The organism is Leptospira weilii (assembly GCF_006874765.1).
GTDB classification, from domain to species: domain Bacteria; phylum Spirochaetota; class Leptospiria; order Leptospirales; family Leptospiraceae; genus Leptospira; species Leptospira weilii.
Genome location: NZ_CP040840.1, coordinates 1,530,172 through 1,587,842 on the forward strand (window position 1 = coordinate 1,530,172; position 57,671 = coordinate 1,587,842).

Annotated in this window: 43 protein-coding genes, 1 tRNA gene and 5 pseudogenes (2 of these 49 only partly in view); 33 read left to right on the top strand and 16 right to left on the bottom strand. The window is 41.3% G+C overall.

Annotated features, from left to right (window positions below):
* A protein-coding gene (locus FHG67_RS07265; RefSeq protein ID WP_420844359.1) for a hypothetical protein crosses the window boundary here: on the top strand, positions 1-442 show its end. It extends 2,168 nt beyond the left edge of the window; the window shows 442 of its 2,610 coding nt (coding positions 2,169-2,610); its start codon lies off the left edge, out of view; the stop codon is at positions 440-442.
* 89 nt (positions 443-531) lie between these two features.
* Here the strand turns inward: FHG67_RS07265 and FHG67_RS07270 are convergent, their stop codons facing one another.
* Positions 532-1,908: a DDE-type integrase/transposase/recombinase gene (locus tag FHG67_RS07270; protein ID WP_004499533.1), complete on the bottom strand. Its 1,377-nt coding sequence runs from the start codon at positions 1,906-1,908 to the stop codon at positions 532-534.
* 213 nt (positions 1,909-2,121) lie between these two features.
* Between FHG67_RS07270 and FHG67_RS07275 the strand changes: the two genes are divergently transcribed.
* The 10 genes and pseudogenes from FHG67_RS07275 to FHG67_RS07335 all read left to right on the top strand — a co-directional run bounded on the left by FHG67_RS07275 (position 2,122) and on the right by FHG67_RS07335 (position 15,060).
* Positions 2,122-2,553 (top strand): hypothetical protein, encoded by a 432-nt coding sequence (locus FHG67_RS07275; RefSeq protein ID WP_016759260.1) that lies wholly within the window; start codon positions 2,122-2,124, stop codon positions 2,551-2,553.
* 105 nt (positions 2,554-2,658) lie between these two features.
* A complete protein-coding gene (locus FHG67_RS07280; protein ID WP_004499511.1) occupies positions 2,659-3,666 on the top strand; it encodes a DUF1016 N-terminal domain-containing protein in 1,008 nt (335 codons plus the stop codon).
* A gap of 111 nt (positions 3,667-3,777) precedes the next feature.
* Positions 3,778-4,662 carry an Rpn family recombination-promoting nuclease/putative transposase gene (locus FHG67_RS07285; protein WP_415857771.1) on the top strand — a complete coding sequence of 295 codons (885 nt, stop codon included), beginning with the start codon at positions 3,778-3,780 and terminating at the stop codon, positions 4,660-4,662.
* A gap of 550 nt (positions 4,663-5,212) precedes the next feature.
* A complete protein-coding gene (locus FHG67_RS07295; protein WP_142499718.1) occupies positions 5,213-8,287 on the top strand; it encodes a hypothetical protein in 3,075 nt (1,024 codons plus the stop codon).
* Between the two features lie 13 nt (positions 8,288-8,300).
* Positions 8,301-9,068, top strand: coding sequence for a toxin-antitoxin system YwqK family antitoxin (locus FHG67_RS07300; protein WP_004499534.1), 768 nt, complete (start codon positions 8,301-8,303; stop codon positions 9,066-9,068).
* A 284-nt stretch (positions 9,069-9,352) separates the two neighbouring features.
* Entirely contained in the window at positions 9,353-10,960 is a 1,608-nt protein-coding gene (locus FHG67_RS07310; protein WP_232423635.1) for a hypothetical protein, read from the top strand.
* A gap of 13 nt (positions 10,961-10,973) precedes the next feature.
* The gene (locus FHG67_RS07315; RefSeq protein ID WP_004499482.1) at positions 10,974-11,741 is read left to right on the top strand and encodes a toxin-antitoxin system YwqK family antitoxin; all 768 of its coding nucleotides are present in this window, start codon (positions 10,974-10,976) and stop codon (positions 11,739-11,741) included.
* 236 nt (positions 11,742-11,977) lie between these two features.
* Positions 11,978-13,500, top strand: a pseudogene (locus FHG67_RS22845) (hypothetical protein); the annotation flags it as partial.
* 4 nt (positions 13,501-13,504) lie between these two features.
* The gene (locus FHG67_RS07330) at positions 13,505-14,275 is read left to right on the top strand and encodes an MORN repeat protein (protein ID WP_004501650.1); all 771 of its coding nucleotides are present in this window, start codon (positions 13,505-13,507) and stop codon (positions 14,273-14,275) included.
* A gap of 131 nt (positions 14,276-14,406) precedes the next feature.
* Positions 14,407-15,060, top strand: coding sequence for a hypothetical protein (locus tag FHG67_RS07335; RefSeq protein ID WP_142499720.1), 654 nt, complete (start codon positions 14,407-14,409; stop codon positions 15,058-15,060).
* 61 nt (positions 15,061-15,121) lie between these two features.
* On the opposite strand, the pseudogene FHG67_RS22315 reads toward FHG67_RS07335, so the two are convergent.
* Positions 15,122-15,343 (bottom strand): annotated as a pseudogene (locus FHG67_RS22315) (LIC10906 family membrane protein); the annotation flags it as partial.
* 187 nt (positions 15,344-15,530) lie between these two features.
* Between FHG67_RS22315 and FHG67_RS07345 the strand changes: the two are divergent.
* The 4 genes and pseudogenes from FHG67_RS07345 to FHG67_RS07360 form a co-directional block, all read left to right on the top strand.
* A pseudogene (locus FHG67_RS07345) lies at positions 15,531-16,180 on the top strand (LBL_2463 family protein).
* Positions 16,181-16,187: 7 nt separating this feature from the next.
* Entirely contained in the window at positions 16,188-17,120 is a 933-nt protein-coding gene (locus FHG67_RS07350; protein WP_142499721.1) for an LIC10906 family membrane protein, read from the top strand.
* Between the two features lie 141 nt (positions 17,121-17,261).
* The gene (locus tag FHG67_RS07355; protein ID WP_004496761.1) at positions 17,262-18,650 is read left to right on the top strand and encodes an IS4 family transposase; all 1,389 of its coding nucleotides are present in this window, start codon (positions 17,262-17,264) and stop codon (positions 18,648-18,650) included.
* Between the two features lie 40 nt (positions 18,651-18,690).
* Positions 18,691-19,315 (top strand): annotated as a pseudogene (locus FHG67_RS07360) (IS66 family transposase); the annotation flags it as partial.
* 214 nt (positions 19,316-19,529) lie between these two features.
* Here FHG67_RS07360 and FHG67_RS07365 read toward each other — a convergent pair.
* The 4 genes and pseudogenes from FHG67_RS07365 to ppk1 all read right to left on the bottom strand — a co-directional run bounded on the left by FHG67_RS07365 (position 19,530) and on the right by ppk1 (position 25,013).
* Positions 19,530-19,875 (bottom strand): annotated as a pseudogene (locus FHG67_RS07365) (transmembrane 220 family protein).
* Positions 19,857-21,440: a bifunctional GNAT family N-acetyltransferase/carbon-nitrogen hydrolase family protein gene (locus FHG67_RS07370; RefSeq protein WP_004496713.1), complete on the bottom strand. Its 1,584-nt coding sequence runs from the start codon at positions 21,438-21,440 to the stop codon at positions 19,857-19,859. The pseudogene FHG67_RS07365 and the gene FHG67_RS07370 overlap by 19 nt, the downstream one beginning before the upstream one ends.
* Positions 21,437-22,858: an FAD-binding oxidoreductase gene (locus FHG67_RS07375; RefSeq protein WP_004501909.1), complete on the bottom strand. Its 1,422-nt coding sequence runs from the start codon at positions 22,856-22,858 to the stop codon at positions 21,437-21,439. The genes FHG67_RS07370 and FHG67_RS07375 overlap by 4 nt, the downstream gene beginning before the upstream one ends.
* Before the next feature lie 16 nt (positions 22,859-22,874).
* Entirely contained in the window at positions 22,875-25,013 is a 2,139-nt protein-coding gene (ppk1, locus tag FHG67_RS07380) for a polyphosphate kinase 1 (RefSeq protein ID WP_004496711.1), read from the bottom strand.
* A 680-nt stretch (positions 25,014-25,693) separates the two neighbouring features.
* On the opposite strand from ppk1, the gene FHG67_RS07385 reads away from it, so the two are divergent.
* From FHG67_RS07385 to FHG67_RS07420, 8 genes are all read left to right on the top strand, one after another.
* Entirely contained in the window at positions 25,694-27,244 is a 1,551-nt protein-coding gene (locus FHG67_RS07385; protein ID WP_004501889.1) for a cellulose synthase family protein, read from the top strand.
* 704 nt (positions 27,245-27,948) lie between these two features.
* Positions 27,949-28,230, top strand: coding sequence for a hypothetical protein (locus FHG67_RS07390; RefSeq protein ID WP_004459036.1), 282 nt, complete (start codon positions 27,949-27,951; stop codon positions 28,228-28,230).
* Between the two features lie 6 nt (positions 28,231-28,236).
* On the top strand, positions 28,237-29,397 hold the full coding sequence (locus tag FHG67_RS07395) for an oxidoreductase (RefSeq protein WP_004496737.1): 1,161 nt from the start codon (positions 28,237-28,239) through the stop codon (positions 29,395-29,397).
* Positions 29,390-30,289: a hypothetical protein gene (locus FHG67_RS07400; protein WP_004500296.1), complete on the top strand. Its 900-nt coding sequence runs from the start codon at positions 29,390-29,392 to the stop codon at positions 30,287-30,289. Before FHG67_RS07395 ends, FHG67_RS07400 begins: the two co-directional genes overlap by 8 nt.
* Positions 30,290-30,368: 79 nt before the next feature.
* Positions 30,369-30,830, top strand: coding sequence for a PTS sugar transporter subunit IIA (locus tag FHG67_RS07405; RefSeq protein ID WP_002618526.1), 462 nt, complete (start codon positions 30,369-30,371; stop codon positions 30,828-30,830).
* A gap of 2 nt (positions 30,831-30,832) precedes the next feature.
* Positions 30,833-31,726, top strand: coding sequence for an ABC transporter permease subunit (locus FHG67_RS07410; RefSeq protein ID WP_002618537.1), 894 nt, complete (start codon positions 30,833-30,835; stop codon positions 31,724-31,726).
* Positions 31,723-32,484 carry an ABC transporter permease subunit gene (locus FHG67_RS07415; RefSeq protein ID WP_061217982.1) on the top strand — a complete coding sequence of 254 codons (762 nt, stop codon included), beginning with the start codon at positions 31,723-31,725 and terminating at the stop codon, positions 32,482-32,484. The genes FHG67_RS07410 and FHG67_RS07415 overlap by 4 nt, the downstream gene beginning before the upstream one ends.
* On the top strand, positions 32,481-34,064 hold the full coding sequence (locus tag FHG67_RS07420) for a PEGA domain-containing protein (protein ID WP_004501894.1): 1,584 nt from the start codon (positions 32,481-32,483) through the stop codon (positions 34,062-34,064). The genes FHG67_RS07415 and FHG67_RS07420 overlap by 4 nt, the downstream gene beginning before the upstream one ends.
* 43 nt (positions 34,065-34,107) lie before the next feature.
* Here the strand turns inward: FHG67_RS07420 and FHG67_RS07425 are convergent, their stop codons facing one another.
* Positions 34,108-35,406 carry a folylpolyglutamate synthase/dihydrofolate synthase family protein gene (locus FHG67_RS07425; RefSeq protein ID WP_004500340.1) on the bottom strand — a complete coding sequence of 433 codons (1,299 nt, stop codon included), beginning with the start codon at positions 35,404-35,406 and terminating at the stop codon, positions 34,108-34,110.
* Complete coding sequence (gene aroE, locus FHG67_RS07430; RefSeq protein WP_004496719.1) at positions 35,403-36,275, bottom strand: shikimate dehydrogenase; 873 nt, start codon at positions 36,273-36,275, stop codon at positions 35,403-35,405. Before aroE ends, FHG67_RS07425 begins: the two co-directional genes overlap by 4 nt.
* A 195-nt stretch (positions 36,276-36,470) precedes the next feature.
* Here aroE and FHG67_RS07440 point away from each other — a divergent pair, with 195 nt between their 5' ends.
* The 4 genes from FHG67_RS07440 (at position 36,471) to FHG67_RS07460 (ending at position 40,489) form a co-directional block, all read left to right on the top strand.
* Positions 36,471-36,863, top strand: coding sequence for a hypothetical protein (locus FHG67_RS07440; RefSeq protein ID WP_085986086.1), 393 nt, complete (start codon positions 36,471-36,473; stop codon positions 36,861-36,863).
* A gap of 948 nt (positions 36,864-37,811) precedes the next feature.
* Positions 37,812-38,564 (top strand): LIC_13076 family protein, encoded by a 753-nt coding sequence (locus tag FHG67_RS07445; protein WP_004500333.1) that lies wholly within the window; start codon positions 37,812-37,814, stop codon positions 38,562-38,564.
* A 12-nt stretch (positions 38,565-38,576) separates the two neighbouring features.
* A complete protein-coding gene (locus FHG67_RS07450; RefSeq protein WP_004496721.1) occupies positions 38,577-39,275 on the top strand; it encodes an Lcl C-terminal domain-containing protein in 699 nt (232 codons plus the stop codon).
* Positions 39,276-39,880: 605 nt separating this feature from the next.
* Entirely contained in the window at positions 39,881-40,489 is a 609-nt protein-coding gene (locus FHG67_RS07460; protein WP_026054164.1) for a TetR/AcrR family transcriptional regulator, read from the top strand.
* A gap of 80 nt (positions 40,490-40,569) precedes the next feature.
* Here FHG67_RS07460 and leuA2 read toward each other — a convergent pair whose 3' ends face one another.
* Positions 40,570-41,877, bottom strand: coding sequence for a 2-isopropylmalate synthase LeuA2 (gene leuA2, locus FHG67_RS07465; RefSeq protein WP_036075871.1), 1,308 nt, complete (start codon positions 41,875-41,877; stop codon positions 40,570-40,572).
* A 497-nt stretch (positions 41,878-42,374) separates the two neighbouring features.
* On the bottom strand, positions 42,375-42,632 hold the full coding sequence (locus FHG67_RS07470; protein WP_002615051.1) for a hypothetical protein: 258 nt from the start codon (positions 42,630-42,632) through the stop codon (positions 42,375-42,377).
* A 511-nt stretch (positions 42,633-43,143) separates the two neighbouring features.
* Between FHG67_RS07470 and FHG67_RS07480 the strand changes: the two genes are divergently transcribed.
* On the top strand, positions 43,144-43,323 hold the full coding sequence (locus FHG67_RS07480; RefSeq protein ID WP_002614887.1) for a hypothetical protein: 180 nt from the start codon (positions 43,144-43,146) through the stop codon (positions 43,321-43,323).
* A gap of 12 nt (positions 43,324-43,335) precedes the next feature.
* Positions 43,336-43,722: a phage holin family protein gene (locus FHG67_RS07485; protein WP_002615227.1), complete on the top strand. Its 387-nt coding sequence runs from the start codon at positions 43,336-43,338 to the stop codon at positions 43,720-43,722.
* 79 nt (positions 43,723-43,801) lie between these two features.
* Here the strand turns inward: FHG67_RS07485 and FHG67_RS07490 are convergent, their stop codons facing one another.
* The 3 genes from FHG67_RS07490 to FHG67_RS07505 form a co-directional block, all read right to left on the bottom strand.
* Positions 43,802-44,452 carry a DsbA family protein gene (locus FHG67_RS07490; RefSeq protein ID WP_004501883.1) on the bottom strand — a complete coding sequence of 217 codons (651 nt, stop codon included), beginning with the start codon at positions 44,450-44,452 and terminating at the stop codon, positions 43,802-43,804.
* A gap of 202 nt (positions 44,453-44,654) precedes the next feature.
* A complete protein-coding gene (locus FHG67_RS07500; RefSeq protein WP_000991776.1) occupies positions 44,655-44,939 on the bottom strand; it encodes an LIC10816 family protein in 285 nt (94 codons plus the stop codon).
* A 624-nt stretch (positions 44,940-45,563) separates the two neighbouring features.
* Positions 45,564-47,327: a GAF domain-containing SpoIIE family protein phosphatase gene (locus tag FHG67_RS07505; RefSeq protein ID WP_036075858.1), complete on the bottom strand. Its 1,764-nt coding sequence runs from the start codon at positions 47,325-47,327 to the stop codon at positions 45,564-45,566.
* Positions 47,328-47,478: 151 nt separating this feature from the next.
* Between FHG67_RS07505 and FHG67_RS07510 the strand changes: the two genes are divergently transcribed.
* Both FHG67_RS07510 and FHG67_RS07515 read left to right on the top strand, forming a co-directional pair.
* Positions 47,479-48,684: a metallophosphoesterase gene (locus tag FHG67_RS07510; RefSeq protein ID WP_142499722.1), complete on the top strand. Its 1,206-nt coding sequence runs from the start codon at positions 47,479-47,481 to the stop codon at positions 48,682-48,684.
* Between the two features lie 56 nt (positions 48,685-48,740).
* Positions 48,741-49,379 (top strand): MORN repeat-containing protein, encoded by a 639-nt coding sequence (locus FHG67_RS07515; protein WP_016758251.1) that lies wholly within the window; start codon positions 48,741-48,743, stop codon positions 49,377-49,379.
* Between the two features lie 553 nt (positions 49,380-49,932).
* On the opposite strand, the gene FHG67_RS07520 is transcribed toward FHG67_RS07515, so the two are convergent.
* The gene (locus FHG67_RS07520) at positions 49,933-51,594 is read right to left on the bottom strand and encodes a TolC family protein (RefSeq protein WP_004500260.1); all 1,662 of its coding nucleotides are present in this window, start codon (positions 51,592-51,594) and stop codon (positions 49,933-49,935) included.
* A gap of 90 nt (positions 51,595-51,684) precedes the next feature.
* Between FHG67_RS07520 and FHG67_RS07525 the strand changes: the two genes are divergently transcribed.
* The gene (locus tag FHG67_RS07525; protein WP_142499723.1) at positions 51,685-53,760 is read left to right on the top strand and encodes a thioredoxin domain-containing protein; all 2,076 of its coding nucleotides are present in this window, start codon (positions 51,685-51,687) and stop codon (positions 53,758-53,760) included.
* A 147-nt stretch (positions 53,761-53,907) separates the two neighbouring features.
* A tRNA-Leu gene (locus tag FHG67_RS07530) sits at positions 53,908-53,989 on the top strand.
* 166 nt (positions 53,990-54,155) lie between these two features.
* Here the strand turns inward: FHG67_RS07530 and FHG67_RS07535 are convergent.
* Together FHG67_RS07535 and FHG67_RS07540 are read right to left on the bottom strand one after the other, a co-directional pair.
* Positions 54,156-56,762 carry a M1 family aminopeptidase gene (locus FHG67_RS07535; protein WP_026054322.1) on the bottom strand — a complete coding sequence of 869 codons (2,607 nt, stop codon included), beginning with the start codon at positions 56,760-56,762 and terminating at the stop codon, positions 54,156-54,158.
* 454 nt (positions 56,763-57,216) lie between these two features.
* Positions 57,217-57,671 carry the 3' end of an MFS transporter gene (locus FHG67_RS07540; RefSeq protein WP_002615042.1) on the bottom strand. The gene runs 802 nt beyond the window's last position, so 455 of the gene's 1,257 nt are visible here — the last part of the coding sequence; the start codon falls outside the window, past its right edge; its stop codon occupies positions 57,217-57,219.

Consider the following 57,671-nt stretch of genomic DNA (forward strand, 5'->3'; position numbering starts at 1 on the left):
AACTGCGAGCGGAGGAGACGAAGTACAAACACTGGGAACGTATCAGTATTACAATTACAATCCGCCGACAGTGTTTCCGGAAGTGAAAGACTCGAACGGCCAGAGCTGGGACTTAGGGAAACCGGAGCTACTCATCGACCGCGAGAAAGTCCCAAGCGCTAGCGACCTAACAGTGATGGTACGATTGGCGAAGAACAAGATGAGCGCTGACTTTGAGAAAGTGTTTAATCCGAAAGTGCAACACAACTACGAAGCGGAGAGAGGATTATTTGATCCGAGCGAAGTTCAAGCTTCTTTCAACGATTATTTGGAAGGAGTGAGGAACGGCGAAACGGTATCTTGTTTGGGCAAGAGTGCGGAACAATGCGCTGCAGAACCCACACCAAAGGTAGCAAGCGTGCTCCGGAAAACCGGATCGCCGCTTGAAAAGGTAAAAAGATAAGATGTTAATCAATTAAATATCCGATTTGAAAAAAGAGACACCGACTAATTGAAGTTAGCCGGTGCTTGAATGTGAAAAACAGATATCTGCTATATCTTTTTTGGAATAGTAGATTGATCAGAGCAAGGATCACAAAGATTTTGTTTGTTGACTTTAGGCCTCCTGGAAGCGGCCTCTTTGATATTCTCGATAAATCGATGTTTGTCGGGGATTTTTCCGTTTAAGACTTGATCCGGAGAGAAACCGAATAAAACACCGCTTGGTCTTGAGTTGTATTCTGGAACCGCAGCTTTGAGAATATTGCTCACTTCCTCAAATGAGGCTGGATTTTTAGGAAATAGAAATTCATATTTCATTTTCTTGTTCACAGCTTCGACCATACTGTTTGAATAGGAGATGTTAACTTGAGCGATAAGTTTTTCGATAAATAGATTGGGTTGTACTAAGAAACCGTTGACGTCACCTTGATTTTCGGAACCGTCATCGCAAAGCAGACGGATCGGCTTGTGAAAGAGATTGAATTTTTCACAGACTTCTCTAAGATTTGAAACGGTATTCTTTGCGTTCCATTCTAAAGAAGCTTTCCAACCGAGAATAGTACGTGAGAAATTGTCTATGATAAAATGGATATAGACTTTAGAACCGTCTTGCACTCGTAAGATGGTGGTATCCATATGAAGAAGAGTCAAAGGAGAGGAAGCACGAATACCGATTCTTTGTTTAGGTTTTCGGAAACGTTTGAACTCAGGTCTTAAAGCCCGAGCATACTTGTAAAAGGTGCTTAAATTTAGGAAAGCCTGAGAGTCGTTTAACATTTGATAGAAGACGGATCTAAGCGGCCAATATTGAAGCTCCGGCTTTTTCAAATACTTAGCGATGATCGTTTGTTCTTTGGAAGTAAGTTGTTTAGGATGCAATTTTCTACAAAGATTAAAAGTAGAAGAGAAACAATGAACCTCGTTTTTCCAACGATAGAAACGTTGTGTAGAGATCTTCAAAAGCTTGCAGGCGGCTTTGATACCGATGAGAGGAGAGATCCTTGTAACAATGGAAACGATGTTTTTCTTTTGTTCGCTCCAAATCCTTCTTTTCCCTCGCATGTTTTCCGTTAAGGAAAAGTAGAATTGAAAAACTAAAAGAAGAGCGGAAAGAGTTTTTTTGAAGGCTTTGCTTTCCGAAATCTTTCTGTAGACGTCGTCTTTAAAATGAACGGGATCGTCTTCGGTAAACCCGACGACTAAAGAGAGATTTCGTTTTTTCCAATCGGAGAAAGTCGAGTTGGGAATAATGGATCTTTCCTTTTTAGATAACATTCCTAATTGCGCTTTGAGGACTAATGCGGTGTGATATGAGTTTTTGGTTTTCATGATTTTGCAAAGAAACAATCTTGGGGGAAGTTTTGTAAAGTAAAAAAAGAAAAATATATAAAAATAATATAATATGTTAATTTTTAAAAATGAAACCATCATTTTCACCGGGACTTAGTTTTGCTTTTTTAAAAATTGGTAACACGGTGTTTTGAATTAAATATTAGTATATCAAAAAATACTAAATATAGTTATCGAAAAGTAATTCCATGCCTGTTTTTTGTTGAAATGGGCAATTGAAGCTGTTTTATTAAACTGAATCATGGAATTTTTAGGACAACTCTAATATACAATTAGGCGTTTAATCCATATATGCGATTTATTAAGTTACTAAAAGAAATATTTGAATCCGATCATAGGTCGCATCCCATAATTCAAGATTTTGTATATGAAGCGTATCGGGAAAAAAATTTATCCAGTAAGAAGGATATTGAATATCACCGAATTGCTACCGGAGATAGTATTCGCGTTATACACAAGGCATTACATGAAATTGAATTCACCAAGCTTCAGCATAGAATTGTTTTGCAATGTTGCTTGAAACTTGTATTTGATCCGATATATAATCACTTAACTAAGCAACAACAAGATAAATTGCATAGGATCGGACGTTCTTTTTCGGGTGAAAACGAAGATTGGAAGAATGTAAATCTTGAATTGACTCAATGGGAGCAAGAGACGTTAGATGCGGCATTTATCATTCAGCTTAAGCGAATGGAAAAGTTGCATAGCAAGAGACTTTAAGAAATTAAGGACCTCTTTCCAATTATTCTTTAAACAAACTCGACATAGGCATCTTCTCTGTAAAAGCTAAGAAGGAAAAAGATAAAGGCTTAGGATATTTTTTCAATGAATCGAGAGAAAATCAATCAAGCGTTGAACGGAATCTTAAAGGTATACGAAGAAATCCGATCTCAGAGTTCTTTGAATAAGAACACTGTAGTTTTAGAAGCAAATCGAGAAATCGGCCGGATTTTAAAAAACGTTGAAAAGAATGTCACAGCGGAGGAGCGAACGAGTGGAAGCTGGATGAAAGCAATTTCGGTTCAGTTGCAGAAACATTTAAAAAAAGGGTTTTCGGAAAGGAACCTCTTTTACGCGCAAAAGTTCTATGAAGTTTACGGGAAATCGGAGTTAGATCACAGGCTAAGCTGGAGCCATTATCGAAAATTGGCATCCGTTTCCGATGAGAAATTGAGAGAGAAACTGACGAAAGCAGCCATACAAAAGGGCTGGAGCGAACGGGATCTCATGAGTAAAGTCAAAGAAACGGGACAACAAAGAAAATCTCCGGAATTGAAATGGAAACGCCCTGAGGGTTTGCTTTGGCATTACAAAATCAAAGAAAGCTTAAGTACGAACGAAGGTTGTCTACTTGATTTAGGTTTTTACTGCTACTACGAAATACCGAAAGCGCCAGTCGTTAACAAATATAAAACCGGCGATATTTTAGAGATTCAAAAACAAGGTAAATCTTGGAATATTAAGAAAACCAAAATCCCAAAATCATCGGATCTTTATTTCTATTTTGGAGAAATCGAGCGTATCATTGACGGAGATACAATTCTTGTAAAGTTGCAGTTAGGATTTAACATAATTACAAGACAGAGGATCCGACTACACAATGTGTGGTCGGCGGAATTGGATACCAACGAAGGCGCAACTAGTTTTGAGTTGTTGAAAAAGAAGTTACCTGTTAAAACAAAGATGGTTGTAAGGAGTAGGTCTAAGGATGTCTACGGACGTTATGTTGGAGATATTTTGTATTTAACCAAAAAGGCAATTAAACCGGAAGAGATCTTAAAGGATGGAATTTATTTAAACGAAGAACTTTCAACGGCAGTTTTCAAAGAGTGAGGACTTTAGAATCGGCGTTATCAGTAATCGTGTGTAAATGCGGTTTCATTAAAAGGTTCTTTTTCCCTAAAAGGCATTGACTCCAGAGCGTGGTGACTTTAAAGATTTAGCATGAACTTTTTACCCTTAACGTCGGATTGGATGTTTAAGACGTTGTTCGTGAAAGAACCGAAACTCCTGATATCGATGTTGAACAGCGTGATTTTTGCGACCCAAGAACACTGGATCCGGGAGTTAACGATTCTAAACCCTGAGCTAACCGGCGAGTTACCGAAAGACAAACGTTCGTATTTGGATATACGTGCCAAAGATGAGACAGGTAGAATCTTCCATGTAGAAATTCAAGTGGCGCACGAGAACTCGTTTGTAAAACGGAGTTTGTATTACCTTTCTGGACTCATTCGAGATCAATTGAAATTGGGAGAAGGCTACAGTGATTTGAAGGCGGTCTATCAGGTGAATATAGTTGACTTTAATTTGATACCTCGTGATAATTATCATAGTAAGTTCAAATTTCGCGAAGAGAGTAACCCTGAAATCACTTTAACTGACGAATTGGAAATACATTATATAGAATTACCGAAGTTGACAGAAGAGGATCATTTGCGGTTACTGCGAGAAGGTAGTGATTTGTATCGTTGGATGTATGTGATCAAACATACGCCGGAATTGACGGAGGAAGAGATGAGCATATTAGTGGACAAGACACCTGATTTGAGTAAAGCGTTTACGATCTTGGAACAATATTCGAATGATCCTAAGAAACGTAAAGAAATCGAAGAGAAACTCAAATCGGATCGAGACTATGTGTATGACTTAGCGGCTCGCTTCGAAGCTGGCGAACGCCAAGGAATCGAGAAAGGAATCGAGAAAGGGGAGTTTAAAAAGGCTTTAGAAGCTGCTCGCAAGATGCTTAGGAAAGGGATCGATCTAAAAACTACCCTGGAAGTCACGGGCCTAACGGAGAAGGATCTTCGGGATCATGGTATTCGTTGAGGTTTGAGAAAAAAATTCTCAAACTTTCATCTTTCCTTGACAAACCTGGTGTATAGGCAACTCTTTGATTTATCAAAGAGTTGGTTCTAAACTCTTAAAGCCTCCTTCCATTTTTTCTTTCAAACTACAAAAACAAACTTGGAACTGCACACAGTGTGCGAATCAGATGAGAATCCATGTCACCTAACAGATATTAGGTGATTTTAACTCTTGACACAAATCACAAGATTTTGTAATTTTGCTGTAGCGGTTTTTGGTTTCAAAAGCCCAATTTTCTTCCACAATCCCCGCGTGAGCGATCGTAGTGGAAATCCTGCGACGCAACATGTATTGAACGCAGAAACCGGAATATACGAAAAGATTGATATGTTGCGTTGCAGATTGGAACGAAGAGCGCGACCCGGCGCGAAGCGGCGGGGCACGCCCCTGACGCCTAACCCCTCGAAGCGTAAACGTAAATGACATCCTCTCGAGCATCCTCTCTAAAAAACCGGGAAGTATCTCAGCCAGTCTCATCGATCGCGCGAGTAGTATAGACACAAACTTCTTTTTGAACGAAGTGAAGAAATACAACTTCAATGACAGCGGACTGAAAGAACAATTCAAAGGAATGTTAAACGAAACCAACAAACTCTCCCAAAACCTAATCATACTACAAACGTTAGAGTCATTAAGAAGTTTACCGGAAGTGTTTGCGAAAACGATTCAAACAGAGAATCACAATGTGGATGAACAACTAAACCAGACGATGGCGTATGACGGATTTGCAAGATTGGGAGCAGCGTATGTCCGCACAATCAAAACTGCGAGCGGAGGAGACGAAGTCCAAACACTGGGAACGTATCAGTATTACAATTACAATCCGCCTACAGTGTTTCCGGAAGTCAAAGACTCTAACGGCCAGAGCTGGGACTTAGGGAAACCGGAGCTACTCATCGACCGGGAGAAAGTACCGAGTGCTAGCGACCTAACAGTGATGGTACGACTTGCAAAGAACAAGATGAGCGCTGACTTTAAAAAAGTATTTGATCCGAGTCTGGACAAACGCCGCAACTACGAAGCGGAGAAAGGCTTATTTGATCCGAGCGAGGTGCAAGCGTCTTTCAACGACTATCTGGAAGGAGTGAGGAATGGTGAAACGGTATCTTGTTTGGGAAAGTCCGCGGAACAATGCGCAAAGTCAGCGATGAGTTCCGGTTTTTTAGTGGGCGAAGTAGCGGACGGAACGTTTGGAGAGGCTCAGTTTGCCCAGTCTTACATCATCCTGAAAACCAAGAAGGAAATGGACAAGAGAAAGGGAAAGATGGACGCGGCGAGGAATCGCAGAAAAGGCGGCATGGGAAGATTTTACAATCAACTGGGAGCGATTGGAGAAGGTCTCGGTGAGGCAGTGAAAGGAGTTGTAGATTTTGCTTCGGCAGCCGGTCAAACGGTTGTGAACATGGCGAAGTCGGGTAGTAGGGAGTTTATACAAGCTAGTATCGACATGGCGACGTACAACTATTCCGGAGCGGCTAAGAACTTTCAAACGAGTGCGAGGAACGCGAACAGTGAACTTGTGAAAGGCGAAAAGGCAATGTCTCGTGCCGGAGAAAGAGCGTTACAAGGCGCGTTGTATGCAACCTCAGGTGCAGTCGACTTTGTAATGTTTGCGGCGGAGACAGTGGCGGAACCGTTTGTGACAGTATTAACCCTTGGTATGGGTAACGAAACGATGAATGGAACGTTTTCGGAAGGGAACTACGAGTTAGCAAAGTTTAGAGACACGAACAGAGCGCAAAAACATTTGAATGAACTAGGAATGCGAACGGGAGCTGAGATGTATGCGAACGATGCCGCCCTCGACAAAGTAGTGACGACAACGTTAGCAGTAACGGGAATCGTGGGAGCGATCCTTTCGTTTACTCCCCTTGCGCCTATTGGAGTGGGCCTAATGGCGGTATCGGCCTTGGGAACTGCGGGTTGGAAGACATTTAGAGGCGCGTATGAAGGCGGTTCGGCCGGAATGCTTGCGGGAGCGGTGTCTGGAATCGCGAACTCAGCGTTAGACGCTACTACGAATGGAATCGTCGGAGTGAATTTAAGCTACAGCTACGCAAACGGATTCGGAGCGGGAGTGAATATCGGGACCCCGAACGATATGCAGTTAGGCGGTAGTGTGGGATTGAACTACAACGCCAAGAGCGGGGCTTGGGGCGCAAGCGTAGGTTTAAAAGTAGGCCTTGGCGGAACGGATAATCAAGGTAACTATTCGAACTGGGTGGATGCGGGAGTCCATATGAATAATATCGGTCGAGAGAATCAATCGCAAGGATTGAGCGCAACGATCCGAGGTCAATACAACGAAAAGAAAGGTTTGTCCGGCAGTTTGGGTTTGAGTTACGATACGCAATCCGGTTACGGAGCAACGGTTGGTCTTACGTCCGGATTCGGTCCTCTTCTGAGTGTAACCCCTTCTTGGACGGTTTCAGAATACGGTGGTTTGAGCAGCGACGTTCAATACGGAGTTAACAAAAATCTTTTCGGGAATATCTTTAACAAGGTTAATAACCCTGAACACTCCGCCGCGAATCGGAATTTATTAAGCGACATTTTTGACGGTTTTGGCGCCGCTCTTAGCGGTTTGAACGGTGAGAACCTTTCTAACGGCTGGAATGGGATCAAGAATGCGTTGTTTGGTGGTGATGGGAACGTAGCAACAGTCAAACCGGGTCCTCGTCCGGGAACATACGTTGACGAAGACGGTACAGTGTTGGTTCGAGATCCGAAGACAGGGAATCTTGTAATTGAGGGCTCGATCGGAAACCTTATACTTGTTGATTCTCGCGGTGGACTGTCAAACCCGGATTATCAGCAAGCAGTGGACAAGATACACGGTGAACTTTATCCGCAAGAGGAAGGCCTTGGAGAATCCGTAGTGAAGGGTTTTGTGGATCAGCTTACCGGAGTGTTGAAAAAACTTCTTTCCCCTGTTGTAAAAACGGGCTTGGATGCGATGAACAACATCCAGGAAGTATCTGGAAAACTTGGAGACGTCTCGGAGTCTTTTCAGATCACAAAACCGCTTGTGGAAGATACGATCCAATTGCTTTACAAGCAAATGGATTCCGAGAGACAGATCTGGAGAAACAAGAATGATGCGATTTACGATCAGATAACTGATTTAGGTTATACGGAAGGAGATCCAGAAAAAGAACAAATGTTGGCTACATTAAATGAAAAGAAGGCAAGGCTAAAAAATGATCTCGCTAGCACTTTAGATTCCTTAGACTCCAAAGTAGGTAGCTTGATCAGTTTAGCTTCGGATTTAAATGCGGGAAAAACAACGAATCTAACCGGGGCGTATTCTCAGATCTACGATGGACTCATGCGAGTAACCAGTCCAGAGTTATCGGGAAAAAGTAGGTCTGTGGCGAATTTGGCGCATACGACTCAAAATTTCTTGATTTCCTATTTTTCCTACAAAGTGACAGGTATGGCTGGAACGGTGAATGAAACGGGATCAGCAAGCGCCTTCAACGATTACGCGAAACAACAACGCAATGTTTTACGTAATCTTTGGACTCGATATATGAAAGAATCGAATCGGAATAACGAAAGACCTTACGTGAATCCAGTCTTTTAAAAAAGGAGCAACAATGAAATTCAGAACGATCTTAGTATTTAGTTTTCTTTTTACGATTTCGATATGGGGGGAGCCTCCAAGGCCTTCTAATGTTCCGAGAGGTGCGATATACAATGAGAAACGGGATAGATTCATTTTAAAAGAGCAAGATGGGTCTTTTAAAAAAGAAACTGAATGGGATAGTCTTGGTATTATCAAAACTGAAGCCTATTCACTTGATAGCTTAAATGATTTCACAATTTACTTAAATGGCAGGTGGCATTCGAGAGAACAGTATTACGGATTTAATATAGACAAAGCTAAAATACTTCCACCTCGTGAAAAGCCGAGTTCGATTCCGAAAGAAGCCGAGTTTAATTTTGATTTTCGTAAATGGGAATTGGGTGAAACTAAAGAGGGAAAGAAAGAAGGCGTTTGGAAACTCTGGTGGCCTACGGGAGAAGCGGGAGGTAGCGTTGAATACAAAAACGGAGTTTATGACGGTAAGCTTAATGTGATTTGGGAAAACGGTAGAACTCTCGAGACGTGTATGTATGCCTCGGGAAAAGAAGAAGGGGAAAGATTATTATATCATGAATCCGGAAAGCTGCATTGGACAGTAAAATACGTCCATGGATTAAAGGAAGGAGAATCGTTTCAATATTATGACACAGGTGAATTAAAGTATCGGACCCTGTATGCAAAAGGTGAAGCGACGATGCAGGAAAGATATGAAAACAGTAAGCTTGTAGAAAGGAAATTTTTTAAAAATAAAAAGGTCATCAAACACGAGAAATTTTAAGGAAAGATCAAGAGTGAAAAGGTGCAGAAAGCACACCAAAGGAAGAAGCTGGGTCCGGGCCTTGGAAGAGAGAAGAATATCCCGGCGAAGGGGAAGCGGAATTCCGAGCTTGGAAAGACAATTAAACATTACTAAATTAGAAAAGCAGAAAGCTCGGAATGAAGCGCGGGGAATGCTTTCCCCGCCCCTGACATCTGAACACTATTTCCTGACATCTAACAGGAATGCTTGCAGGAGCAGTGTCGGGAGTAGCGAACTCAGCGTTAGACGCTGCGACGGAAGGAATGGTAAGTGTGAACTTAAGTTACAGTTATGCGAACGGATTTGGAGCAGGAGTTAGCATCGGGACAGACAACAAAACGGAGTTAGGCGGAAGCATCGGCTTGAACTACAACTCTAAGAGCGGAGCTTGGGGAGCAAGCGTAGGTTTGAAAGTAGGTCTTGGTGGACAAACGAAAGACGGTTATTCGAACTGGGCGGAAGTCGGTTACAACCGAAACAATATAGGCCGAGACAACCAATCTTCCGGAGTGAGCGCGAACATTAGAGGTCAATACAACGAGAAGCAAGGATTGTCTGGCAGCTTGGGCCTTAGCTATGATACGAAAGCGGGTTACGGTGCAACGATCGGTTTAACTTCTGGTTTTGGTCCTGTGAGCGTAACGCCTTCTTGGACAGTTTCAGAATACGGCGGTTTCAGTAGCGACGTTCAATACGGAGTTAACAAAAATCTTCTCGGGAATATCTTTGAGAATGTTATGAACCCGAATCACGCTTCTGCGAATCGGAATTTACTCGATGATATCTGGAACGGGATGGGTGCAGTTGTGAGCGGTATCGGTGCAGTCGGTAAGAGCGCTTGGGAAAGTGCGATGGGGGCCGTTGGCGGTATTAACGGTGAGAACCTTGCGAACGGCTGGAATGCGATGTTCGGCGGCGGTGGTGGTGATGGGAACGTAGCAACAGTCAAACCGGGTCCTCGTCCGGGAACATACGTTGACGAAGACGGTACAGTGTTGGTTCGAGATCCGAAGACAGGGAATCTTGTAATTGAGGGCTCGATCGGAAACCTTATACTTGTTGATTCGCGTGGCGGACTGTCAAACCCGGATTATCAGCAAGCAGTGGACAAGATACACGGTGAACTTTATCCGCAAGAGGAAGGCCTTGGAGAATCCGTAGTGAAGGGTTTTGTGGATCAGCTTACCGGAGTGTTGAAAAAACTTCTTTCCCCTGTTGTAAAAACGGGCTTGGATGCGATGAACAACATCCAGGAAGTATCTGGAAAACTTGGAGACGTCTCGGAGTCTTTTCAGATCACAAAACCGCTTGTGGAAGATACGATCCAATTGCTTTACAAGCAAATGGATTCCGAGAGACAGATCTGGAGAAACAGGAATGATGCGATTGAGAACCAGCTTGCCGTTCTGCAATCCGATCCTGATCAGAGTCCGGAATCTCTTGAACAGATTAGAAACTTATGGAAAGATCAGGCGGACGGGAAAGCAAAGCTAAAAGATACTTTAGATTCCTTAGATTCCGAAGTAGGCAGCTTGATCGGTTTAGCTTCGGATTTAAATACAGGAAAGATAACGAATTTGAATACAGCGTATTCTCAAATCTATGAAGGGTTGCGGCGAGTGAATAGTCCAGAGTTATCCGGCAAAAGTCAGTCAGTGAGGAATTTGGCGAGTACGAGTCAAAATTTCTTGGCGGGGTATTTTTACTACAAGATGACAGGTATGGCCGGAACGGTGAATGAAACAGGATCGGCAAGCGCCTTCAAAGATTCGGCCGAACAACAACGCCAGGGTTTACGTAATCTTTGGACTCGTTATCTGAAAGAATCGAATCGGAATAACGAAAGGCCTTACGTGAATCCAGTCTTTTAAAAAAGGAGCAACAATGAAATTCAGAACGATCTTAGTATTTAGTTTTCTTTTTACGATTTCGATATGGGGGGAGCCTCCAAGACCTTCCAATGTTCCGAGAGGTGCGGTATACAATGAGAAATATAAAACTTTTATATTAGAGGAAAAAGAGGAACCTTTTTTAAAAAGAACAGAATGGAGCACTCTCGGTGTTCTTGAAGGTGAGGTTTATTCGTTAGAAGGACTTACAGATGCAACTCATTACATAGACGGTCGTTGGTATTCGAGAAAGCAGTATTACGGATTTAATATAGACAAAGCTAAAATACTTCCACCTCGTGAAAAGCCGAGTTCGATTCCGAAAGAAGCCGAGTTTAACTTTGATTTTCGTAAATGGGAATTGGGTGAAACTAAGGAGGGAAAGAAAGAAGGCGTTTGGAAACTCTGGTGGCCTGCGGGTCAAGAAGCAGGTATGGTTGAATACAAAAAGGGAGTTTATGACGGTAAACTTCATTTAATTTGGGAAAACGGTAAGACGAAGGAAAGCTGTACGTATGTTTCCGGGAAACGCGAAGGGGAACAGTTGATTTACCATGAATCTGGTAATTTGAATGAAAAAGTAAAATATGTTCACGGTTTAGAAGAAGGTGAATGGCTGAAATATTTCGATACTGGCGATTTGCAATACCGAGTTACTTTTGTCAAAGGAGTGGGAACAATGCAGGAAAGATATGAAAACGGTAAATTAAAGGAAAGGAAGTATTACAAAAATAAAAAGGTCATCAAACACGAGAAATTTTAAAGAAAGCTCAAGAGTGAAAAGAGTGAGTGAACTTTGAAACGAACCAAATTCTGACGTACAACCGCGTGAGCGATCGAAGTGGAAATACTGCAACGCAACATGAGTTAAATGCTGAAACCGGAATATACGCAAAGTTTGAAATGGTGCGTTGCAGATTGAAACGAAGAGCGCGACCCGTAGCGAAGCGGCGGGGCACGCCCCTGACATCTAACCCCTATTTCCTAACCCCTCGAAGTGTGAATTTAAGCTACAGCTACGCAAACGGATTCGGAGCGGGAGTTAACATCGGGACACCAAACGATGTGCAGGTGGGTGGAAGCATCGGCTTGAACTACAACGCAAAGAGCGGAGCTTGGGGCGCAAGCGTAGGTTTAAAAATGGGTCTTGGTCAAACGGATAATCAAGGTAACTATTCGAACTGGGTGGATGCGGGAGTCCATGTGAATAATATCGGTCGAGAGAATCAATCGCAAGGATTGAGCGCAACGATCCGAGGTCAATACAACGAGAAGAAAGGTTTGTCCGGTAGTTTAGGTCTCTCGTACGATACGCAATCCGGTTACGGAGCAACGGTTGGTCTTACGTCGGGGCTCGGTCCTCTTCTGAGCGTAACGCCTTCTTGGACAGTTTCAGAATACGGTGGTTTAAGCAGTGACGTTCAATACGGAGTTAACAAAAATCTTCTCGGGAATATCTTTGAGCAGGCTACCAACCCGAATCACGCTTCTGCGAATCGGAATTTACTCGATGATATCTGGAACGGGATGGTGCAGTTGTGAGCGCTTGGGAAAGTGCGATGGGGGCCGTTGGCGGTATTAACGGTGAGAACCTTGCGAACGGCTGGAATGGGATCAAGAAAGCGTTGTTTGGCGGTGGATCAAACGATGATCCTTCAGAAAGTCCGTTTATGACGCAAGGTATGAAAGAAAAATATGCAAAACATATGATAGAGCAAGGCAAGCATATTTTGCCGACGAGTAATCCTGATTTTGTAGCGGAACTTAAGCCCGACGGTACCTATGAAATACGTCAAAGAACGGCGTCAGACAATTTAATGAATGTTCATACGATCGCACCTAACGATCCAAACCATGAAAATATTACGTTAGAAGCGGCGAAGATTGCGGGAGTTGAAGCCTCGATGGATATGATACGAGGGATTAGGTCGAATGATTTGCCGGAAGGTTTATCCAAATTCCTTGAAGTATTTGCGAAACATAGCGCTGGAATGTCAGATGATTCTTTAACTTTTAGATCTCATTTCGGTGACATGCAGGAATTGCACTCGATGGCGGATAGGGGAGAAATCGCCGCAACTACGACCAAAAAAGAGATTATGAAAACCATTGTGGATCTATTTACACTGAGCACAGCTAAGGACGGCAATGGGAACTTTCTACTTCCTAAAGAAGTAAGAGCCGAACTGACCGGTTCTGCACTTCATATCATTCAAGATTCGTTTGCGCAAGGGCATGTATTGAGAAATGAGAAAGGTGAAGTTGTGATGTTCCAAACGTATGAAGGTCAAGGAGACAAACATGCGGAAATGGATCACAGTAGTATCAACGATCCTGTAGCCTACCAGAAGTCGGTAACAGCGTCTGTTGTATATCTATCAATAACCAATTATGGAGGCAGTGCGCAGGATATAATTACCTTTCTGGATAAAGTTGTTTTTCCTTTGTCTAAAGAAGTGCAACAGTCCGGCGTAGCTCCAGGATTTGAGAAACCAAAAAAGAATAATTGGTTCGAGTTGTAATCCAATGAAACGTATTTGGAAATATTTTGTTCGGATTCTTGGAGTTGTTGTACTTTCTTTCATCCTCATAGGAGCAGGACGATTGTTCTATGTAAGATACTTTGGTTTTCATTGTATCCAAGGGAATTGCAGGAGTGGGATTGGGGTTAAGGAATTCAATAATACTCGATATTCTGGTGAGTTTAAGAATTACAGGTTGAATGGGAAAGGAAAAGCTGAATATTATTCCGGCTGTACATATGAAGGAGATTTTGTAAACGGTTACTTTGACGGATATGGAGTGTATTCTTGTTGGAATATGAAACCATTGGAAGATAGAAAAAAATTTATATTTGAAGGATACTGGATTCAAGGAATTGCAAATGGTCAGGGAACGGAAACTACTGCTTCCGGTAAACAATACTCAGGAGTTTGGGAAAATGGTAGACTCTGTTTGAAAGGGAATTGCAAGGATGGTTTTGGAACTGTTAAATTTAGAGAGCAAGATGGAATTCTGACTGGAAATTGGACGGATGGATATTTAAACGGTTTCGGAGTTGAGACGGATTCCGACGGCCATCTAGTTTACAAAGGTGAATTTAAAAACACTCATTATCATGGTAAAGGGACTTTGTACAAGAATGGCAAAGTCTTTCAGCGTGGAGAATGGGCAGGGGATAGCTTTTTAGATCCTGAATATAGAAAATCTTATGAGGCGACTAAGAAATTAATTAAGGAAGTTGAGAAACGGATGATAGAGGAAGGAATTGCTGTTCCTGAGCCGACCAAAAACTAAAATAAAGGCAGAAAACGGTTTCCCGGAAAACCGGACAGTGAAAAAGTAGCTCAATTTGTTCAATGACGTTTTTCAATACAGTGTAAATAGAAGTGAGAATCCTGGATACAATATACAAAAGAAGACAATAGATGATACGATCGAAAGAAAATGAGGAAATCCAGAAAGAGATTAAGAAGCAGCTTGACGCTTTGTTGGAAGCTGGAGGCGAAGGAATCGATGTAGGATGTTTGAAATTTATCCAAGATAAACCGGAACCAAAGTATTACCACTTGGTAGAAAGGGGATTACGAAGTAAAAAAATTGAGCAAGTAATAGCCGCGGGTTACTTAGCGGTTTCTTGGAAACTGAAAGAATTTGCACCGCTTTTGCTTTTGTGGGATGGAAAGGGCGAAGCGGAAAGCAGTGTACTACAAGCGATCCATACGTATCTTTCCGATCGCAAGAAGACGCTTGCAGAAATCAAAGATAGATCACCTGCTGCCGCACTTGCGATTGTAAAAATGACACACAATATCCGAAATCCCGACGGATTGGATTGGGAAATTTTGATATCGTCTTTCGATTTTCTTTTGAGTATTGAAGGGAATCACAACTTTTTAGCGGGAAATTTTTTATCGGATTTAGTGTATGCCTCGGTTCGAATGCTTGATTCTCAGACTCCGAGTGCGGAAATAAAAAAAGAATTACGGAAACGATTTAACCGATTGGATTCTGATATGCCCGTCGATGATCCGTATTTACATGAGGAACTTTTAAAGCGTTTCCGAGCGTATTTACTTTGATCGACTTTTGGTAATAAATAGAAAGCCTTACGCTTCGTAATTAGTCTGCTACTTTTCTATTTCAACGAATTCGTTGAAAAAAAATCCGTGCTAAAACTTCAGCTCTATCTTTATTATTTAGAGATTTTGAATTTTCCCGATTTAGTAAATCTGAATTTATAGATGTAATTTTCAAAACTACATTTGTTTTGCTCAAAATAATTCTAGAACAATATTCTTCCGGATCTAAAATTTGAAATAATTCTAGAATAGGAAGTGATGAAATTCGGTTCAGAAAAGGTAAACTTAATCACATAAGTTAAGAAATATTTTATAATATTTGCTCTGAACTTTTAAACTCTGGAAATCCTCTTTCCTTATAGTTGATCAAACGTTTGTAACCTATCGTTTCCGTTCTTTGTTAACAAACATGACCATTTAAAAATTAAAAGTTGCAACTTTGTCTGAATATGAGACATAAACTTTCAATTATGGTTCATATAGCAGATAATTCCCTACTTACATCCGGTTTGAAACTTTATTCCGTAAAAGAACCTTTTTCGTGCTTTCAGCTCAACGCCGGGAATGTGGAAAATTTTCACACGTTACAAATGCTAAAAGATTTTGTATTCACCATTAACCGAAACGCAGGGAACTTTTATCCTAGAACGGATGACGGACTAGATTGTGATTCGACTTGGTTTTTCGTAACTTTCGAAAACGAAGTTCTATCTTGCATGCGGATCATTGTAAAAACGCCAGAAAATCAAATCCCTTTAGAAAAAGGTTTTATTCTAAATTCCTCATATCGACAATACAAAGTTACTGCTCACAATGCAGCGGATTGGAATTCCGTCGCCTTCCCGCTGAATTTGAAAGGAGCAAAAGCGGTAAAATTCAATTTTGCTTGCGTCGCGCAATTTTGCTTGGAACAAAATTTTGATTTGATATACGGAATGTTTAATGATGAGCGAAAAGGAATTGGTCGTATTTATCTGGAAGCAGGAGCGAAAATTTCCAGGGAATTTCCGGAAAAGATTTTTTATAAAGATTTTTGGACGTATGGAGAAGCGCAACGTTTACTATCATAGAAATCGAAAAAAACAGTTTGCAAAAATTGTCGGGATATTTACGATCTTGACAATTCTATGTCCTTAAATTTATTAAATGAAATTGTCCTTCTTAATGCGGCCACCGCTTTATTGATTTTTCTATTAGGTTTTTATGTATTATATCCCAATCCGAAACGAAAAATTCAAAAATACTTTGGAACATTTTGTTTACTGATCGGTCTTTGGTTTCAATCTTTTATACTCCGAGAACTCGTCCCGTTTTGGTCTTATAACTGGCTTATCAATTGGGGCTTGATTCCTTCCATTCCGATTCCCTACCTTTTATTCAGAATTACATCCTTATACAATCAATACGAAGAAACAAAAGTAAGTTCAAAGAAATTCTTTCATGTTATAAACCTTTTGCTAATCGGCTTTTTCTCCCTACATGCGTTTTTATTACAAACTCTGCATGTGACTTCAAAAAATAGTACGGCATTTTCTTTTGGGAACGGTTATGTTTATAAGTTTTTATTATTCTATTCTCTTATCCTGATACTATTGTCTTTTACGAATTTAGGCCAAAACGCAATACGTGGAAAGGGTAGAGCAAAAATAAATGCTGTTCTTCTATTCCTAGGTTTGATTCCACCGATCTTTTCTGTTCTTATTTTTATCTATATTCGTCCGACTCTCTTTGGAATATTTTCTGGAGGATATACGGCGGTGGGATTTTTATTTGGAACCTTAATTTGGTCGATTGCGATTATGAATTGTGACGCTTTTCAACTTAAACAATTCTCTCATTACCCTAAAGAGAGAGTTTTAACGAAAATTACAAAACCGGCGTTTAACTTCTTATATTCAATCGTAGACAAGAAGTCTTGGATGATAGAGATCTTTTCTAAAAATATTCATTTTATGAAGTTAGTTTTGATAAAAGATGCGGAGTTGAAAGAAGGTTACGATTACTCTTTTATGAAAAGAACTTCGATATTAGCGAGAATGTTCGGAAACTCTATTAAATAATTCTTAATTTTTAAAATTGTCTACGATATTTTTAACAGCAGAAAGTTGACTATCCGTAAGATTCCATCACCTTACCCACAAATATCAGAAAAAGCTAGACATTTAAAGTCTTTAATTGCTCCTAAAGGAAGGAGTCTTATAATGAACACTAAACATAGGAGTAGAGCACTCGGAACAGAATTAGATTGGGTGGAAGAAGAATATTTATCCCTGAACTTAGGAGATAAGCGATTAGATAAACGACTAAAGAGAATAGTGAGCGTGATGACCAAGCGAGGAGGAACGAGATTGCCAGATATATTTGGCAATTGGTCAAACACGAAAGGAGCGTATCGCTTTTTTTCGAATTCGAAAGTATCATCGGAAAAGATAATATCTCCTCATAGTCAATCAACGAAGAAACGACTTCAGCAACAAGAAACAGTATTAGTATTAAGCGACACAACGGAAATCTATTATAGAAAAAGGGATCGTGTAGATGACTTGGGGCCGATGAACTCGGAATATAATCAAGGCCTATTATTGCATCCATCGATAGCGTTTACGCCTGACGGAATCCCTTTAGGAATCCTGGATTTTAAAATGTGGTCCCGTACGGAATTAGGCGCCAACCAAGATCAAGACGGAAGGAAAATGTCCATAGAACATAAGGAAAGCGTAAAGTGGTTCGAGGGATACAGAGCCGTCTGTGAATTTGCAAAAGAATCCGATTCGAAATACGTATATATCTGTGATAGAGAAGCCGATATTTTCGAACTATTCCAGGAATACGTAGACGCTGGAGAAAACGCTCCGGATATGCTCATACGCGCAAATCGCGAAAGGAAGATAGAAGGCGGCGGTTGCTCTTGGTCCTATCTTGAGACATTAAAACCAGCGGATATATATACGATTACAGTTCCCAGAAAGAAAGGGAAAGAAGCAAGGGAAGCAACAATTGAACTTCGATTTGAAAAATTAACGATAAAATCCCCTCAATACAAGAAATTAGAAAATATTGATATGTATGCGTTAACCGCAACCGATGTCGATGGCCCCAAGGAAGAATCTATCGATTGGAAATTCTTAACCACAATTCCAATTCATAATTCGGACGATGCAAAAAGAATGATCGCCTTTTACAAAAGTCGCTGGGGGATTGAAGTTTTCTTCAAGGTTTTAAAGTCTGGATGTAATATCGAATCCACTCAATTTAAATTTGGTAATCGATTCAAAGCTTGTATCGCTGTCTGTGCTATTGTTGCTTGGAGAGTTATGATGTTAACATTCTTAGGTAGAAATATTCCAGGTTTAAAAGCATCTATACTATTCGAGTCTTTTGAATGGAAAGGCATTTATTGTCGACTTTTTGAATCTCCGAAACCACCTAAGGAAGAACCCGAGTTAGGGACCGTTTTACTTTGGATTGCTAAATTAGGTGGACATCTGGGCCGTAATTCAGACTCGCCCCCGGGACCTCTTATCATTTTTAAAGGCTTTATCAGAGCCATGGAAATCGGATTTATGTTCAAATTGCTCACCAAACAGTGACTTGTGGGTAAGGTGATGGCTTCCTATGGATCGCGTTTCAGGAATTATTCAGACGGACGGCTATGAATCGTATGATTCTTTATTGAAATCGAAATTGAAGATTCTTCACGCCGGATGTTGGAATCATGCGAGGAGAAAATTCTTCGATATTCTAAAAGTTGATTCTAATAATGCTGAAGCACAATGGATCGTTAAAGAGATCGGTAAATTGTATGCAGTCGAGTCGAAGGCTAAGTTATCTTCGGAAGAGCATTTAAGTCTGAGACAATCGGAATCCAAGCCGATTGTTAACGTGATTCGTTCTTGGATGAACAAGCGGATCGTCGAGGTCGCTCCCAAATCTTCGATGGGAAAAGCTCTTTCGTATCTTGCCGAGCTCAGCTACGCTGAGGAACAACGGCTACGCTCCGCTTCCTTTTGTTTGAAACGCTTCCTATGGTGGCGTTTCATGGGAAAAGTTGATTTTGTTTTTAGATCGTCCCGAGTTACAGTTGGATACGAATCTTGTCGAGAATGATATTCGTCCTTTTGTTGTCGGTAGAAAGAACTGGCTTTTCTCCGGTTGTCCAGAAGGGGCAACTGCGAGTGCGGGCTTTTATTCTCTGATTCAGTGTGCGAAGCTCGCAGGTTTCGATCCATATGCGTTTTTGAGGGAGCTTTTTAAATCTTGGGAAACGTACCCGAGAACTCTTGCTTGCAAGGATTTACCTCAATTCAGAGAGACTTGGCTTCATTAGGCGCTTACCTTACATTAGCGAAAGGTGAGTTTGATTAGTCGCTTACTTTTATTTTATAGCGATCGGTAGTATTAAAAGAACATTGCGAGTAAAACCGAATTGAGAAAGATCGGATCGGAATAAAAAGAGGTATTGAAAGATTTCATCCTTTTGAAATTGAATTCGTCTTACTCTTACGAATCCAATACCCTAAGATTCCGGACCAAACCGCCCATTTCCCTTGTAACTTCGTCGTCAAAGGATAAGTTTTGGATTTGAATCGCGGCAAATACGGTTCCCGCTGAAAAAAGTACCAAAAGAAATAGAGACGTTCCAAACCAAAAATTCGTTTTTTTAGGATATATTAAAATACCTGCATATAGTACGACGACACTCATATAAAGCGGAATCCAAAGCCAAGGATCGGGATCGTTCCATTGAAGACCCGCAAAAACGAGCCAGATCGAAATTGTAACGATTGAAAAAATTTTCATGATTCGTAAATCCATTTGAGTTCGTAGAGATCTTTTCTACGATTGAAAAGGTTTCTAACGGAACCCTTTTTACGGAGCTCCTTTAAAAGATCCAAGTCCAAGTCGGCGATCAAAGTCATTTCCGTATTCGGAACGGATTCCGCGGCCACACAGTCGTGAGGAAACGCAAAGTCGGAAGGAGTAAAGACTGCGGACTGTGCGTACTGAATGTCCATATTCTCCACATGAGGAAGCGCGCCGACGGAACCGGAAATCACGACGTAACATTCGTTTTCGATCGCTCTTGCCATTGCGCAGTGCCGGACTCGATTGTAACCGTTTTTCGTATCTGTGTAGAATGGGACAAATAGAATGTCCATTCCTTGATCTGCTAGAAATCTAGGAAGTTCCGGAAACTCCACGTCAAAACAGATGAGAATTCCTATCTTACACGCGTCCGTATTGAATACGGAAAGGTTGTATCCGCCCTTGACTCCCCAATAAAAATCCTCGTCAGGTGTAATATGAAGTTTATATTGTTCTTCGTAGGTGCCGTCTCTTCTGCATAGATAGGAAACGTTATGAAGTGTATTGTCTCTATATTCAGGCATACTACCGGAAATGATATTCACATTGTATGAAACTGCGAGTTCTACCATTTTTTCGATGATGTTTTCGGTATGGCTGGAAAGCGCTCGCATAGCGTCCGAAGGGCTTCTGTCGTTGTATCTTGCAAGCAAAGACGCGTTAAAAAATTCAGGAAATAATACGAAGTCAACGTTGTATCCAGCAACTGTATCTACGAAAAATTCCACCTGATGCATCAATTCCTCGATTCCCGCCACGGGACGCATCTGTATCTGAACCACTCCCACACGGACGACGGTTTTTTGTCCTCCGATCAGGGCGGTCTCTTCCTTCTCGTAATATATATTCAACCATTCTAATAAAACGGCATAAGAGCTGAAACCTTTGGTATGTCCGAAATATCCACGTTTTAGTTTGCGAACGTGGAATCCGTTTGCAAGTTGGAAGGAAAGAACCGTATCGTAGATTTCCTTGTCTCTTACTTTTTCGATGTATTGAGCCGGAGTCATGGAGTCTTCGTAGTTTTCATAACCGGGCATCCAGGCTCCGACTATGATTCTTTCTAAATTTAATTTTTCACAGAGTTCTTTTCTTGCGTCGTATAATCTTCTACCGAGACGCAAACCTCTATATTCCGGATGAACAAAAATATCCACACCGTAAAGAGAATCACCGTTTTCGTTGTGGTTTTTAAGATCTCCCTTTCCAACGATTTCCTCGTAGGTGTGATTATCTCCGTAATCGGACCACTTGACGATTTGGCTGATGGCCGCTCCGACGACTTTTCCGTTGTCCTCGATACAAATTTGTCCTTCTGGAAATTTTGTGATTTGAGAAACGAACTGATTTTTTTTCCAAGCACCGTCAAACTCCGGAAAGACGATATCCATGATCTCTTTTACGTCCGCGTAGTCGTCTAGAGTAAGACTTCGCATAACAATTCGATGTTCTGATTGTATCTTCTTTTTTCTTTTACTCGGTTTTTTGCCGCCGGAGCCGTTCGTGGAAATCATTGGAACACTTTGCCCGGATTCATGATGTTTTTAGGGTCTATGGATTTTTTGATTTCTTTCATCAAAATGATTTCGGCCTGTGTTCTGGAAAAATGGAGAAAGTCTTTTTTTAAAAGACCGATTCCGTGTTCCGCGCTGATCGATCCATGATATTTTTGTAATAAACGAAACATATCCGGATCCACATTCTTGCATTTTTTGAAAAAATCCTCGTTGGAAAGATCTTTCGGTTTTACGATGTTCAGGTGAAGATTTCCGTCTCCGACGTGGCCGAAAAGAGCGATTTCAAAACCCGGATACTTACCGTTTAACAACGCTTCCATATCGGTAAGAAACGGTTCCATATTTCTCAAAGGAAGAGAGATGTCGTTTTTATGAACCGTGTATTCTATGGAGATACTTTCGCTGATTCCTTCTCTGTATTTCCAAAACGTTTCCGATTGTCGGGAGTTTTGCGCAAGGCTTCCGTCGGCGATTAGACCTTTTTCCGTGATTGTTTCCAGAAATCCGAACAACTTCTCGTCGTCGGATTCGTCCGCAATCTCGAATTCCATTAAAACGTAATATGGGCTCGGAGATTGAAACGGATCCGGAATTCCGAGATGGGACTTAACTTTTCCGAGACAATATTCCGTAAAAAATTCAAACGCGAGTAGTGGAACTTTAACAAGATGGGTCTCTTGAAATAAGGAAAGAATGGATGCGAAATCGGAAGCCGAGACGAGTAAAACCCGACTGTCCAGAGGTTTTGTGGTCAATTTAAGGGTCGCTTCGGTAATGACGCCTAACGTTCCTTCCGAGCCGATAAATAATTGTTTGAGATCGTATCCGGTATTGTTTTTAAGCACTTCTCCGTTGAATTCTAAAATTTCCCCGGTTCCGGTAACTACTGTAAGTCCTAACACCCATTGACGAATCAGTCCGTAGTGAACGACTCTGACTCCGCCCGCGTTAGTCGCTATATTCCCTCCGATATGAGACGAGCCGGTGGACGCAAAGTCCACCGGAAAATAGAAATTTCTTTCTTCTGCTTCTTTGTGAAGATTTTTAGTGATCATTCCCGCCTGTACTTTAATACTTCCGAAAAAAGGATCAAAGTCTAAAACCTTGTCCATTTTAGAAAGGGAAAGAACTAGTTCCTTATTTTTTGCGATCGCTCCGCCCGCGTATCCGGTTCTTCCTCCGGAGGGAACGATCGAAATCTCGTTATCGTAGGCATACTTTACGATTTTTGCAACTTCTTCCGTTGTGGTCGGAAAAGCGAGAATGTCGAAATCCGGATTATAAACCTTGGTTCTGTCCGTTCCGAAAGAAAGAAAGGTTGCTTCGTCAAAGTCTGGATCGTTTCTAAAAAAAAACTTTCCGGGGCCGATCAGGGATTTGAGTTCCGATTTGTTGATTGTGGAGATCGTGGTCATGTTTGTTTTTGAAATATTATTCCGCGAAGATCATTCTTTCTATTTGGGAATCTACGGGTTTTTCATCCTTTTCTAATATTCTTTTTATGTAATGTCCATCCGGACGTAAGAATCTCGCTTTTACGTTATCCTGCAGTTGAACGTCCAGAATTTTTTTGATTCGATCCTTGTTCTTGCTTTCCACGATCGGAAAAAGGACTTCGATTCTTCTCTCGAAGTTTCTTGGCATACAATCGGCGGACGCGAGAAAGACGGACTCGGAGCCGTTTGAATGAAAGTAATAGATTCTCGTATGTTCTAAAAATCTTCCGACGATTGAAAGAACGGTGATGTTTTCCGAAATACCCTTGAGTCCCGGTTTGAGACAACAAATGCCTCGGATAATTAGATCGATTTTTACTCCGGCCTGACTGGCCTTATATAAGGAAAGAATGATATGAGGATCCACCAATGAATTCATTTTGAATATGATTCTTGCCGGTTTTCCCGCAAGCGCATTTTCTCTTTCCTGATCGATCATAGTGATGAACGTCGATTTCAGATTGTGTGGGGACGCGGATAGGAAATTCAGGGTCGGCATCTTTGCGTAACTCGTGATCGTATTGAAAATCGTAGCGACGTCTTCCGTAATCTGCTTATTGACCGTAAAAAAGCTGAGATCCGTATAATATTTGGACGTGGTGGAATTGTAATTTCCGGTTCCAAGGTGCACATAACGCACCATATGATCGTCTTCCTTTCGAACGATCAGAAGCATTTTACAGTGAATTTTTAATCCGACTAAGCCGTAAACCACGTGAACTCCGCGGGCTTCGAGTTTTTGAGCCCATTTGATGTTTCTTTCCTCGTCGAAACGCGCCTTGAGTTCCACGAGAACGGTCACTTGTTTTCCGTTCTCCGCTGCTTCCCCCAAATATTGGATGATGGGAGAATCTCCGCTTGTGCGATATAGAGTCATTTTGATTCCGAGGACCTTGGGATCTTCGGAGGAGATTCTGAGTAGATCCTCGATGGCCGAGAAGGATTGGTATGGGTGATGAAGAAGTCTGTCTTTCTTTTTAATCGCTTCGAAAATCTTTTCGGGAGTATCGAACTTAAGGGTGACCTTCTGTTGAAAAAAAGGATACTTGAGCTTGGACGTATGATCCAGACCGTAAAAGAACATTGCGTCGTTTATGTTCAGGATGGAGGCGACGTCAAATACCTCGTGATCTTGAAGTTCCAAAAGTTCTCTCAGTGTGTTTTTAATAAAGGGGGAAGTTCCCTGATGTATGTCCATCCGAACCGCGTCTCCCCAGATTCGGTTTCGAAGTTCGTCCTTCATCGTGATGAGTAAGTCTTTGACGGACTTCTCTTCGTCGATGGAAATGTCGGCGTCTCTTATGATTCGGAACGGATAGATTTCCTTAACGGTCATTCCGTAAAAAAGGTCGTCTACGTGCAGTTTGATGATTTCTTCCAAAGGGAAAAACCTTCGTTCCTCTCCTTTCCCTTTTAATTGTAAGAATCGAGGAAGTACGGACGGCACTTGTACGACCGCGAACAAATCTTTTTTTCCGCCGGTCTTTTCGTCTTCGGTGCTTAAGACCATGGCGAGGTTCAGGGATTTGTTGAGAATATGAGGGAAGGGATGGGCCGTGTCGATCGCGAGAGGGGTGAGAATTGGAGATACGTCTTCCTTATAATAATTTTGAATCTGTTTGATCTCGTTGATCGTCAATTCTTCCGGATTGAGAATGAGATGGATTCCGGCCATTTTCAATTCTTCTAATGTTTTTGAGAAAGTTTCATATTCCTCTCGGACGAATGCGCGGACTTTATCCGATAAGTCGGAAAGAATTTCGGAAGCGCTGTCCCCGTTTAAACTTCTTTCATCGTTTCCTTCCTTTACGAGGTTACGAAGTCCGGCTACCCGGACCATATAAAACTCATCGAGATTTGTTTCGGTGATACTTAGAAATTTCAGTCTTTCCAAAAGCGGGTTTTCGGGATCGTTTGCTTCTTCCAGTACGCGTCGGTTGAAATCGATCCAGGAAAGTTCCCGATCAAAAAATATGTTCGGATTATTCAAATGAATTTCAGGTTCGTTTTTGTCGGAAGAATCGCTTTGGATTGCGGTCATTGGAGTTTGGCCCTGTATTTTTGGTTTTGACATTGATATCCTGAAAATTTTCAAAAATCCCTCAATCGGGGTTCTATTCCTGTTTAAACCTGCTTAATCGGGAGTCAATGATTCTAAGAAGATTTTGATGAGCTGATTTTTGAACCCCTTTGAATTTTGGACGGAGTGAGACATAGAACCGTTGATTTTTCCGTGATTTGGGAGTTCCCACATTTGTCTCTGGTCGGTGGAATTTTTCCGCGCATCGTTTTGATCCTTCCATTTCCGAACTTGAGGAAGAATGAAGATTTCTACTTTTTAAAACTGGAATTCCTATTGAAAAGTTTTTAGAACCGCAATCGATGAAAAAGAAATTCCCGGGACCTTTGCCGGTTCGGTGTTCTTAGATCATAGCCTTCAATTTCAGATATGCAGAATTTCATCGGAAAAGATGATACGAGAAATATGGCGTTTATTCGGACGCGATGCAATTGGGTGGATACAAAAAAAGGGGACGGTGTAACTTTCGTCCCCCCGTCCATTTCAAAATGAAAATTCGCAGTGGAGGAACACAACCAGGGAGGTTGTTGTCCATCCATTGAAAAGTATCGGTCGTAGGAGTTCCCACATTAGGCTTCGGGTTAAAAAATGTGGATGTGAATTAAAAAACTAAAAGCTTTATGCGGTGCAAAACCTTTGACTTTTAAGGGGTGGAGTTTTTTCTGGCTATCATTATGCTGACCGTGGTAACTCTACTGTTTCTGGCCATTTATGGGATCGACATTGTCGCGCTCTTTTTTTTCGGGATTCATACTTATATTATGGTATATCTCTATAAAAAGAACCATGCCTATTGCGAGTCCGAGCCAGATAAAATCCTAGACGTCAACAATCCGAATTTGCCGGTAGTAACGGTACAACTTCCGATCTTCAACGAATTTTATGTTGTGGATCGTTTGATTGAAACCACAGTGGCTCTCAAGTATCCGAAAGACAAACTTGAAATTCAGCTTTTAGACGATTCCACGGACGAGACGGTCGAAAAGTCTAGAAAACTTATCAATCATTACAAAGCGCTCGGGTTTGATATACATCACCTTCACAGAGCCGGAGCGGAGCGCACCGGACACAAGGCCGGAGCTTTAGAAGCCGGAATGAAAGTGGCACGAGGAGAGTATATCGCAATCTTCGACGCGGATTTTATGCCGGATCCTGATTTCTTGATTAAAACCGTACCCTACTTCGAGGATCCTCAAATAGGAATGGTTCAGGTTCGTTGGGGGCATATCAACGCGGACTACAACGTTCTTACCAAAGCGCAATCGTTCGGAATCGACGGACACTTTATGATTGAGCAAGTCGCAAGAAACGGTTCCCATCTTTGGATGAATTTTAACGGAACCGCCGGAATCTGGAAAAAGGAATGTATCATCGATTCGGGAGGATGGGAACACGACACTCTCACGGAAGATTTTGACCTTTCTTACCGCGCGGAAATGAGAGGTTGGAAATTCCGGTATTTTAAAGATATTGAATGTAAAGCGGAAATTCCGGCGATGATATCCGCTTACAAATCCCAACAGTTTCGTTGGTGCAAAGGGTCGATCCAAACCGCGGTTAAATTGCTTCCGAGAATTTTTCGTGCGGATCTTCCTTGGAGGATCAAGTCCGAAGCTATCGTTCATTTAATCAATTATTCCGTTCATCCGCTGATGGTGATTAATATATTATTCAGCGCTCCTTTGCTTTTGATGAATTATTGGTCCGGATTTGATTTTTATGATCTTCCGATCGAGATTTTGATGGGGACCGCTGCGATTCTTTCCGTTGGATCGGTGGGGCCCATGATTTTCTACGCGTATTCACAAAGAATTCTACACAAAGATTGGAAGAGAAGAATGATTTATCTTCCAATTCTTATCATGATTGGGACCGGAATTGCGATCGTAAATACGAGAGCTTGGCTCGAAGCGATTCTTGGAATTCAATCTTCTTTCAAACGTACACCGAAACTTAAAATCGAGAAAAGTACGGATGTTTTGAAAGAAAGACTGAAATATACGGTTCCGTTGGACTTTCATGTGGTGCTTGAATTTCTAATGGGATTCTATTGTTTAGGAACCGTGTTTCTTTCCTTTGCTCTCGGAAAGCCGCAAATCGTGGGATTTTTAATAATTTATGCGCTCGGATTCTTTTACGTAGGATACTTATCTTTGAAGGAAGCTGCTTGGAAACTCGGAGCTTCCAAGCAAGGGTCGACGGAAGAACTTCCCGTGCAGGCGTAAGATCCCAATCTTACCCAGAAATTAAGAAGGTTTTTGGGATCATAAGGATCAAAAACTGATATTTTTCAAGTGTTCCGACGTGTTAGTGATTAGGGGTTAGATTTTAGTGGATAGAACTTTACATGCATACAATAAAATGCAAGCGTTCCGACAAGAATCCTATTTTTTACTTGCAAAGAGTATGATTTTCTGATACTGAAAAGTCTCCCGAGTTTTCCCGCCGCCTCTCCACCTCCATCCAAACGCGGGGGAAACTCAGGCACAATGCTTCCTGAACTCAGGCGCAGAGCTTTCCTGAACTCAATAAGTTGACTCCCTATGGGTCGCAACTTAGGTCGCTCTGCGGGGCTGATCGTTTCACAGAGGATTTGTCGGAATTCCGACAGATTTATTTTCGGATCCAAATATTTGTGGGTGGGAGGTTATGGTAAAATTCGGGCTGTAAAACGCCCCATGTTTTAGGGATTAGAGGTTCCCGCATTGCGATGGTTTTATAGGAAGCCCTTAACCAATAACAAACTCGCACCTAATCCCTAATCGGCGAAGGACATACTTGAGCGCGTTTGTGAGGAAGTTTCTGTCTAACTAGCAGGGGATAATGCGAGGATCCTCCAAGCTTTGTGTGGAAGTTCGAGTGCTTATGCTTGACTTCGCGCTTTTTTCTGAAAAATTGACAAAAAATCGTTACTTTTATAGGAATCCCGATGAGTGAGAAAGTTTATTGCGCTAATTGCCTACACTGTGTGACCGTAAGGCAGTATGAATCCGAGGCGGACAAATATATTCTCCGCGTAAAATGCACCAAGAAAAAATGGTCTAAAAGGTCCGGAGAAGAAAAGCTCTATAAATATTTTACCGTTGCTCGCCGTATGCAAGTGAACTGTGAATTTTATGAGCCGATGGGTGAAATTCTTCCTTATATCAAAAATCTTAAGAAAGAACTTCCGATCAAAGACGAAATCTACATGGTGAAAACTCTCACCTAAAGAGTTTTGAAGCCCTCCGCTTTTACTCTCAAACCAGGATTGGTCCACGGAAAATTTTCCCGTAAGACCGTCCTGGAAGAACCCTTTACATTGTTTCCCGAACCGGGAGCCCTTTATCTAAAAGAATTCCCCACTCGTGTACGCGCGGGAGAACCTCTCGTTCGACAATCCGTCGGAACACTTTTATCTCCGGTGGACGGAATCGCAAGCCTCATCCAAGGAGAACATTCCACAAAAATTCGAATCGTACAAGATGGAAGTTTTCAATTGTCGGGTGAGATTCAAATCGATCCTTCTTTGAAATTGGAAGAAGCCTTGGAAAGAATGGACGAACTCGGACTTATTTCTCTCGACTTCCCGGATACTACGTTATCCTCTCTTTTAAAAACGTTTCAGTCGTCTTTAATCGTTCTTTCCCCGTATACGAAAACCCAATCCGTAGATTTCCGAAAAATTCTTTTGGAAGAATGCAGAGAGTTGCATATTCAGTTTTTAGAATATATTGCGGCCTGGTTTCCGGGAGCCGTAATCAGGGATCATATCCTGTCTCCCGTTCCTTTTCGAAAATACGAATACCCCGCCGGCTTCCCCCAATATTTCGTAAAGAAGGCGCTTTCCGAAAAGGCGTTCCAAAAAGAGAAAATTCTTTATCTCGGACCGGAAACCCTCTATCATCTTTACAGAGCCTTGTTCAAAAAGATTCCTTATATCGAAAGACATATCAGTATATATTACGTCGGAAAAAACGGCGGGCTCAAAAAGGAAGAATTGCCGATCAAGTTTAGAGACGGACAAAGTCTTAGTTTTCTTCTTCTCGAAAAAAAGAAGGAATACCCGAATTTTACTTTCAATTCCTTTTTTGACGGAGGGGAATTTCATTCCTCATCCGAGGAATATTTTTTAGATATTTACAAACACCATTCCATAATATTCGTTTCGGATAAAATCAGGGAGCAGAAAGAATTTCCTTGTATCGAATGCGGAGAATGTACTTACAACTGCCCACTGGAATGCAATCCGATTTCCCTAGTTACCGGTCAGGGGCGATTTTTTGCAAACGCTTGTATCGAATGCGGGATTTGTACGTTTTTATGCCCTTCCCGAATTTCACTCAGAGATCGGATCCGAAACGTAAAAAATACAAAACCGGAGAATCGGAATGTCTGATTATCTCCTTGTCACGAAGACCGGTTTTTTTCGAAAATCGGATCCGTTTTTTCCGGATATTTTGATCGGACTGTTTTCAATCGTTGGAATCGTTTTGTTCGGAACCGCTCCATTATGGATTTGTTATGTAATAGTTCTGGCTACTTGTTTCGTTTATCAATTTGCGATCGTAAAGCGTTCGGTGTATTCTCTGAAGTGGGTCGTTCATACGGGAATCTTCGTTCTACTTTTGCCGATTCATCCCGGAACGGCCGTTTGGGCCATCCTTGCCGGAATCACCGGTGTTTTTTTATATTCTCCCCTGGAAAATTTCTTGAGGATTCAGGCGCCTCTTTCTCTGATTCAACTTCTGATTTTTTTGTTATTTTATCTTTTATTTCCGGCGGCGGATGTATTTTCCGGGATTGCGGATAAACCGAGTTTGTCTTTTAGGGACGAATTCATCTCGGATCTTTTCAGCGTTCTTTCTTTTTCGCAGGACGGTTATTCTCCTTGGAGATTTTCTGCTTTGGAAACGATGGGAGCGTATTCGATTCTTTTCCTGATTCCGGTATTTTTAAAAAGACCGAGTTCTTTTCAGGTTCCCCTGATCTTCGGAATTGGTTTGGTTTTGGGAATCGGAAACCTTTCTTTGGAATATGCCCCCGTTCTTTTGTCCGCTTGGATTTCGTTTGCAATTCTTTTTGCCGCACCTGGAAGAAATCTATATACTGCTTGGATTTATTCCCTGATCGGAGTTTTTGTGACTGTGGTCCTTTTTTATGTCATCCAAGTTTTAGTCGGTATTTCCTTACCGCTTTTCACCTTTTCCGTTTTCTATTTTTTCATTGAAGCCAGTTTGATCCGTATATTTCTGGGAAGCAGAGTCGATAATTTCGGACAATTGGAATAACTCGAATTGTAGTTAGAATGATGATTGTGTATCGTAACAAATGTAAACGGAAATACCAAATTCACGGAGAGTTGGGAGTATGAATCAACTATTAACTCTTCTTCGTCCCGAAACAGTTATTTTTAATTTGGAATCCGGAACCAAAGAGGAAGTTATTTCCAGGCTTTTGCAGAAAGCGGTCGATACGCGTCAGATCGACGCAGAATATAAGGGAGAAATTTTGGAGTCTCTTCTTGCTCGCGAAAAGTCAATGTCCACCGGAATCGGAAGCGGCGTGGCGATTCCTCACTGTTCGGTCAATCTCGTGGACGAACTCAAATGTGTGATGGGACTCAATCCGAGCGGAATCGATTTCGATTCGATCGATCACCAACCGGTTCATATCTTTATTCTTCTCATCGTTCCGAAGACCAAATTTCAAGAACACATCAAAACTCTTGCGCAGATCGCAAAAGCGTTAAACGTAAAAGAAGATAGGGAAAAACTCATTCGTTCCGGATCCTTCGAGGAAATCCAAAAGGCTTTTTCTCGGAACGTATAATTGTGAGGGGGGAAATCTCCAGGTTCTTTTTATTTCTTATCGCATTGATTTTTTTCTCCACTTTTTTCGGTCATCTTCGTTCGTTAAACCAAGAGTATCTTTACGCGGATTCCTCTTTTTCCAAAGAAGAACCTTTTTTAAAACGAAAAACTTTTTCGTCTCAGGTGTTTTCTTTTGTAAAAGGAATCGTAACGCTTCGATCCGGTAAGACCATTTCGGGAGAGTCCGTTTGGAAACATATCTCTTCGAGAGTTCTTCCGACCTTACACCTCGCGATTTTTTCTGTGGGCTGCGGGAGTTTTTTTGCGATTTCTCTCGCACTTCTCGCTTCCAAAAGCGAAAAGAACATTTTAAAAAAGGGTTTTCTCTTTTTGAGTAATTGGATTCTTTCGACTCCGATTTTTGTCGTAGCTATCGTTCTACTTCTGATTTTTTTCGTACAATTGGAATGGCTTCCTCCGGGGGGATACGAACCTTGGAACACCACGTATGTGATCCTTCCTGGAGTTGCTTTGGGCTCCAGGGTCTGGGCGAGAATTTATCAGTTTGCTTTGAGTTTTACGGAAATCGAATTGGATTCCCCTTATGCTAAAGTTTTAAGAGCAAGGGGATATTCTAAAAGTAGAATATTATGGAATCATGTTTTGTTAAAAATATTTCCTTTGCTCGTTGTTTTGATTCTTCTCGATTTTAGTTCCCTGCTTTCCGGTGCGATGATCGTGGAGGAGATATTTTTCTTTCCCGGGATCGGTAAATCCATGTATTACGCGATTCAGACGATGGATTCGGAGTTACTGGGCGCGCTTCTCTTTTACAGCGGTCTTACATTTTATATCTTCAGTAGGATCTCTATTCGTTTTCAGGAAAATCTTACCGGTAAGGAGAATCTTTCTTGATTTCGTTCGGCAATTTTCTGAGAGTTCTTTTTGTGTTTTCTGTTTTGGTGGGAGTTTTTTGGAAAAGTCCGCCCACAGACGTTTTTTTGGAAGACAGCTTTTGTTCCGTGGCTTGGGATCACCCTTTTGGTTGTGATCGTTTGGGAAGGGACGTTTACGGTCTTTTTTCATACGGAACCATTTCGACTTTTCTGTTTTCGCTTCCCGCCCGACTTCTTACTTTGGCGTTTAGTTCTTTGATCTGCCTGTTTCAATACTCAGTCCCGTTTACGGGAAGATGGTTTTTTACTCCGATCTCGTCCGTGTTTGTTTCCGTTCCTTCCTTACTGATCGCACTTCTTACGGTTCACGCTTTGGGACAGAGCCCTTTTGTTTTGGTAGTCGCGGTTTTGTTGGGAGATTGGGCTTTTTCCTACGAAACTCTTCAGAGTAAAATCCGGGAAACGGACGGAAGCGGATTCGTGTTTGCGTCGATTTTCTTTGGAGCTTCTAGATCGAATGTATTTCGATCTCATATATTTCCCGCCGCTCTTCCGGTTTTAAAAGTTCTATTTACTACTGGCTTACCCGGAGTTGTAATGACGTTGGCGCTTTTTAGTTACCTCGGTGTGAGCGCAGGTTCCGATTGGTTTGGTCCCGGTCTTGGAGAACAAATTTCCTTTGCCAGGGATTACGCTTATTTCGCTCCTTTGGCTTTGGCGATGCCTATTTTGGGGATCGTAGGTTTGGTCGCCGTTTTGAACGTGGGAAAAAGATGATTAGAATATCCGCATTTATTTTAATATTAGCGATTTTGAGTATAGAGATTTCGGCGGAGGGAATCGACGATTATTATCGTTTTCCGGAGGGTGGAATGCCCTCAAAAATCACCTTTGAAACGGAAAGGAAACTATGCGTATTTTCCCTCAAAAATCAAAACGCGGATCCGAACTTGGATTATTTAAGCAAGGGCTACGGGGGAGTTTTATATTCCGGCTTAAAAGGACTTTTTCAAATTTTCGATCCGGAAGTGATTCCTAAAAGCATACAACACGCATTCGGAAAACCTGCGGAAAAAGTAATTTTTAAAAAGGGAGAATGGAACGGGGACATTTTGGAACAAGTGAGGAAGGCGAAAGAAACTTCTCCCGGAAAAGATCCTCGTTTTCTGTTTTTAAAGGCGGAATTTCTCTCTGAGGAAACTCCGCCCGAAAATAACACTTTGTTTTTATCCGGAAAGAAGTCGGGATGTTTCTATCATCTTGCGGGAACGTTCGAAAAAAAAAGCGAATCTCAAATGGAATTAAAACTCGTCTTGAGATCGTCCAAAGACGGGTCTCGAAAAGAATTCAGAGCTGTGACTAGCGTTAGACGTTCTTATCAAGAATTAGACGGTTTGATCGGAGAGATTAAAAAGGAACTGATCGGGAATGGCACGGTTTCGTTCTCCTTTAAATCGGGAAATATGGATGGTGTTCTCGTATTTTTGGATGGGCAGTTTCTCGGTAAAACGCCTTTGCAGAGATCGGACATACTTCCCGGAAATCATAGGATCAAATACTATAAGGACGGTTTTCAAAGCGAAGAAAAAAAAGTTTCGATTCGAGACGGTGGGAGTTTTGAAATCCTTCTTTCCAAAATTCCGAAAGAGGGATTGATTTCCGTCGTTTCAAATCCGGAGGGCGCAAACGTTTATCTCGGTTCCGAATTTTTAGGTAAAACTCCTTTGAAAAATGTTCGAGTCAAAACAGGATACAACCGTCTTCGACTTTCGATGGAAGGTCATGTGGATCTTTTAAAGGGTGTGGAGATTAAGAAGGACGAGGAAACGAAGTTGGACCTTATCCTAAGACCGGGAGACACTCTCAGCTATTATAAAAATAAACAAAATGTTTTTTTAGATCATTCTTATAATGATTTTTCGATCTATTCCTTGTACGGAATCCTTTTGTTTTACGCAGGTTATTATTACTTCAATTTAAAAGCGAACGATTTATACGATCGCGCTCGCAGTCGGGTCAATTTTACCAATCTTCTTTTGGCGGCCGGCGTCGCTCCGCAAGATCAGTTTATCGGATTGTACCTCTATGAGGAAAGAATCATCCGTGAAACGAACGCGGACGCGGGCAAGTATCAAAAACTCTCCGGGAACTTCGGACGGCGCGAAGGTGTCACCGGAGGTGTGATGGTTTACGGTATGGCTGCGATGTTGATCTTAGCCGCAACTTTTTATTGGCTCGGTTTGGATGAAGAGACTTTAGACGTAGGTGTTGCGCCGAAACGGGTTCATAACCCTTATGCGATTTCGGGTCAATTCGTCGAAGTCGATTCCTATGCGAAGTTTAATTTTAAATTTTAAATTCTCCGTTTATCTACCTCTCGCCTGAAAATTTGGAATAAGTTCAACGACAAATCGAATCGGAAACAATTGGGAATAAACGAAAACTCCCGAGAATCAGGATCGATTTTTGTATCTCGTCTAAGTTTTGTAAAATTGACTTGAACTCGATATTATCGATTGTCTCTTCGGAGCGGCAACTTTCGGGAGGAGCGAACCCGTACTCCTTTAAAAATCGAAAGCCGAGAATATCTGATTTGTTAAGTGCGTTCCTCAGAATTTTCAAAATTTCGTCTCCGTCTTTGTCCTTCAGCAAACCCGTATAAATCCGAAACTTTCGCGTAGGATATAAGATGGATAAACTGCGTAATGTTTCTCTAAAAGCATCCGGATTGTGTGCCGGATCAAAAATAAGTAGGGGAGAATTTCGTAAAACGCTTAATCTTCCCGATGGAAGGGTCACGTATTTTTCGAAAGTTTCAAAGTTAGGCGTGTTTGAAGTCAAAGAGACGTTCTCGGATTCGACGAATCCCGGATCGATGGTTGGACGTTTCGATTTCGGAAACCATTCTAAATTTAAAATATTCTGAAATACTTTATAAGAAAAGCGTTTATTTCTGGCGAGATACGTTCCTTCGGGAGGAATTTGAGGAAATATCCCGCAAGGAATCTTATTTTGAGAGCACCAGGATTTGATTTTTTCGTTTAGGTTCGATTCTTTCTGTTCGATTGCAAAAAGGGCTTTCGTATTGGCGGTGCAGATTTCTAGTTTTTCGCGCAGGATTTTTTCTTTCGTATTTCCTAATATTTCCCTGTGATCTAAACCTATGACTCCCAAAACGACTACGTCCGGATCGCAGAGTTTCGTCGCATCCAGTCTTCCTCCGAGTCCCGCTTCGTAAATTTGGATTTCCGCAAATTCTTTTTCGAAAAAAAAGAAAGCGGCGCAGGTAAAAAGTTCGAAAAAAGAAAAGGATTTCAAAGCTTCTTCTGCCCCAAGGGATTTCCATTCGCTTAACAATCGATCCAATTCTTTCGTTCGAATGTCCCGAAAGTTTTGCGCGTTTGTGCCGATTTTAATTCTTTCCACAGGAGAGATCAAGTGTGGCGAGGTGTAAAGTCCTGTTTTGAAACCGAAAAGCCTGAAGTATTCCCCTAAAAAATGTGTGATGGACCCTTTCGCATTTGTTCCTACCACGGAAATTCTGCAGAGAGTGGATCGGTTTCTTTTATTCAAGTCGAATTGATTCAAAACCTTTGCGAATGGTTCGAGAGAATATCCGCTAAAAACGTTAAAGTTTCTTGTCTTTTCTAAGTTGGAAAGTTGGTTGATAAATTTGAAAAAGTCGGAATCTGCGCTCATCGATTTGTTAGTGTTTGGAATAAACGTTCTCTGGTTTTGAGGATGTCATCCGCGTTAGGCGAAATATTAGTGAAAAGTTCGAATTGTTTCATCGCCTGATATAAGAGCATCTCCGATCCGGGAATGATTTTCGCTCCGGCCTTTTTGGCGGCTTTAACCAGAGGGGTTTCCAAAGGATTATAAACGATATCAAAGAGAGTCATGTTCGGATTAAAGAAAAATTCCGGAAGGAACGGACCCGGAGCCTGGCCTTTCATTCCAAGCGGAGTCGTGTGTATCACTAGGGAAATTTCCTCCTTTCGAGAAAAAAGGGAATCCTGGGCGATATATTCTGTTCTGACGTTCGAATTCTCGGAGATCAAAGAGCAGATTTCTTTTGCGGCTGTTTCGTTTCTCGAACAAAGGAGTAAGTTTTGAATTTTGCCTGAGACGGCTAAGTTGTATGCGATTCCTCTCGCGCTTCCTCCGCTTCCAAGAATAACCGTCTTGCCGGTGTTTAAGGATTCCGGAGATAATTCTAAAATGGAACGATAGGCTCCTTCTCCGTCCGTATTGTACGCATGAACCGAATTTGGACCGATCAATAAAGTGTTGGACGCTTTCATGATCGTGGACGTGTCATCTGCTTTGTCGGCAAGAGCGAATGCTTTTTCCTTGTGAGGGATTGTCACGGAAAGACCGAGTATTCCCGAGTTTCTGAATTCCTGAATTGTTTTTGAATTCAATTCAGAGGTTTCAAAAACGAGATAGGAGGCGTCAATTCCTCTATCTTTATAAATTGAATTGTGGATAAGAGGAGAAAGAGAATGTGAAAGCGGAAATCCGACTATGCCGAAAGTTTTAGCGGCTTGATTTGTTTTGCTGTTCAAATTTGGTGTTCTCATTGTTTGGCATTACAAACAGATTTAGGAATTTCGTTTTCTTGATTCGTTTCTTGTTAAATAAATGAAATGGACTCAAGACTTTTGACTTTTTTGCTCTAAAAGAAGCAAGTTTTAGAACAGGTAGTAAAATGAGTCGACTAAAAAGACAATTTCCTAGAATGCTGTATTGGAATGAGCCTACTGAATTTACCTGATTCTTTTTTACATGGACAGAGCGGACAACTCTTTTTGATGCCGCTTGCTTCTTTTTCAGGTTCGCCATGGTGGACGACCATTCTTGACGTTTTATTTGTAGTCGGGATTTCCGGCGGACTTTCCTGGTATTATTACTATTACAAACGTAAGGACCTTCTCGGAGGATTTTGGGGAGCTCTTATCGTTGCACTTCTCGGATCTCTTATCATCCTTTCCTTGCTTCAGGATTTCATCCGTTCGGTGGTTCTTTGGTTGATTTCGCCTAAGTTTGGGATCTACCAAATCTCGAATGTAAACTTACTCGCGGTTTTGTTGGGCGGTCTTCTCGCTCTTTACATCATGAACCGCATCAATCACAACAAAGAAAGAAGAGATTAACGCCACCCATAATTGATATGATTCGACAGTTCCGGGTGTGATATTTCTTGGTTCGACGGAATCAAGAGAGGGTCGACGGCAGATTGATCGCTCCAAATTCTAGGTTTTGATCGAGATCCGCATATGCGAGATCTATAAAAAACGAATTCAACGTTCGAGTATTTCTCGTATTACAAAACGTGCATCTGCGAAATATACTCTGTTTGTTTGTGAGTTTATAGGGATATCATATCGATTTGCAAGCTACAGTGTCGTAGAATTTTCTAATTCGATAGCATTACTCATCTCTATAAAATAGAGTGTCTAAAATTCTTCATCAAACGCGGGATTTATGCTCAAATTAACGGTACTCTATTTTATAGAGATGAGTAGTTCTTGATTCTATTGCGCTATATGGAAGAAGGCCTTGCCGTAGATATTTGCGACGATCGGCGTTCCGGTTTCTATACGTGTAAATGAAACAAGCGAATTCATAAAAATCATCGAGATTAAATTTTATAGTATTTTAATATACTGATGATTTACTTAGCTGAATCTTTCGGAGATTCTTAGCGAAATTTAAATTACTATAATAGAGTTGTTGAAAAATTCAATTGTGCGATCAACAAAACTGTTTCAATCGTCTATTTCAGTGAAACAACAAATGGAAAATTAATTTTTCAACAACTCTAATATTTATATAACAGACCTTAGTGTTGAGAAGGCTTTTGAATTGTTGCGTTGCCTCACTCGTTTTGAAATTCGAACTTTGAGAAATAACGTCTAAACCGAGAAAATCCGGACCATATCATTCTTTTTGATTTTAGAGAGATTCCCTTCAGAGAAGTTCTATAACTTTGGAATCGATAAATTATCTCGGAATCGCGATAGAAAAAACTGGTCTTTAAAATAGTTTCTAAAAATATGCGAACAGCGCATGATTTTATGAGTCTAGGAGTTCGTTTTAAAGTGAAGAATCTATACGTTCTTTTGTATTCCTTTTTGGTTCATTCTCGGTTTGGGCTCTTTGTTCCTATGTTATTTTTTTTATATTCTTGTACAAGTTTAGAATTGAACTCCGTAAGAGGAGGGGATACACCGAAACCGATCCTAAACTCCCAAAAGAATTTTGACATTTCGGATCATTCTTCTTCAAACTGCAAATCGAATGGTAAAAGATATCAATGGTATGTTCTTTTTGGTTCGGTTCCGATCAATAAAGTGAATTATTCGGAGATTCTACCCGATCAAAATCGCACGTATCGAGTGATTCTTAAAACAACTTGGTTGGACGGAATACTCAGCATGTTCTTGGGAATCGCCGCTTCTGTTACGCGTAAAACTATTGATGTCGAAAGTTGTGGTTCTAAAGAAACTACTTTTGCAAAACCTTCTGTTACGAGCGATTCGGAGAAGTCCGAAAAAGAAGTTTCCAAAGTCGATATGACGGGAGTTAAGGAAGAGTTTATTCGACGGAATGAAAAACAATGGAAAGAAGAATTTCAAGAGAGGATTCATTCTTCTTTGAAAGAGGAGCTGGAAAGTTCCTGGAACAAAGAAGTGAAATATTCGAAGAGTTTTTCCGTCCTGTTTTTGAAGTCGGGTGAAATCGTGAAAGGAACTGTGACTCGAATCGATGAAAATGGGGTTAAATTGTTTTATAAAGGCAAAGAAAGAAGTTTCCAACGTTCGAATATTCAAAGAGTTCGATTTCAAGATTAAGGCGATAAAGTTATGGCGAATTTTCGAATGCTTTCTTTTAGGATCTTTCTTTCCTTTTTTCTACTTTTAAACTCGGCTTGTTACTTGAATCCTTATTTCAGGGATTTTGTTTCGCCTGATCGGGAAAAGGATTCTTTAGTCTCTCTATTACTTATTTTGATTTCGGGAACCCAAGTCCCTCCGGTGATTCAGGGGGAAACTATTTTTTTCCCTTCGACCGGTCTTACTTGGATGCGATGTTCCCGTGGTCAAACTTACGATGTTGCTACGGATTCTTGCACCGGATTTTTAGTTTCTCCTCAATATTGTTCTACTTTGGACAATCAATGTAATGGAACTCTGGGAGGGATTTTAACTTCAGGGCCTGCTTTCAATTCTTGTTCTACTTTCAATGTTTCCGGTAAGACGATGGCGTGGAGAGTTCCCACGCACGCGGAATTAAAGGGAATCGTTTATTGTTCTAACGGGACTGATCTGACGAATTCTCAGGATAAAACCTGCGCAACGACGGGGACTAGTTTTGAAACTCCCACGATCCGAAAAGATTGGTTTCCGGGAAATCCGACCGGAAGTCTGGTAGAATTTTGGACTAGCACAAGCGATCCTTTAAATTCAACCACCGCTTGGAAGATCAATTTTACTACCGGATCCACAAATACGACCACAGCAAAAAATGTTTCGGGTTATCTTCGCTGTGTGAGTTCCCGCTAAGCTCATAGCTTAACCATAAAATCTTAAAGTTATAAAGTTCTTCTTACTAGGCGGAGAACAAATTGATAAAAAATTATTTTCAACCGGGAAACAACAGGTGTTTTATATGTTTTTGTTCGATTGGAAATTATACGGAATAGAAGAAACTGCAAAGATCGGTCGACGAGATTTCCGCTTTTTCTTGATATTACTGATCCCTATAAAATAGAGTACCGTTAATTTGGGCACAAATCCCATGTTTCAATGCAGAATTTTAGACATTCTATTATGTAGAGATGAGTAAAATCGGGATAGATAGAAAGTATTTTGATTGTGATTCTGCTCGTATCGCCTTTCGTACTTTAAGTTCTTTGATCGTTTAAAAATCCAAGGTTTTATCGATAAGGAATGAGTATGTGAATTTTGATCGATTTTTCCGGAGACGTTTTACTTTGGTAATGAGTTTTCTCATGTCGAAAAATTAAAACGAATCGTGGGAAAAGTTTTCGGATGAGAACGAGCGAAAAAGGAATTTTATTTTTTTACAAGGCTTATCTGAGCGAATTTAGTTTGAATTCTTGTCGAATTTAAAAAAAGAGTTTCATAAATGGCGCAAATCCGCAAAAATGAAAGCGATGGAGCAAGACGAAGTAAAACATAGGATTATGGATAAGGCACTTGAGCTTTTTCTAAAATACGGTTATGCGAAAACCAAAATGGAGGAAATCGCAAGGGTTCTGAAAATCTCCCGTAAAACTTTGTATAAACATTTCGAAAATAAAAATCACCTTCTTTTCGAAATTCTTTCTCACAAGCATAACTTGATGAATACGAAACTCGAACAGATCAGAGAGGATGATTCTTTGCCGGTGCATGAAAAAATCCAAGCGATCAGCGAATTCAAGTTCAGTCAGTTTCCTACGGGAGCGAACGAGCTCATTACGGAAATCAGGGATCAGGCTCCCGATCATTACGCTTATCTCAAGGAAGTAAAAATGGAGTCTGTTTCTAAAACCGTTCAGGCCTTGGTGGAACAAGGAATCGAAAAGGGAGAGATTCGTAAAAATTTGGATCCGACGATTTTTGCCGCGCTTCTTAATTCTGCGATCGAAATGACAGCGACTCCGGAACTTCTCTTAAATTCTTCGTATTCGATGATGCAATTGCAGGGAGAAATTCATGAAATACTTTTTTACGGAATCATGAATAGTTCCGAGCCCGTCGAGCAGTCCTAGAAGAAGCGAGGAGTTATGTTTCTTTCACTTGATCGAAATTCAAAGTCGACCGTTTTTAGAGCGAAAGCTTCTTCAAAAAATCATCCCGAAGTCGCTTTGTGAAGAATCGCTTTCATCTTATTCCATACGAGCTGAATTTCACTGAGAGTCAGTTCTCCTTTTCCCGAATCTTCCGAAATCTTCTTTAAGATCGGTTGTAGTCTTCCTGCTTGTTCCAAGGTGATATCTTCTCCGGCGTCTTTCAAAATACAGAAAATCGCGCTTCTTCCGGATTGGCTTGTAAATTCGATTCGATCTCCCTCCGATCTTCCGATCAAAGTCGCGTCGAACGCGCGATAGGCGCCTTTGGAGAGATGACGGGTTTTTGCGACACCGTCTTGATGAATTCCGGATCTGTGGGAGATAACGTCTTCGCCGATCAAAGGGGCCTTTTCGTAGATGGGAACGTCCGAAAGATAAGAGACCAATCGAGATGTTTCGTAGATCGTCGAAAGATTCAGTGGGACGTCAACACCGCAGTTATGAAGGGCGATCGCAACCTCGTACGTGTTCGTATTTCCGGCTCTTTCCCCGAGACCGTTTAATGCGGTCTCTAATTGAACCGCGCCTGAAAAGTAGGATTCAACTGTGGTTGCGGTTGCCATTCCCAAATCGTTATGCGTGTGCACAGAAATTTTTGCGTTTTCAGGGAGCATATTACAAACGGTTTTTACCATAGAAACAAAAAGCCAAGGACGATAACGCTCTACCGTGTTCGGAAGGTTGATGATATCGGCCCCGTAGTTCAACGCCGTTCGAAACGCTTCCACGGCGAAATCTAAATTCTCCAGAGAGTCTCCGAAATGTTCTCCCGAAAATTGAACTTCACCTTTCGAACCGACGAGGCTTTTTGCGAAAGAGACGGATTCGGAAATCTTTTCTAAAACTTTTTCAGGACTTAACTTTAAAACGTTTTGAATCGTAAATGCGGAGATCGGATACACGATATGAATTCTCGGCTTTGATGCGTGTCGAATTGCCTTCCAAGAAGTTTCTATTTCCTTCTCGACCGCTCTGGAAAGGGAGGATATTACAACATTGTCCGGCGCGATGGAAGAAAGATGACTGCATGCTTTGAATTCTTGAGAATTAGAAGACGCGAATCCGACTTCGATTCCTTGAACGCCTAACTTTAAAAGTTGTTTGAAGATCGTTTCTTTTTGATCCAGATCCCAGGGTTTACGAAGAGCTTGATTGCCGTCTCTCAAAGTTACGTCCATAAAAAAGGGCGGATGTTTGGGAAGAGGGTTTTGAAGAATTTCCGAAAAGGACTGTATATATTTTTGATTTCCGGATATTGAAATGCCCTGAATAGCGTGCGCGTTTTCTTGTTTCGAATTTTGTTGCATTGTTTTCTCCTTTGGAGGCCGATTCCAGGAGTGGTTTTTTTCCGAGTAGTTTTCCGGAAACAAAAAAGCCCACTCGAGGAGGAGCGGGCTCGTGTATTTTTTTACAACTCTACCGGCTCCCCTAACTAAGGAGGAGAAGAAGCTGAAGCGGTAGCAGAGTTATATTGCGGAACATGCAGTATCAGGCTCGGAAGAATTCTGAAAAAATTCAAGAACTTTTTTCTTAGGAATCGAATTTCAAAAACGATCAAATGTCCGAATTTTATGGATACGATTTCGTTTTAAAATCTGCCGATGGCTTTGAAATAAAACCGGTTCTTGTTTATGATAAAGGATATTAGGGTCGTTGAAAATTAAAGGAGAATTGTATGCGCAAAATCGCCGTTTTTTTGAAATCGGTAGAAAGCGTTAAACTTTCCGAAATTTCGAAATGATCTTGGATTTTTCACGAAGGCAATTCGCGCGATTTTGAACAAAATCTTTTTCGGATTGATAGTTTAAGATTTTATATTTTGATCGTGTTTCCACGGTCCATAACTTCGCGTCCATCCTCTCGTTTTATATCTAAACCAAAAATGAATCGTAAACGAAATTGCGAATGCGCTTAATAAAATATGCCAAAGATATTCGGAATCCCGAATCAAATACAAAAGAAACAGCAACACGCAATACTTAACGATTCGAAACCAGAACGGTTGTCCGGTTTTTGAAAACGCGACTTCCAATTCTCGTTTGACTATCTTCGAAAAACTCATAGATCAGCTCCTCGGAATACAATAGAATCTAGAAATGCGCAGTTCAAGTCCGTTTTTTGGCGATTCGAGAATGACGATACTCACCGTTTAAACGAATCCGTGCAAAAAATTCGTTTGGCGAATGTTGTTCGGTCGCGAGTGTTTGATCGGATTCCGATTTTTCGGAAATTTTCCAAGAAGAAAAAATTCAGGAATTACTCTCCGAAGCACGTATTGACTTTGTCGAAACGAGATAAGAAAGTAACGACCTAACAAATCGCATTGAACTTCCTCCGAAAAACCGGACATGTTTTTACCTTATGTTTATAAACGATTTATTGGGGAGAGAGAACCAAGGAGTCTTCTTGCAAAGATTCACCGTAATTCGGGCGACATGTGTTTTGCCTGGTCGATTAGGAAAGACTCGGTTAGGAGGGAATTTTTTGTAACGGCTCAATAAATTTCCTTTGAAGATCTCGGGGCCTTTTACTATAATATCTGTAGGTTCTTGATTGAATGGGAGCAAAACACTATGTCTTACATGGCGGTAGGATCCAGACAGATTTTATTTTCAGATTCGATTGCACCCGTATCAACTGGTTCTTCTCCGAGGGAGATCGTAGCGGTTCAGGACAATCAGGTTGAAAATCCGGATACGCAGGTCGTTCCGCCGGGGTCTTCGGTCGGTAACAATATTGACGTTTATGTTTAATTTGGAAGTGCGATGATCCATTTTTTATTTTCTCTGATTTTGATGTCTCTCGTCGTGGAGTTCGTTTTCCCTTTGATTCATCCTGATTTTCATGTAGTAGGCGGCTGGCTCAATTCGATTATCGTTGTTGTCGCTTTCGTGATCATCAACACAATCCTACGACTTATATTGGTAATCATGACTCTTGGAATCGGAATCGTATTTTATTATCTGAGTTTGGGTTTGATTGGATTGATCATCAATGCTTGGGTGATCTTGATTATCGGGGATTGGTTTCCGGAAATGTTATCGGTGCCTGGTTTCTGGTATGCGTTTTTGGGGGGAATTCTTTTGGTTCTGGCAAATTACGCGGGCAAGACGGAGACCAAGGAAAAAACAAAGGAAAGAACGAATACTTAAAATCAAAACCTGTTCGAAAATAACTTGTAACGACATGGAACGAAGTTTCGAAACTAAGCGAAAGGTTATGAGATAGATCTTAGATTCTTATCGCTCTAAAATAATCTTGAAGAATGGAATCTACTTGTTCGTACGTGTGATAACCTCTTGTTAGGATTCCACTTTCAGATCCGTCCGAAAAGACTAAGCTCGGAAAAGCGCTTACTCCCAAGGAAAAACCGAAATAGAAGTCGTTTTTGGTTTCCATATCGGTGTCCTTATCTTCGAATACGGATTGAAATTTTTCGGAAGAGATTCCGAACTTCTCCGCAAGAAAAACAAAAGTCTGAAAGGAGGTCGGATCTTGGTTTTCGTAATAAAAGGATTTGGAAAGAGCATTCAAATAATCGAATGCTCTTTCGGGTTTTATTTTTTGAACGCTGATAACCGCTTTACAGGCGGGAAAGGAATCGTATCGAAAATCCTTTCTATCGAGGAACTTAGATTGAAATAGTTGTTTTGTGATGGATTCTGCGTCTTTCCATTCGTGTTTTAAGATCCTTGATAATTCGGGCGTTAAAAATTGGGCTCCGTCCTCAAAGCGAAGGCCGCCTAGAACCAAAGAAAATCGAATTTTGTTTTTGTATTCTTCCCGGATTTTTTGAAGGACCGGTCCAAAGCCGTAACACCAGGGGCAAAGAGGATCGACCGCATAAAGAATAGAATGTCGGATTGATTCGCTTGGATTCATATTGTCTTTGAGTCTTTCAATTTTACCCGCGAAGACTCATTGGGATAATGAGAGTTCCTACACACTCGGTTTGCAAGAGGATTTTGTCCGATCTTTGAGATTTGTCGCGTTGTTTGAGTTTGTAAATGGATTGAAACAAGGCTCCGTACGTAAAAAAGGCGGGAACACGCCCGCCTTTTTCCTCATTCTTGCTTAAGAATTTTCAAATTTCATTCGGGTGCTTTATATAATACACTGATAACCACAGTGTCCCGAAGAGAACCCCCGCATATGCTAGAACCACAGTGACGATGTCGATGACCGGTAGAAGTGTCGCGATCGGAGAGATTTTGTCTGCTGTCATTCGGGTCGCTTCTCCCAAAATCAAGAACAAACCTCCTAAACCGATCAGGTGATATCTACCCATCGCTTCTTTTGTCACCCGTGCAAAACGGGCAAAAACAGGAACTGCCAACAAAGCAAGCGCAAAGATCGTGATTGCATTCATTGTGAATCCTCCTTATTTCATCTAGTTAGACTCTGGAGATATCTCCGTTTTATTCAGAAAGTGGAATTTATTTTTTATTTTTAAAGGATTATATAATGCTCGTTCAATCAAAGTATAACGATTTCGGTTTAAAGAATTCTGTGATAAAGGTGTATGACGTTCTTACTCATCTCTACATAATAGAGTGTCTAAAATTCTACGTCTAACGCGAGATTTATACTCAAATTAACTGTATTCTATTTTACAGGGACGGGTAATACGTGACAATTTCATCCGATCTTATGAAGTAAATTTGAATACGGCGGAAATGATAATACATACTTTATCTTGATCGGGAGCCCAATGAATTAACGAATATAATTTTTAGAGGAGTAATCGGCCATTTCTTTCAAGATGTAAGCGCGAATAACATCGTTTTTGATATTAGAATTGTTGAAAAATTCAATAGCGGAGATTGACAAAACTACTTCAATCGTCCGTTTCAATGAAACAGAAATAGATAGAGAAGTGATTTTACAACAACTCTATTGAGTTAAGTTCCGAAGGAATTGGAACATTATGATGCGACCGGGAAACTCAGGCAGATGCCTTTTTATGGATCATTCGACCGGGAGTTGTTGCACGTTATTTGCGATCGATTACGAGAAGAGTTACATCGTCGCTAAACTTGGAATAATTGCAATATTCGATACAATCGGAGATGATTTGTGCGGATGTTTCCTGAGCGGTTTTAGAGGCGCACTTATGAATCGAAAGGGAGATGAATTCTTCGCTGTAACGTTTGGTTCTGTCGTCGGAATAATGCTCTGAAATTCCGTCCGTATAAAGCACCAACCTATCGCCGGTTTTGAAATGAATGGATTTCTCCTCGAAAAAAAGGTCCGGAATAATACCGATTAGTTTTCCTTTCGTTTCCAGAGAGAGCATACTATCGGTTGAATTTTGCAAAAGTAAAGGATGATTGTGTCCTGCGTTGGAATAAAGAATCGTATCTTTTTCCGTGTCGATCACACAGTAGAACGCGGTTACGAAATTTCCGACCATTTTGTTATTGAGGGCGTGATTGAGCCCCGAGAAAAATTGGGACGGGCTGGAAAGAATTTCTTTGTCGTAAGTGGAAATGATTGTGTTCATCACCGCCGCTATGACCGAAGCAGAAAGACCGTGGCCGGAAACGTCCGCGACTAAAAATCCGGTTCGTTCCGAATCCAATTTGAATATGCTATAAAAATCACCGCCCACGTTCGAGTAGGGAATATGTTCCGCTCCGACTTCCAGACCTTTGATATAAGGGATTGTAGTCGGGATTACTTTCGACATGACCTCTCTAGCTCTTTGTAATTCCCGATCGGAGTTCACGACTTTATGAAAGAGGTCCGCATTCTTGATCGTCATCGAAAGTCGGTTTGCAATCGCCCCCAACATTTCTAGATCGTTTTTATGAAACGCAAATCCGGAATTCTTGTTATTGACGCTGATAACTCCTAAAAGTTCGTTTTTATAAACCAAGGGGGAAGAAATAAGAGAGTTCGCTTCGAACTTGTATTTCGCGTTCAGATTATAACGTTTGTCTTCTTCCAAGTTTTGTATGAGAAGATTTTTTCTTTCCTTGGCTACCCATCCAGCAACGCCTTCACCGAAAGGAACTGTGATTGTATGAATCGCGTCTTTTGGAATTCCTTTGGCTGCGAGAATTCTCAATGTCTGACTTGTATGATCCGCGAGATAAATGGTTCCGGTTTTTGCTTCTAAGAATTCTAAAACTCTTTCCAGTACCCAATTGCCCAGTTCATGAATACTTTTTTCGGAAACGATGAGTTTTTCGAATTCATAAAGAAGAGAAAGTTCCAAGATTCTTTTTTTAAGATTTTCGTGAATCTTCGCGTTTTGGATCGCAATTGCGGCCACTTCGGATAAGGACGTAAGATAAGTCAAATCGCAGGTGTCGAAGGAACGGTTTTGCGTCTTATTGAGAATTTCAAGAGTCCCGATAATCTTGCTTTCGATAAACAAAGGAACACAAACCAAGGAACGGGTTCTGTAACCCGTCTTTTGATCCCAGGACGGATTGAACCTGGAATCTGAATATGCGTCTTCTAAAATGATCGGCTTTTTTTCTTTGGCCACCCAACCGGCGATTCCCTGTCCTATATCAAGGCGCCCGTATTTTTGAATGATTTCACCTTTTTCACCAAGCGCTACTTCGCAGTATAAAAATTCTTCCGTTTCGTCCAGAAGGAATAAGGAACTCGCGTCCGCCTCCAGAAGATCTTTGGAATAGAGCATGATTAGGGGTAATAGCTGATAGAGATCTAAATTTGCGTTTAAAATTGTGCTGGTACTGAGAATACTTTTCAGTTTTAGAGACTCTAAAACATTTTTAGGCATAGATATTTTGTCAAAACTAAGAGAAACTGAAGGTTCGTCAAGGGTTTGGGAGGAATATTCGAAGAACTGAAAATACCGAAGAAAAACCTATACTGACCGAAATTTAATACGAAAAGGAACTTTGTGGATTTTCATCGGTCTTATATAGGCCATGGAAAATCAAATTTCTCGTTTTCTCGTTTTTCTTTCCGTGTTTACCCTCATTATCGGATTGGGTTACGCGTACACTGGTTTCCGTTTAATCCCAAGTTTAAGCACGCAGAGTTGGATTTCTTGGTTTGCATGGGCCTTGATTTTTTTATGTACCTTAAGTATTCCGGTCAGTTATTACATCAGTCTGACTTCCAAACGCGAAGGGATTCAAACCGCGTTTTCCTATCTTGCGTTCACCGGGTTAGGATTTTTTACGATCTTATTCAGTCTCGTTTTGTTGAAGGACATAACCGCGGTTTCCTTGTATGGGCTCACAAAATTCTTTCCAAATTCCGATTCAAGCGATAGCGGCGCGGGAGAACTCGTACAAAGAAAGGAGTTTTTAAACCAACTTCTGAGTTTCTCCGTACTTGGGCTTGCGGGAGGACTTACGGGAATTGGATTCTATCAGGCGCATAAAAAGCTAAAAGTGATTTCGGTCGATGTCTTTGAGGAAAACTTACACTCTTCTTTGGATGGATTCAGGATCGTTCAAATTTCGGACATTCATATCGGACCTACAATCAAAAAGCGTTTTTTAGAATCTGTCGTAAGAACCGTAAACGAACTTAAACCCGATTTGGTCGCGATTACGGGAGATCTGGTCGACGGTCCTGTAAGTAAACTCGCTCATCATATCACTCCTCTTGCCGATCTCAAATCCAAACATGGAACTTTTTTCGTAACCGGAAATCATGAGTATTATTCGGGGGTTCTTTCTTGGATTCATGAATTAAAGAAACATAATATTCTAGTTTTATTAAACGAAAATCAAATTCTGAAACATGGAAAAGCGAATCTGACTCTTGCCGGTGTCACCGATCTCAAAGCGGGATCTATCCTCGCGGAACATAAAACGGATCCGTATCGGGCGATGAAGGGAGGAGAAAAAACGGATTACAAAATTCTACTCGCACATCAACCGAACAGCGTCTTTGAAGGGGCCGACGCGGGATTTAATCTTCAGTTATCGGGACATACGCATGGAGGACAGTATTTTCCGGGGAATTTACTCATCTATCTCGCGCAGAAGTTTGTTGCGGGACTTCACAAACATAAGGACACTTGGATCTATGTGAGCCGAGGAACGGGATATTGGGGGCCTCCGATTCGACTTGGGGCGCCCTCTGAAATCAGTTTGATTCGATTGAGGAAAAATTCTTAAGAACCAAACCTTTTGAAACCGGAGTCGATTTCCGATATTTAAAGAAGGGACTTTAAATGGAGGAGGAGATGGTCCTTTTCAAATCCAATCGGAAGAAAATTTTTACGTTAGGAGTCGTTCTGTTTTTATACTTTGTTTTGGCGGATTGTGGTAAGAAAAACAAAGTAACCTCTAAAAAGGAAAATGTCAAAGCATCAAGCTCTCAAAAGAAGAGCGATCTTGATTTGGAGCCTGAACTGAAAGAAAGGAGATTCTTTCAAGAGGACGCGTTCGGCCAACCTAAAAAGTACATAGAGTCGGAAGAATCGACCTCGGATAACAAAATTTATCGACCTTCCCAAAAATCGGCCAAACCGCTTTCTTCTTATCTCGGCTCCGCCCCCGGATGTAAAAACGGAAATTGTAAAAACGGACCGGGTATTTACGTATATGATACCGGAGAGATATATTCCGGAGGTTTCAAAAATGATAAACGACATGGATACGGAGATATACGGTACCAAGACGGGGACAGATATTCCGGATACTTTCAAAACGATAAGAAGGCGGGAACGGGGACGTATTGGTTTGCAAACGGTTCCGTGTTCACCGGAAGATTCTACGACGATGGAGAAAGCGCGGAAGGCTACTTAATTATCGGTAAGAAAAGGAAGGAATGTTCCATTATCCGAAACAAACTAAACTGTCACGGATAAACTTTTGGCGAACCTAACCGAGCGTTTTATAAAATAACGTGAGTTCGGCGGTTGAAAATGCGAAAACGATTATTATGTTACGATTCGTAGAGAGCCGTAACCTAACCCTACAAATTAAGAAGGCTTTTGGGATAATAAGGATCAAAAACTGATATTTTTGGTAGTGTTCCGACAAGAATAAGGCTTTTTACTTGCAAAAAGTATAATTTTCTGATAGAGAAAAATTTCCCGAACCTTTCCGCCTCCAGGCTCAATGATTTGCTCCCTACGGGTCGCTCATCACCCACCACCCAAAAATAGGGTGGGAACTAAGTTTCACGGGGGATTTGTCGGAATTCCGACAGATTTATCTTCGGATCCAAGTATTTGTGGGGTAAGGTTCTGTTAGAGAGCAACACTTTAGTTTCTTATTCGCCCAAACTTTCAATCGCCGAACTCACGTTAAAATAGAGTTATTGAAAAATTCCATGATTCGGATTAACAAAATCGCTTCAAACGTCCATTTCAATGAAGCAGAAATGGATAAGGAAATTAATTTTTCAATAACTCTATTTTATTTTTGTTCTAAAGCGGCGGTATTCAGGTCTGTTTGTATCTTCATCAATCGATCGATGATATCGTTAACGTTCACGCCAAATTTCTCGAAGATATGGTTTTTTGCGAGTTCGTAACGAAGAATATCAATGTTCAGTTGGATTTTAGCCTGAGTTACCTGTAATTCGGATTGGATTACGTTATCCAACGCGGTTTTTACAGCGACTGCGGTAAATCTTCCCTGACGAAAGCGCTCTGAAAGACCTCTATAGAACTTATTGGCTTCTTCCCTTCTTTTTTTAGCGCCTTCTAGAATATCTTTTCCGGCTAAGATCGTCGCATAACGATTTTCTAATTCTTCTTTGATGGAAAGTTTCAATTCCGCTTCTTTTTTTTCTAAATTTTCAACATCTAACTTCGCGTTTCGGATATCTGCTTTGATACCTTTATCCCAAAGCGGATAAGAAAATTGAAAAGCCGCATACGCTTCCGGATATTTAAAGGAAGCAATTCCTCGATTTGTATCCATGACATTTTGTTGTGGAGAAACGATATTTTGCCCTCTTGTGGAGTAGGCGCCTGAAAGTTTCAAAGAAGGCATGTCTTCGGCTTCCTTGATTTTCAAATTGAGTTCTGCGATTTCTCTTTGTTTCCGAAGATTTTTCAGATCGGTTCTGTGTTCTAAAGCGTAGATATAATCTTTTTCCACGTTGAAATCCACAGGAACGTTCTCTTGAAGATCGGTGACGCCTTCGACTTTAGAGGACGGATCAGCGTTTAAAATTCGAATTAGATTTCTTTCCGCCTCTTTGCGCGAAACTTTTGCTTTTTCTAAATTTCCAGCAGTTTGGGAAAGAATGGAGTTCCAAAGATTGACTTCGAAACCTTCGGAAAGACCTAAATTCCGTTTTCTTGTGGTTAAATCGCGTATGTTTCTCGTGTTGGATTCTAAGTCTTGTAAAGTTTTCACGTTCGAATCGTAGATGTTCAAACTCCAGTATTGAATCAAGGTTTGAACCACGAGTTGAGAAAGAATATAAACCAGCTCTTCTCTTTTGATCACGGTGTTTTGTCTTAAAATGGCCTCTTTTTCCTTCTGAGTTTTTCCGAAGCTGTACTTTAAAATTTCCTGACTGAGAGTGATCGTCAAAGCGCTCGTATATTGCGGAGGAATGGCGAGTATGGCTAAGCTTGAAGGAGTGGTACGAGGATCTTCGAAGGCGCTTGAATCGAAACGAGTGGTGCTCGCTTCCAATTTCACATAAGTTCCTGTTTTAAAATTTTTTTCGATACCTACGCTGAGTTTATCTTGGCTTTGTTTGGTTCCCAAAAAGATGTTGTTTCTATTGTTGGGAAGAGTTGTTTTAAAGATAGTGATTCCGCCGATTAGATTCCAAGTGAATTGGGATTCGTTTTTGAGTTCTCCTCCGTCCGCTTTTATGTACTCCATCTTCGCGTTTTGGATCGTAATGTTCTTTTCGAGCACATGATTCACCGCATCTTTCAGAGTCAGACGAAGTACGTTTTTCAAATCTCCGGAATTCCCTTTTTCTTCTTCTACGGTAACTTCCTTAGGTAAAATGTCCTCTCCAATTGTAGGCTGAATCGTTGTAAAAAAAATGATTCCTGAAATAAAAAAAGTTCCGAATTTTCCATAAGTACTTTCTTTTTTATGCTCCATGTAAGCGCCTACTTAATGGACATGGTTGGAATTAGGAAGATTTTTAGAAATCGAAAAATAGATTTTATGAGTCTAAAAGAGAGTAATTCAATGCAATTCAGCTCCCGTGGTCCGAATCGACTTTCAAAAGAAAAAAGTCCTTATCTCCAACAACATGCATATAATCCCGTGGATTGGTTTCCATGGGGTGAGGAAGCCCTAACCAAAGCAAGGGAGCAGAACAAACTCATTTTTTTATCCATAGGCTATGCGACCTGTCACTGGTGTCATGTCATGGAAAAAGAATCCTTTGAGAACCAAATGGTCGCGGATTATCTCAATTCTCATTTCGTATCGATCAAAGTGGATCGTGAAGAAAGACCCGATATCGACAGGATCTATATGGACGCGTTACACGCTATGGATCAACAAGGCGGTTGGCCTCTTAATATCTTTTTGACTCCGGATGGGAAGCCGATTACTGGAGGAACCTATTTTCCTCCGGAACCCAGATACGGAAGAAAAAGTTTTTTAGAAATTTTGAATATTCTTAGAAAGATTTGGAACGAAAAGCGACAGGAATTGATCGTAGCTTCCTCCGAACTTTCTCGATATTTGAAAGATTCCGGAGAAGGTCGGGCCATAGAAAAGCAAGAAGGGAGCCTCCCTTCGGAGAATTGTTTTGATTCCGGATTTTCACTTTACGAAAGTTATTATGACGCCGAGTTCGGAGGATTTAAAACCAATCACGTCAATAAGTTCCCTCCGAGTATGGGACTTTCGTTTTTACTCCGATATTATCATTCTTCCGGAAATCCAAGGGCTTTGGAGATGGTGGAGAATACACTCCTTGCAATGAAACAAGGAGGAATCTACGATCAGATCGGAGGGGGACTTTGTCGTTATTCCACGGATCATCATTGGATGGTTCCGCATTTCGAAAAGATGCTCTATGATAATTCTCTCTTTCTGGAAACTCTCGTGGAATGTTCCCAGGTTTCTAAAAAAATTTCTGCCAAATCCTTTGCGCTCGATGTGATTTCCTATCTGCATCGGGATATGAGAATTGTCGGCGGGGGAATTTGCAGCGCGGAGGATGCGGATTCCGAAGGAGAAGAAGGTCTTTTTTATATCTGGGATTTCGAAGAATTTCGGGAAGTCTGCGGGGAAGATTCTCAGATTTTGGAAAAATTTTGGAACGTAACAAAAAAAGGAAACTTCGAAGGAAAGAATATTCTGCATGAGAGTTATCGTAGCGAAGCTACAAAATTTTCCGAAGAAGAATGGAAACGGATCGATTCTGTTTTGGAAAGAGGTAGAGCCAAACTTCTGGAAAGAAGAAGCAAAAGAGTTCGTCCTCTGAGAGACGATAAAATTCTCACTTCTTGGAACGGTCTTTATATCAAAGCTCTTGCAAAGGCGGGTGTTGCGTTTCAAAGGGAAGACTTTTTGAAACTCGCGGAGGAGACGTATTCTTTTATAGAAAAAAATCTGATCGATCCGAACGGAAGGATTTTACGTCGATTCAGGGACGGAGAATCTGGTATATTAGGATATAGTAATGATTACGCGGAGATGATCTCCTCTTCGATCGCTTTGTTCGAAGCTGGATGCGGAATTCGTTATTTGAAAAACGCGGTTCTTTGGATGGAAGATGCGATTCGTTTGTTCCGTTCCCCGGCGGGTGTGTTCTTCGATACAGGAAACGACGGCGAGGTACTTTTGCGAAGGAGTGTGGACGGTTATGACGGTGTGGAACCTTCCGCGAACAGTTCTCTTGCTTATTCTTTGGTGAAATTGTCCTTGTTGGGAATTGATTCGGCTCGTTATGGGGAATTCGCTGAATCGATCTTTTTGTATTTTACGAAAGAATTATCTATCAATTCTCTCAGTTATCCGCATTTGCTTTCGGCTTACTGGACTTACAGACGTCATTCCAAAGAAATCGTTTTGATTCGCAAGGATACGGATTTCGGGAAGGATCTTTTGGCCGCGATTCAAACCAGATTTCTACCGGATTCTGTTTTGGCCGTCGTGAACGAGAATGAGTTGGAAGAAGCGAGAAAACTTTCTACTTTGTTTGACTCAAGAGACAGCGGAGGAAACGCACTTGTTTATGTTTGTGAGAATTTTTCCTGTAAACTTCCGGTGAGTAATCTCGCGGATCTGAAAAAGTGGATCGAATGATGGATCATCTCGAAAGTTTGAAAAAAATCATCGAATTGCGGGTTGGCAACAACTCCGGCGCATTTTGACAAACATCCCAAGACTAAAAGCTTTCCAACGAAACCGCTTGACTCCAAAGAAGATTCGCGAACATTGGAAGGACCGCACGCGAGTATGGTGAAATTGGTAGACACGCCAGATTTAGGTTCTGGTGCAGAAATGTGTGGGGGTTCGAGTCCCTCTACTCGCAGTTCTTTGTAGGGATGCGCATCTCCTCCCTTAATTCTGCAAACTCTCCGATTCAAAAAAAGTTTAATAGAGTTTTTGAAAAATTAATTCTCTATCCGTTTCTGCCTAATTGAAACGGATGTTTGAAGCGGTTTTGCTAATCTGAACCATGGAATTTTTCAACAATTCTATTGTTTGGCGAGAATTTTCACGGTTCTTTCCAAATCATCTCGGTGTTGTTTGAGATCTTTTTTAAGAAGAGCGGGAATCTCTTTTTGTTCTTTGAGAAAGCGATTTGTTTTGTCCACGAGGGTCTGATTCGGTTCCAAGCTTGGAAATAAGAGATTTCCGAATGCGGAAGAAAAATGGGAATCGCGGTCTTTATAAATTCCGATCACGGATTCGAAGTATAAATTCTCGTAATCTTTTAGGATTTCTTCCTGGTGATCCCAATAAAAACCTCTCATTCCGTAGCGGAGCATGTCCGTGGAATATTTTGTATTAGGATCCGTAAATTCTTTCCAGGCGGCGGATTTCGATTTTGGATCGGGATACGCGACTCTGGCTCCATATGCTTTTTTCGCGCCGAGATCGGATGTGTCCGCTTTTTCTTCTTTTTCAATGAGGTCTAACGCGTTCTTATCTCCAAATGCGGAAAGTCTCGTTAAAATACTCCATCTTCTTTCCTGGTCGATTTTAATTCCGGAGATTATGATCTTTCCTTCCAAAAGGTCCTTTAAGTAGGAAAGTTGATTGGGAGTTCTGGACGTACTTTCGAGAATTCTATACCAGACGATTTTTTCCTCTTCCGCAATAGAAGGATTTTCGAGCCCGTTTTTAGCCAGTTCGTTTAGCTTCGCGGACCATTCTTCCTTGTTTTCCCTCTTCAGGTAATTTGACGTGATGGAGGACGCCTTGGTCAGGATATGACTGCTTCGAACGGAAAGATCCTCTTCGTAAATTCCCTGTTGAAACACAAGTTCCAAAAAATCCTTGGGAGAAATTTCCGCATCGCGCGTCATCTGCCACAGAGAGCCCCAGAGGATTCTTCTCGCGAAACGGTCTTTCAGTTTGTTCAAGGAAGTTTTTAAGAGAAGGATTCCGTCTTTCGGAAGATAAGTCTTTGCGTATGCGTAGTCGTTTGTGTTTAATACTACGATTTCGGAAGATCCGGATATATGTTTGTCGGGATTTGTCGTTTTTACGACGGATTCTTGCATCTTTGGATTTTTGCTTTTATGAAAATCCGCATTTTGAAACAAGCTATAAGGGAGAATGGTTTCTTGTCCTTTTACATCGATCCTACTTTTCCAGACGGCTTCGAAAAATTCTCCTTTGAGAGTAAAGATTGTTACTTCCAAGGCGTGCGTTCTGTAAAGGCCGTTTTTTTCGGAAGGTAATTGTCGGATCAACAAATGTTCTTGTTTCCATTCGGGAAGAAGCGTGTTCACTCCGGTCGTGTCGAGCCATTCCTTACTCCAACTACGGATATCGATTCCGGAAGTTTCGGACATCGTATCTAAAAAGTCCGCTTGAACCGTATTCGAATTCGCGAATTTTCGAAAGTATTTTCGCATCGCGTTTCGGAACGTGTCTTCCCCGATATAATACATCAGCTGACGAAGCACGGAGGCCCCTTTGGAATAGGAGATTCCGTCAAAGTTACTAATAGCGTCTAACGTGTTTTCCGCATTTCCCGCTATGGGATGGGTCGTGGAAAGTTGATCTTCTTTGTAAGCCCATTCTTCTCGAACGTAAAAGTGTTCGAGAGCGTCCGGAAATAATTTTCCGTGGGACATCGCGTAGTAGGAAAGATAATCGGCAAAACTTTCGTTTAACCAGAGATCGTTCCACCATTTCATCGTAACCAAATTGCCGAACCACATATGAACCATCTCGTGATAGATCGTATTGGCTCTTCCTAGATACTCGGAATAAATACGGGGACTTCTGAAAATGTAATGCTCCGAAAAGGTAACGGCTCCCACGTTTTCCATAGCACCCATATTAAACTCCGGAACAAAAATCTGATCGTATTTTCCATACGGATACGGAAGATCGAAATAAGATTCTAAAAATCCAAAGGATTCTTTTGTGATCGCAAAAAGGTTCTCCGCATCTAGATATTTGGCGAGGGATTTCCTACACAGAATTCTTAATGGGATGTTCTTATAACGGTCTTCCCGGACTTCGTAAGGACCGGCGATCAAAGCGAACAAATACGTGGAAAACAGAGCGGTTTTTTGAAAACGAATTTCGATTCTTTCTTTTTCGATTTGTTCCTTGGCAGGAAGAGTGTTGTGAATGTATTTCCATTCTTTCGGTCCGACAAGGGAAAGCTCATACGTCGCTTTCAAGTCGGGTTGATCGAAACACGGAAACATTCGGTGCGCTTCGAAAGGTTCGAAATCTGTGTGGAGATATTCGGAACCGTCGGAAGGATCCCGGAACTGATGAAATCCGGAACCGCTGTGGTTGTAGTCGTTTGTGTAACGGATCCTAATTTCGTTCTTTCCGGGTTTTAAGGATTCTTGCGGAAGATCCAGGAAAGAATCGGTTTTCGAATAATTGGATAATTCTTTTCCGTTTAACAAAAATACTTCGATCTTCTTCGAGACAAAGTCTATTTTGAGTTTTCCTTTCCCTTTGCCGGTATAAAAGAATAAAATTTTAGTTTCTCCCTGATATGTGGAAGAACCTGCTTTGAGGTCTAAATGAATTTCGTAACTGACCTGATCAATCAGCTCCGCCCTTTTGACGGCTTCTGCTTGGGTAAGTATATTGGGAGCGTCCATCGGTTCCTTCTTTTGCATTCAAAAATTAGAATATTCAAAAAATATGATTATTTTCTGAGTCTCTTTCTATGGCAGCAAGTGGTTCACGGAGAATGTTGCGCTTGAATTCGGAGAATGAAATAACCATAATCGATGGGACAACTTTTTGTAAAGCAAAGAAACTCGAAGTCGCGGACTCGGCGAGCCTCTTTAACCTCGAAAAATGTTTCTTATTGAACGTTTCTTAATTTTACTTTCAAAAGAGTCGATTTCTGTCGAAACTGTGACGATCTTCTCTAAGGGATTTCTCTCTGAACAACTGTGGGCATATTTCTGTGAATTTTATTGTAGGGGAAATCTCCGGACAAATTCTACTGCCACAAAGAACCACGGATCTGCCCGCTTACAAGAATTTCTACAAAGTTTTCATCTAGCCCTTGTTTGTGTTGGGTTGTTCGGATCTAATGTTCGATTTTTAAAGAATATCCTTCAGTTGCATCTTTCGAAGTCGGGGGGCGATTGTTCCTACAAATCCCACCGTTAAGAGGGTCAAAATTCCACCTACGACGATCGATCTTCTGATTCCGAGCCATTCCGCGGTAACACCCGATTCGAATTCTCCGATTTCGTTTGAGGAACCGATAAAGATATAATTTACTGCGGAAACTCTCCCTCTCATATGATCCGGAGTGTGCATTTGAACGATTGTGTGGCGAATCACTACGCTGACCATGTCGAACGCGCCTGCGGCCGCAAGACAGAAAAACGAAATTCGATAATCGTTGGAAAGTCCGAAAAAAATAATACAAATTCCGAAGCCAAGCACGCAAGATAGAAGGATCCAACCGGAATGTTTTTTTGGCGGCTTGGCGGCGATAAAAAAAGCACATAAGACGGCTCCGACTCCTTGGGCCGAACGAAGAATTCCGA

Bases quoted from the DNA above. Each gene is read 5' to 3' on its own strand.
- FHG67_RS07450 (WP_004496721.1), top strand. From the start codon at position 38,577: ATGGCGAATTTTCGAATGCTTTCTTTTAGGATCTTTCTTTCCTTTTTT.
- FHG67_RS07335 (WP_142499720.1), top strand. From the start codon at position 14,407: ATGATACGATCGAAAGAAAATGAGGAAATCCAGAAAGAGATTAAGAAG.
- FHG67_RS07370 (WP_004496713.1), bottom strand. From the start codon at position 21,440: ATGATTTCCACGAACGGCTCCGGCGGCAAAAAACCGAGTAAAAGAAAA.
- FHG67_RS07270 (WP_004499533.1), bottom strand. From the start codon at position 1,908: ATGGTTTCATTTTTAAAAATTAACATATTATATTATTTTTATATATTT.
- FHG67_RS07525 (WP_142499723.1), top strand. From the start codon at position 51,685: ATGCAATTCAGCTCCCGTGGTCCGAATCGACTTTCAAAAGAAAAAAGT.
- FHG67_RS07310 (WP_232423635.1), top strand. From the start codon at position 9,353: ATGGTAAGTGTGAACTTAAGTTACAGTTATGCGAACGGATTTGGAGCA.
- FHG67_RS07505 (WP_036075858.1), bottom strand. From the start codon at position 47,327: ATGCCTAAAAATGTTTTAGAGTCTCTAAAACTGAAAAGTATTCTCAGT.
- FHG67_RS07500 (WP_000991776.1), bottom strand. From the start codon at position 44,939: ATGAATGCAATCACGATCTTTGCGCTTGCTTTGTTGGCAGTTCCTGTT.
- ppk1 (WP_004496711.1), bottom strand. From the start codon at position 25,013: ATGTCAAAACCAAAAATACAGGGCCAAACTCCAATGACCGCAATCCAA.
- FHG67_RS07315 (WP_004499482.1), top strand. From the start codon at position 10,974: ATGAAATTCAGAACGATCTTAGTATTTAGTTTTCTTTTTACGATTTCG.
- FHG67_RS07285 (WP_415857771.1), top strand. From the start codon at position 3,778: ATGAACTTTTTACCCTTAACGTCGGATTGGATGTTTAAGACGTTGTTC.
- FHG67_RS07280 (WP_004499511.1), top strand. From the start codon at position 2,659: ATGAATCGAGAGAAAATCAATCAAGCGTTGAACGGAATCTTAAAGGTA.
- FHG67_RS07300 (WP_004499534.1), top strand. From the start codon at position 8,301: ATGAAATTCAGAACGATCTTAGTATTTAGTTTTCTTTTTACGATTTCG.
- FHG67_RS07480 (WP_002614887.1), top strand. From the start codon at position 43,144: ATGTCTTACATGGCGGTAGGATCCAGACAGATTTTATTTTCAGATTCG.
- FHG67_RS07390 (WP_004459036.1), top strand. From the start codon at position 27,949: ATGAGTGAGAAAGTTTATTGCGCTAATTGCCTACACTGTGTGACCGTA.
- FHG67_RS07490 (WP_004501883.1), bottom strand. From the start codon at position 44,452: ATGAATCCAAGCGAATCAATCCGACATTCTATTCTTTATGCGGTCGAT.
- FHG67_RS07510 (WP_142499722.1), top strand. From the start codon at position 47,479: ATGGAAAATCAAATTTCTCGTTTTCTCGTTTTTCTTTCCGTGTTTACC.
- FHG67_RS07405 (WP_002618526.1), top strand. From the start codon at position 30,369: ATGAATCAACTATTAACTCTTCTTCGTCCCGAAACAGTTATTTTTAAT.
- FHG67_RS07350 (WP_142499721.1), top strand. From the start codon at position 16,188: ATGTCCTTAAATTTATTAAATGAAATTGTCCTTCTTAATGCGGCCACC.
- FHG67_RS07535 (WP_026054322.1), bottom strand. From the start codon at position 56,762: ATGGACGCTCCCAATATACTTACCCAAGCAGAAGCCGTCAAAAGGGCG.
- FHG67_RS07330 (WP_004501650.1), top strand. From the start codon at position 13,505: ATGAAACGTATTTGGAAATATTTTGTTCGGATTCTTGGAGTTGTTGTA.
- FHG67_RS07520 (WP_004500260.1), bottom strand. From the start codon at position 51,594: ATGGAGCATAAAAAAGAAAGTACTTATGGAAAATTCGGAACTTTTTTT.
- leuA2 (WP_036075871.1), bottom strand. From the start codon at position 41,877: ATGCAACAAAATTCGAAACAAGAAAACGCGCACGCTATTCAGGGCATT.
- FHG67_RS07425 (WP_004500340.1), bottom strand. From the start codon at position 35,406: ATGAGCGCAGATTCCGACTTTTTCAAATTTATCAACCAACTTTCCAAC.
- FHG67_RS07485 (WP_002615227.1), top strand. From the start codon at position 43,336: ATGATCCATTTTTTATTTTCTCTGATTTTGATGTCTCTCGTCGTGGAG.
- FHG67_RS07275 (WP_016759260.1), top strand. From the start codon at position 2,122: ATGCGATTTATTAAGTTACTAAAAGAAATATTTGAATCCGATCATAGG.
- FHG67_RS07515 (WP_016758251.1), top strand. From the start codon at position 48,741: ATGGAGGAGGAGATGGTCCTTTTCAAATCCAATCGGAAGAAAATTTTT.
- FHG67_RS07470 (WP_002615051.1), bottom strand. From the start codon at position 42,632: ATGAGTTTTTCGAAGATAGTCAAACGAGAATTGGAAGTCGCGTTTTCA.
- FHG67_RS07375 (WP_004501909.1), bottom strand. From the start codon at position 22,858: ATGACCACGATCTCCACAATCAACAAATCGGAACTCAAATCCCTGATC.
- FHG67_RS07420 (WP_004501894.1), top strand. From the start codon at position 32,481: ATGATTAGAATATCCGCATTTATTTTAATATTAGCGATTTTGAGTATA.
- FHG67_RS07400 (WP_004500296.1), top strand. From the start codon at position 29,390: ATGTCTGATTATCTCCTTGTCACGAAGACCGGTTTTTTTCGAAAATCG.
- FHG67_RS07460 (WP_026054164.1), top strand. From the start codon at position 39,881: ATGAAAGCGATGGAGCAAGACGAAGTAAAACATAGGATTATGGATAAG.
- FHG67_RS07355 (WP_004496761.1), top strand. From the start codon at position 17,262: ATGAACACTAAACATAGGAGTAGAGCACTCGGAACAGAATTAGATTGG.
- FHG67_RS07385 (WP_004501889.1), top strand. From the start codon at position 25,694: ATGCTGACCGTGGTAACTCTACTGTTTCTGGCCATTTATGGGATCGAC.